The following is a 54,748-nucleotide window of genomic DNA, read 5'->3' on the forward strand; positions in this document are numbered from 1 at the left end:
GCCGACCGAGCGTTCGCGCGCGGTAACGGTCGCGCCGGTCACCGTCGATGCCGGCGCGAACACGGTGTCGCTCGCGCTCGACGTGCAGGAAACGATCGACGACGAAGGCGCGAAGCCGGCCGATCCGTGCGTGCCCGCGTCGCCGCGGCAAATCGTCGCGAGCCACCCCGGCCTGACGGTCGGCGCCGACGCGTGGACCGACTGGACGCTCGTCGAGCAACATCCGCACCTCGTGTACCGCGTGCGTGCGCACGTCGCGAAGGATTGAGCGTCATGTCCGCCGACGCCCTGTCCCTGCCGTTCGCCGAACCGCACGCCGCACCCGACGAACTCACCGCCGTGAGCTGGAACCTGCACAAGGGCCGCTCGCCGCTCGGCTTCACCGCGTGGAACGCGATGCGCAACTGGATGCAGTCGACGCACGCCGACGTGTATTTCCTGCAGGAAGCGATGGCGCGCCGCATGCCGCGCCCCGTGCTCGCGCCCGGCTTCGGCGCACCGATGGACGACGCGGTCGACGACGTCTGGCACTGCCAGGCCACCGAGATCGCGCATGCGCTCGACTGGCAGATCGCGCTCGGGCCGAACGTGTTCAAGCCGTCGTGGCGCCACGGCAATGCGATCCTGTCACCGCATCCGCTCGACCTCGGCGGCCGCTGGGACATCTCCGCGCACCGTTTCGAGCGGCGCGGCCTGCTGGTCGCGCGCGCGACGCTCGCGGGCGCCCGCCCGGTCACGCTGCTGTGCGCGCACCTCGCGCTCACGCGCGCCGCACGGCTGCGCCAGATGCACTGGATCGCGCACTGGATCGTGCGCAACGCAGGCGACGGCCCGCTGATGCTCGCCGGCGACTTCAACGACTGGCGCAACGATTCGGTCGCGCTGTTCGGCGAGATCGGGCTGTCCGAGGTCGCGACGCTGCTCGGCGAATCGGGCCGCACGTTCCCCGCGTTCTCGCCGGCGCTCGCGCTCGACAAGATGTTCGTGCGCGGGCTGACGCCGCTCGAATGGCGCGCGCCGTCCGGCGAAGCCGCGTGGCTGTCGGACCACCTGCCGTACATCGCGCGCCTGCGCCTCGATCCGCAATAGCGCTCCCGACCTCGGCCCGATCGCAGCCGGATTGCGCGGCGCGCGCTACATTAACGCCTTGCCCATTCCGCTCCGCCCCGCCGCCGGGCCGCGCCGCCATGACCTACCTGCCGATCCTGCTGCAAATCGCCGTCGTCTATCTCGTCGCGGCAATCACCCCCGGCCCGAATTTCTTCATGATTTCACAACTGTCGCTCGCGGGCCGGCGCAGCCTCGGCGCCGCGTCGGCGCTCGGCGTCGGCACCGCGTCGATCGCCTGGGCGACGCTCGCGATGCTCGGCCTCGCGGCCGTGCTGCACCAGGTCGAATGGCTGTATGAGGCAATCCGGATCGGCGGCGCCGTCTACCTCGTGTATTTCGGCTTCAAGCTGCTGCGCGCGGGCGTGCGCCGCGATACGACGCCGGCCGACGCGCCCGACGAACGCGCGCCGCTGGCCGCGCCGCACGCGCGCGACTATCTGCGTGCGTATCGCAGCGGCCTGTTCACGTGCCTGACGAACCCGAAATCGTGCGCGTTCTGGACCAGCGTGTTCGCGGCGATGCTGCCCGCGCACGTGCCGCTGTGGTTCAACGGCGCGGTGCTGGTGACGATCGGCGTGCTGTCAGCCGGCTGGTATTCGTGCGTCGCGTACCTGTTCGCGAGCCCGCGCGCGCAGCGCGGCTACCGGCGCGTGCGGCGCCCGCTCGACGCGCTGTGCGGCGTGGCGCTCGTCGGCCTCGGTGCAAAACTCGCGGCCGAGCGCTGAAAAAACTGAAAGGGGATTGAAATAATTCGTTGCGCCAAATCCGCGCGGCCACGGGGGTCAAGCCCGCGATCCGCGTCAACAGGGTAAAATAACGAGTTCCTCAATCGTCTGTCATCGAGAAGGCGCGTGTCCGACGCGCCGGCCGGCCGATCCGCGATCGGGCCGTCGCACTCGGTTTTTTGCCCGTTTTTGGGCCCGTTACTCGCGTTCGCTACGCGCGTCCGTTTTCAAAGCCATGAGCAAATACGACACCGCCACCGTCCAATCCGTCCATCACTGGACCGACACGCTGTTCAGCTTCACCTGCACCCGTGAGGCGAGCCTGCGCTTCAACAACGGCGAATTCACGATGGTCGGCCTCGAGGTCGACGGCAAGCCGCTCGCGCGCGCCTACTCGATCGTCAGCCCGAACTACGAAGAGCATCTCGAATTCTTCAGCATCAAGGTGCAGAACGGCCCGCTGACGTCGCGCCTGCAGCATCTGAAGGTGGGCGACACCGTGCTGATCGGCAAGAAGCCGACGGGCACGCTGGTCGCCGACAACCTGCTGCCGGGCAAGACGCTGTGGATGCTGTCGACGGGCACGGGCCTCGCACCGTTCATGTCGATCATCCGCGACCCGGACATCTACGACCGCTTCGACAAGGTGATCCTGACGCACACGTGCCGCCTGAAGGGCGAGCTCGCGTACATGGACTACATCAAGCACGACCTGCCGGGCCACGAGTACCTGGGCGACATCATCAAGGAAAAGCTCGTCTACTACCCGACGGTCACGCGCGAAGCGTTCGACAACGAAGGCCGGATCACCGACCTGATCGCGACGGGCAAGCTGTTCACGGATCTCGACGTCCCGCCGTTCTCGCCGGAAAACGACCGCGTGATGCTGTGCGGCAGCACCGCGATGCTGAAGGACACGACCGAGCTGCTGAAGCAGGCCGGCCTCGTCGAAGGCAAGAACAGCGCGCCGGGCCACTACGTGATCGAGCGCGCGTTCGTGGACTGATCGATCCCCAAATTTTGCGCAGCATCAAGGACCGGAGCGAAAGCTCCGGTTTTTTTTCGTCCCTACTTGGCGAATTCGTAACAAATTGGGATCATCCCATCTCAAATAGTTACATTTGGATACGTCATCGTCCGGCGCTTGGGTGTCAGTGTTTTTCCTACAACACCTTCATTCCGATTATTCACATTTACCCTTAAATGTCCGCCTGACATGACCTTTTCGGAAATTTTGAGATATTATTCGCCGCGCGCGGTTGCCGTTCGGATGAGAGTGGAAGGGTCGGATGCAAGTGTTACAAGACGTAACTTTTGTTACCTCGGCAGGGGGCGATTCTCTGGCGGCGACCGTCATCGAAACGGCAGCCGATCCACGCAGCCAGCCGGTGTCTGAACCGCTTTCTGACAGCAGGGAGAGTCATGGATACGTCGCTTAACGCGCCTTTGGGCGCCCACGCCCCGTTCCCGTCGCAACAGCTCGTGCCGGGCTGCGTCGCGACTCCGCCCATTGCCGACGCCGCGCCGAAACGTGGCGCCTCCGCCGCGCGGATCGCAGCGCTGTCTGCCCAGTTGCTCGCCGCCGACGAAGCGGCCCGCCGCCACCTGGCCGGCGAGCTGCATGACGGGCTCGGTGCCGAACTGACCGCTGCGCGTTTCGCGCTCGCAAACGTTCAAACGTGGCTGCCGGCCGATGCGCCGGAGGGTTGCCTGCGCGCACTGGCGCTGGCGCAGCAGGCGCTCGAGGCCGCGACCGACGCGAATCGCCGGCTGATCGACGAGCGCGACACGCCGGCGCTCGACGCGGGCCTGGTCGGCGCGCTGTCGTCGTGGGCCGACACCCATGCGGCCCGCACGGGCCTGCGCACCAGCTTCGTCTGTGCGGCCGACGCGCGCCTGACGCAGCTCGCCGGGGCCAGCGCGCTCGCGGTGTTCCGCGTCGCGCAGGAAGCGTTGTCGAACGTCGCGAAGCACGCACGCGCGACGTCGGTCGACGTGCGAATCGCCACCGACGGCACGCACCTGTCACTGATCGTCTCCGACGATGGGACCGGTTTCTCGCGGAGCCGCCGCACCGGCTACGGTCTGGCCGGCATGCGCGCCCGCTGCGAGGCGTTCGGCGGCAGCTTCGAGACGGCCACGCCGGCCACCGGCCACGGCACGCGCGTCACCGCGCGCTTCGCTTGGGATTCGCTGCTCGCGGTGCCCGTCGCGGCCCGCCGCGCGTCGCTTTCGTGAGGTCGTCATGAGCCTGAACATCCTGCTGGTGGACGATCACGCGATCGTCCGGCAAGGGATCCGCCAGTTGCTGATCGACCGTGGCGTCGCGCGCGACGTCACCGAGGCCGAAACCGGCAGCGACGCGGTGGCGGCCGTCGACAAACAGGAATTCGACGTGATCCTGCTCGACATTTCGCTGCCGGACACGAACGGCATCGAGGTGCTCAAGCGCCTCAAGCGCAAGCTGTCGCGCACGCCGGTGCTGATGTTCTCGATGTATCGCGAGGACCAGTACGCGGTGCGCGCGCTGAAGGCCGGCGCGGCCGGCTACCTGTCGAAGACGGTCAACGCCGCGCAGATGATCGGCGCGATCCAGCAGGTCGCGGCCGGCCGCAAGTACGTGAGCCCCGCGATGGCCGAGGCGCTCGCCGAATACGTGTCGTTCGAGAACGAACCGCTGCCGCACGAGAAGCTGTCCGACCGCGAATACCAGACGCTCTGCATGCTCGCGTCGGGCAAGCGGCTCACCGACATCGCGAACACGCTGTCGCTGTCCGTGAAGACGGTGAGCGTGTACCGCTCGCGGCTGCTCGAGAAGATGCGGCTGTCGAACAACGCGGAGCTCACGTTCTACGTGATGAGCAACCGGCTCGTCGACATGGCGCCCACGGCCGGCGCCTGATTCCCCCGCTTCACCCGATTCGTCCGGCCCAGCGACGCGGCACCTGCCGCGCCGCCGCCCGCTGTCGCCCGCCCGATGCGCAAGCGCTTGTTTTATCGGACGATTTTGTGACTTACCGCTGCGCTGCAGCGGGTCTTGCGCGCCAAATCGGCTAAAATTACGGGTTTTCACTCAGTCAGCGCTACCGCGCCCGCGCGCGCTGGCGATTCATCCGCAATGTCTCTCTTCCGCAAGAAAAACGTCGATCGCATGATCGCCGGCGCGCATGCCGCCGGGCTCAAGAAAGCGCTCGGCGCGATCGACCTCACCTTCCTCGGCATCGGCGCGATCATCGGCACCGGCATCTTCGTGCTGACCGGTACCGGCGCCGTGCAGGCCGGCCCCGCCCTGATGCTGTCGTTTGTGATCGCCGCGATCGCGTGCGGCCTCGCCGCGCTGTCGTACGCGGAGTTCGCGTCGACGATCCCCGTCGCCGGCTCGATCTACACGTACTCGTACGCCACCCTCGGCGAGCTCGTCGCGTGGATCATCGGCTGGGACCTGATGCTCGAATACGGCCTCGCGTCGTCGGCCGTGTCGGTCGGCTGGTCGGGCTACCTGCAGTCGCTGCTGCAGGGCTTCGGGCTCACGCTGCCCACCGTGCTGACGGCCGCGCCCGGTGCGGTGCCGGGCGTCGTCACGTGGTTCAACCTGCCCGCGTTCCTCGTGATGATCGTGATCACGACGCTGCTGTCGATCGGCATCCGCGAGTCGACCCGCATCAACAACATCATGGTGTTCATCAAGGTGTCGGTCGTGCTGCTCGTGATCGCGGTCGGCGTGTTCCACGTGACGCCCGCGAACTGGAAGCCGTTCATGCCGCACGGCTGGAACGGCGTATTCGGCGCGGCGGCGGTGATGTTCTTCGCGTTCATCGGCTTCGACGCGGTGTCGTCGGCGGCCGAGGAAGTGAAGAACCCGAAACGCGACCTGCCGATCGGCATCATCGCGTCGCTCGCGGTGTGCGCGGTGCTGTACGTGACGGTCGCCGCGGTCGCGACCGGCATCGTGCCGTCGGCCCAGTACGCGAACATCTCGCACCCGATCTCGTACGCGCTGCAGAAGGCCGGCGAGACGTGGGTCGCAGGCTTCATCGATCTCGGCGCCGTGCTCGGCATGCTGACCGTGATCCTCGTGATGAGCTACGGCCAGACGCGCGTGATCTTCGCGATGTCGCGCGACGGGTTGCTGCCGGCCGCGCTGTCGCGCGTGCACCCGCGCTACGCGACGCCGTTCCTGACGACCTGGCTCGTCGGCCTGTTCTTCGGCCTGATCGCCGCGCTCGTGCCGCTCAACGTGCTCGCCGAGCTGATCAACATCGGCACGCTCGCCGCGTTCTCGATGGTGTCGATCGCCGTGCTCGTGCTGCGCCGCACGCACCCCGACCTGCCGCGTGCGTTCCGCTGCCCCGGCGTGCCGGTGGTGCCGATCCTCGCGGTCGCGTCATGCCTGTTCCTGATGCTGAACCTGCAGCCCATCACGTGGGCCGCGTTCGGCATCTGGCTCGTGATCGGCCTCGCGATCTACTTCCTGTACTCGCGCCATCACTCGAAGCTCGCGCACGGTCACCACGACGCGCACTGAGCGCCGCCGTGCCGCTCGCGGCACGGTGCGCACCCGCGGAGCCGGACGCCGGCTCCGCGCCCTCCCCGCCCTGCCTTCACCCGTCCCGCCGCCACGTTGCCTTTCCTGCAACGATCCTCGCGTCAATTCCCGTTTCCACCGGTTATTTTTCGAATGCCGATATATTCGATTCGGATCGACATTTTTATCGATTAAAAATGTAATTCGACCGAATTGAATATGAATAGAAGAAAATAATCACGCGCCCGACATTGAACTCTTGCATTCGCCAACCTAGTATTCAGGTCGGCCGGTCGCATACCCGCCCCACCCAGACCAGACGGGGCCTAGGCCGCAGCATGAGCGCGGCGGGAAGCCATCGATTTCATCGAAGCGCCTTTTTATAAAACCCAAATTCATCGCGCATTCAAAAACGAATTTTCAGCATATTTTTAATTAAAAAATCACGGCCCGATAATCCGGTCGACGGTATTTTATTGCCTCCGTCCGGAGGCATGTCGCTGTACCTGTTCGAAGTTCAACAAGAACCAGAGAGGTCTGTCATGAGCAATACATTGGTCAACGTCACGGCGAAGGTCGAAATCAGCGCGGCCAACCAGACGATCGCGGGGCTCAAGGATTATCAAAGCAAGAACTGGGCGATCGGCCTGAACGGGGATACGCTGGCGCCGGACGGTTTCCTGACGTTCTTCACCGAGCGCAACCTGCCGTTCAGCTACTACGTCCGCGCGCGCGGCGTCTCGGTCGGCGAACCGAGCGCCTACCAGGCGAACATCGAGACGCTGACGCAGCACATCGCCGCGATTCGCGCGTCGGAGACGAATCAGGTCCAGGCAACCATCCGCGAGCTCGAACTGTACAAGTCGCGGAACTGGGCGATCGGCCTGAACGGCACGACGTTGCAACCGGACAATTTCCTGCCGTTCTTCGGCACCCGCTCCGTGCCGTTCGAGTACTACGTGCGCAGCGGCGGCGTCGAGCTCGGCTCGCCGAACGCGTATGACAACAACATCCGCAACCTGACGCAGTACCTGGGCTCGCTCTGACGGAGCGACCCGCCGGGCGGATGCGTCCGCCCGGCGGCCTGCCGGCGGCCCGCCTCGGGCCGCCCTGCCCGCCTTCCTCGCTGCCGCGCTTCTCCCTTCCCTGTTTTGCGCGTTCCCCCGTCGCCTGCACGATTGCCGCGGCCGGTTCATAATCGCGCCATCGAACGGCGGCCCGCATCGGCGGCGTCGCCCGGCAACAGGAAGAAGATGATGGAAAGCGTCGATCTCGATGTATTGAAATCCAGCGCGCGCTGGCTCGAAGAAGGGCGCCGCGTGCTGCTCGTGACGGTCGTGAAGACGTGGGGCTCGTCGCCCCGCCCCGAAGGCGCGATGCTCGCGGTGCGCGAGGACGGGCTCGTGGTCGGCTCCGTGTCCGGCGGGTGTATCGAGGACGACCTGATCGCCCGGGTGCACGCAAGCGGGATCGCGGCCGACGCGCGCCCGGAAGCGCTCAAGTACGGCGTCACGGCCGAGGAAGCGCACCGCTTCGGGCTGCCGTGCGGCGGCACGATCCAGCTCGTGCTCGAGCCGCTCACGCGCGACAGCGGGATTGCCGCGCTGTGCGCGGAAGTCGAGGCCGGCCGCCTCGTCACGCGCACGATGACGCTCGCGACCGGCCGTGCATCGCTGTCGCCCGCGCAGGCGGCCGACGGGCTCGCGTTCGACGGCGAGCGGCTCGTGACGATCCACGGGCCGCGCTACCGGATGCTCGTGATCGGCGCCGGCCAGTTGTCGCGCTATCTGTGCCAGATCGCGGTCGGGCTCGACTACCAGGTGACGGTGTGCGATCCGCGCGAGGAATACACGGATGCGTGGGACGTGCCGGGTACGCGCGTCGTGCACACGATGCCCGACGATACGGTGCTCGACATGAATCTCGATGCGCGTTCGGCGGTGATCGCGCTCACGCACGACCCGAAGCTCGACGATCTCGCGCTGATGGAGGCGCTGAAGACGCCCGCGTTCTACGTGGGCGCGCTCGGCTCGCGGCGCAACAATGCGGCACGGCGCGAGCGGCTGCGCGAATTCGACCTGAACGAAGCGGAACTGGCCCGGCTGCACGGGCCGGCCGGCATCTACATCGGCAGCCGGACGCCGCCGGAAATCGCGATCTCGATCCTCGCCGAGATCACCGCCGCGAAGAACAACGTGTCGCTGCCGACGATCCTGCAGGTCGAGGGCGCGAAGGCCGCACGCGAGATCGCGGCGAACAGCGGCGCGGCCTGCGGCCTCTGATCACTGGTGACGCCGGCGCGCGGTCGCGCCCGGCGGGCGTCCGCGACGGGCGAAGCGGACGAAACAGGCGAAAGCGCACGCGCCGGCGCCAGGCCGGCGCGAGCCGCCGATCAGGTCAGGCCGGCGGCCAGCGCCGCGGCGACCGAACCGACCACCAGCACGACGCCGACCGTGCGGCGCTTGTTCAGCTCGGTCCACAGCAGCACGCCGGTCAGCGACAGCAGGATCAGCGAGCCCGCGATCGTGTCCATCAACAGCACCCAGCCGAGATTCATCCCGACGCCGCGATGCAGGTTGTCCAGCGTCGTCAGGAACGTGTTGCCCGTGCGTTTCACCGCGACGTAGCCGTTGCCGACCCAGTATTCGGCCTGCAGGTTCTGGTGCGGGCCGAACAGGCCCATCTGCCAGTGCTCCGGCTGCATCACGCGCTTGTCGCCCCACGCGACGGGCTGCGCCGGCTCCTTGCGCATGCGGCCCGGCTTGCCGTCGAAATGCAGTTCGTGCTGCAGCCACTTCGTCATCGCGGCGGGCGTCTTCGGCGCCGGATCCGGCAGCGCGATCTGCATCTCCTCGACCTGCGGCTCGCCGGTCGAAATCTTCAGCGGCGGCGCGCGGTGGTTGAGCAGCACGCCCGTCACGCCGAACAGCAGCCCGAGCACCGCGCCCCACAGCCCGACCCAGCCATGCACCTTGCGCAGCCACTTGATGAAGGTCGCGCGGCGCGAACGCTGGCGGCGCGCGGCCAGTTCGTCGTCGCTCAGCGGGCGGGCCGTCGGGTGCAGCACGGTGACGCCGGCGCGGGAAGCACCGGTGCGGGGCGGATTGATCGTTTCGGGCGCGTTCACGCGAGAGATTCCATTCGTTCAAAACAACGGGCGGCGCGCAAAGCGTGCGCGCCGCCCGGGCAGCATGAAAATGAGAATGGATATCATTACACAAATCTATTGCACGCTCAATCCGGCCGGATACGGGGCGGCAAGCCCGTCGAGCGAGGAAATACCGGCGAAGCGCGAGCGTTGCGGCACGATGCCGATCGATAGGCGAAAAATACCGACAGAATGACCTTGCAAGGTCAAGGCGGCATTTCGTAAGAAATCGCGCGGCGCAGCACCGTTCAGCGCAGCGGCGGCAGCGGAAAGCGCGATGCGGCGGCATCCGGCGCGGGTTCGGTACGGTCGAGCGCGTACAGCCACGCGAGCAGATCGGCGACCGCCTGGTAGAGCTGCGGCGGAATCCGGTCGTCGAGATCGACCTGCATCAGCAGCGACACCATCTCCGGCGCCGTATGCACGTACAACCCGGCGTCATGCGCGCGCGCGACGATCATCTCGGCGAGCGCGCCGTAGCCCTTTGCGACCACGCGCGGCGCGGCATCGCCGCCCTTCGGATCGTAGACGAGCGCGGCCGCGCGCTTGCGGGACGTCATGCTCATGACAGCGCCTCGTCGTCGGTATCCGGCGCACGCGTCGCCGGGCCGCTGGCCGAAGTCGAGGCTGAGCCGCGCGCATACGCGGTGGCCGCCGCCTGGGCCGCGAACAGGTCGAAGCCGTCCGGGCCGTCGTCGACCGCACGGATCGACAGCCCGCTCACCTTGAGCCCCGACACTTCGAGCCGCTGCCGCAGCGCCGCCTCGTGCCGCGTGAGGCGGTCGGCACCCGCCTGGTTCGCACGCAGCCGCGCGACGAGCTGCGTGCCGTTCAGCACCAGCTCCGCGTCGACCGTGCCAAGCGACGACAACGTCAGCGTGAGGCGCGTGCGCCAGGCAATACCGTCGCCCGTGTCGCCGTCACCGCGCGGCGCACGGTTGCCCGGATCGTCGGGCTCGATCGTCCAGTCGAGCCGCGCGCCGGGCCACGCCTCGCCCGCCCAGCGGAACTGGTCGGTCGCGAGCGCGTCGAGCTGCTGCCTGACGAGCGGCACGGCGGCCGGATGCACGGTCGCGAGCGTCTGCGCCTGCGAATCGGACGACGCGGTGGCCAGCTCGGCCCGCGCGGGCGTCCAGCGCGCATCGGGCCGGTCGCCGAGCAGATCGGCCGTATCGTGCGGCAGCGACGCCGCTTGCCGCGCGCCTGCCGGCACGGCCGGTGCGGGGTCCCGAGCCGGCGCACCGCCCTGGGCCGGCGCGCCCGGCTGCGCGGTTGCGCGAGCGGGCGCAGGCAATGGCGGGCGCTGCGCGAGCAGCTCGTCGAGCAGGTCGGTCGCGCCATGCTGGGCGACATCCGGATCGGCCGGCGCGAGCGCGGCCGCGAGGCGCGCCTGCGGCTCGCGCATCAGCGCCGCGAGCGGACGCTGGCCGGCCAGCCACTGCGCGAGATGGGATTCGTAGAAAAGGCCGCTTTCGCTCACGGCCTGCACGAGCGCCGCGCGCAGCGCAGCAACAGGCAACGTCGCAGCCGCGTCGCGCGTCGCCGCAGCCGACGACGCTGCGGCTGAAGCCGGCGTGGAGGATGCCGCCGGATCGGCGGCGGCTGGCGCGCGGGCCGGCGCAGCCGTGTCGGTCAGCAGCACGGTGGGGTCAGCCAGCAGCGGCGCGCGCCCGACAATGGCCGGCGTCGCGTCGCCGCCCGCGCGCGAGATCGCGTCGAGCACGCGCCCGACATCGGACAGGGCAGTCTGGGTGGAAGCCGGCGGCGCGGCAGGCGGACTGCCGGCCGAAGGCGTTGACGACGCGCCGTTGCCCGGCGTGCCGACCTGCGAGGTCGCGCCGCCGCTCGCGGGCGCCGACACGGTGCCGGTCAGCAGGCTGTCGAGGCGGCTCGCCAGCAGGGCCGCCGCAACGGAGTCGATACCGGTCATGATCGGAGCCTGCTCATCTCAGCCATATCGTTGCGAATCCGGTAACGGCACGCCGGTGCCGTCCGCGGGAACTGCGCGCCTGCCGCAACGGGCTTGTGCGCCCCCGCGCCCGTTTCCCCGGAAACGGGCCCTACCCGCGCGCGCGGTAGAGATCGGTCAATACCTTGGTCGAGCGCCGCGCCTCGAACAGCGCGGACAGCCGCGCAAGATCCGGGCTCGCGAGATCGCGAATCGCGGCGTCGTCGGCCAGGATGCGGCGGATCAGGTCGAGCTTGCGGCCGAGATCCGATTCGTCGAGCACGACGCCCGGATCGGCCTCCTTCAACCCGTCGACCAGTTGCATGAATTCGGCCTGCAACTCCGGCAACGCGCTCCAGTCGGCACTGCGGGCGGCGCCCAGCATCCGGCCCGACACGGCGGCGAGCGCCTCGTAACGTTCGAAGTATTCGGCCTTGCGATTCATCGTGATGCTTCCACTGCCTGTTGTGCGGCCATCCGCGCGACTTCCGGGGCGATCCCCGTCCATGCTTCCTCGAGCGTCGCGAGCAGCCCGTCGACTTCGACCAGCATCGCGTCGCTCGCCTGCGCATTGGCTTCGAGCAGACGCCGGGTGATATACGCATACAGCGCATCCAGCCGCGCCGCGATCTCGCCGCCCGCATCGAGATTCAGCGATGCCTTCAGCCCGCTGTCGACGATCCGGATCGCCTTGCCGATCGCTTCGCCGCGCGCGGACACATTGCCTTGCGGCAAATGCATGCGCGCGAGCGCAACCGCCTGCCGCGCACCCTGGTACAGCATCGCGATCAACCGGTGCGGGGAAGCGCCCATCACCCCGGTCTCGACGCCGACACGCGCGTATGCACTGGCTCCAGCGTGTCCTGGGGAAAACATGCGCTTCTCCTTGTTGTGCCTTGGCTATACGGGAACCGCCGCCGTGCATCGCACGACGCGGCCTTCACCGGAGTTATCGGAAGGGATTTGGAAAGCTTTAGGCAAGCGGCGCGTGCCGCCTGGCGCAGCAAGGCCGGCCCGCAGCCCAGGCCGGATGGCCGTCCACGGATCGCTGTCCCTGAATAGCCGCCGAGTCAAACCGCCATCTGCATGATGTCGTTGTAAGCGCTCACTAGCTTGTTGCGGACCTGGAGCCCGAACTGGAAGCCGATGTTGGCTTTCTGCATGTCGACCATCACGTCGTTCAGCGACACGTTCGGCGCGCCGACCTCGAACGCCTGCGCCTCGCCGAGCGCGTGCTGCTGGTCGCCGCTGATCTTGTCGAGCGACGCCTTCATCGCGCTGGCGAACGTGCTGGCCGTCGCCGCGCCCGAGCCGGCCAGTGCCGCCGTCGGGCTCGCGACGCCGCCTGACGCCTGCGCGGCCATCGACTGCATCTGTTGCAACACCGAACCGATTCCGCTGACGTTCGCAGTCATGCTGTCCCCAAAACTGAGAGAGAGACCCGGACGCACCGGGCGATCCGCCGGCGCCGCACCACGCGCGCCATGCCGGATTCCGAAAAAGGATAGCAGCGCGCCGCGCGTCAAAGCCGCGAAAGTACGGGGGAAACCCCGCTCTTTTCGGTCGATCGGAGTGCGGCCCGGGTCACGATAATCGCATCGTGTCATTGTCCGCCCGCTCGTCCGAGCGAGCTCAGTCGTCCCGCTCCGGAGAAACTCGACGCATGGATTCGCAGGCCAACTCGCTGATCAACCCAGACGCCCGCGCGGGCCTCGCCAGCCCGGCGCCAGGCGCCGCCGCGGCCGCCGCGTTGCCAGGCGTGGGTGGCGCAGGCGCGGACTTCGGGCTTGGCGGCTTCGCGGAACGCATCCCCGGCATCTCGCGGATGAAGGGCAACCCGAAGCTGCCGTTCCTGATCGCCGTCGCATTCGCGGTCGCCGTCATCACCGCGCTCGTGCTGTGGAGCCGCGCGCCCGACTACCGCGTGCTGTACAGCAACCTGTCGGATCGCGACGGCGGTGCGATCATTGCCGCGCTCCAGCAGGCAAACGTTCCCTACAAGTTCGCCGATGCCGGCGGCGCGATCCTCGTGCCGTCGAACCAGGTGCATGAGACGCGCCTGAAGCTCGCCGCGATGGGGCTGCCGAAGGGCGGCTCGGTCGGCTTCGAGCTGATGGACAACCAGAAATTCGGCATCAGCCAGTTCGCCGAGCAGATCAACTACCAGCGCGCGCTCGAAGGCGAGCTGCAGCGCACCATCGAATCGATCAACGCGGTGCGCGGTGCGCGCGTGCATCTCGCGATCCCGAAGCCGTCGGTGTTCGTGCGCGACAAGGAAGCGCCGAGCGCGTCGGTGTTCATCGACCTCTACCCGGGCCGCGTGCTCGACGAGGGCCAGGTCCAGGCCATCACACGGATGGTGTCGTCCGGCGTGCCCGACATGCCCGCGAAGAACGTGACGATCGTCGACCAGGACGGCAACCTGCTGACCCAGACCGCTTCGGCATCGGGCCTCGACGCGAGCCAGCTCAAGTACGTGCAGCAGGTCGAGCACAACACGCAGAAGCGCATCGACGCGATCCTCGCGCCGATCTTCGGCGCAGGCAACGCGCGCTCGCAGGTCAGCGCGGATCTCGATTTCTCGAAGCTCGAGCAGACGTCGGAAAGCTACGGCCCGAACGGCAATCCGCAGCAATCCGCGATCCGCAGCCAGCAGACCAGCAGCTCGACCGAACTCGCGCAGGGCGGCGCGTCGGGCGTGCCGGGCGCGCTGTCGAACACGCCGCCACAGCCGGCATCCGCGCCGATCGTCGCCGGCAACGGCGCGAACGCGCCGCAGACGACGCCGGTGAGCGACCGCAAGGACCAGACGACCAACTACGAAGTCGACAAGACGATCCGCCATCTCGAGCAGCCGATGGGCAGCGTGAAGCGGCTGTCGGTCGCGGTCGTCGTCAACTACCAGCCGGTCGCCGATGCGAAGGGCCACGTGACGATGCAGCCGCTGCCGCCCGCGAAGCTCGCGCAGGTCGAACAGCTCGTGAAGGATGCGATGGGCTACGACGCGAAGCGCGGCGACTCGGTGAACGTCGTGAACAGCGCGTTCTCGACCGCGAGCGACCCGTACGCCGACCTGCCGTGGTGGCGCCAGCCGGACATGATCGCGATGGCGAAGGAAGCGGCGAAGTGGCTCGGCATCGCGGCAGCCGCCGCGGCGCTGTACTTCATGTTCGTGCGCCCGGCGATGCGCCGTGCGTTCCCGCCGCCCGAGCCGGCCGCGCCGGCGCTCGCCGCGCCGGAAGATCCGGTCGCGCTCGACGGCCTGCCGGCGCCGGAGAAGGCCGAGGAACCCGATTCGCTGCTGCTCGGGTTCGAGAGCGAGAAGAACCGTTACGAACGCAACCTCGACTACGCGCGCACGATCGCCCGCCAGGATCCGAAGATCGTCGCCACCGTCGTGAAGAACTGGGTGTCCGATGAACGCTGAAGGCTTGACCAAGAGCGCGCTCCTGCTGATGTCGATCGGCGAGGAAGAAGCCGCGCAGGTATTCAAGTTCCTCGCGCCGCGCGAGGTCCAGAAGATCGGCGCCGCGATGGCCGCGCTGAAGAACGTCACGCGCGAGCAGGTCGAGGACGTGCTGCACGAATTCGCGAAGGAAGCGGAGCAGCACACCGCGCTGTCGCTCGATTCGAGCGACTACATCCGCTCGGTGCTGACCAAGGCGCTCGGCGAGGACAAGGCCGGCGTGCTGATCGACCGCATCCTGCAGGGCAGCGACACGAGCGGCATCGAGGGCCTGAAGTGGATGGACTCGGCCGCCGTGGCCGAACTGATCAAGAACGAGCATCCGCAGATCATCGCGACGATCCTCGTGCACCTCGACCGCGACCAGGCATCGGAAATCGCGTCGTGCTTCACCGAGCGGCTGCGTAACGACGTGATCCTGCGGATCGCGACGCTCGACGGCATCCAGCCGGCCGCGCTGCGCGAGCTCGACGACGTGCTGACGGGCCTGCTGTCCGGTAGCGACAACCTGAAGCGCAGCCCGATGGGCGGCATCCGCACCGCGGCCGAGATCCTGAACTTCATGACGAGCGTGCATGAGGAAGGCGTGCTCGAGAGCGTGCGCCAGTACGACGCCGAACTCGCGCAGAAGATCATCGACCAGATGTTCGTGTTCGAGAACCTGCTCGACCTCGAGGATCGCGCGATCCAGATGGTGCTCAAGGAAGTCGAGTCGGAAACGCTGATCATTGCGCTGAAGGGCGCGCCGCCGGCACTGCGCCAGAAGTTCCTCGCGAACATGTCGCAGCGCGCGGCCGAACTGCTCGCCGAGGATCTCGACGCGCGCGGCCCGGTGCGCGTGTCCGACGTCGAGACGCAGCAGCGCCGCATCCTGCAGATCGTGCGCAACCTGGCCGAGAGCGGCGCGATCGCGATCGGCGGCAAGGCGGAAGACGCGTATGTCTGATTCGGCGAGCGATCGCGCGGGCACCCTCACCGCCTACCAGCGGTGGGAGATGGCGTCGTTCGACCCGCCGCCGCCCCCGCCGCCGCCCGACGACGCGGCAGCGGCCGCCGCCGCGCTCGCCGAGGAACTGCAGCGCGTGCGCGACGCCGCGCACGCCGAAGGCCATGCGGCCGGCCACGTCGAAGGCCAGGCGCTCGGCTACCAGGCCGGTTTCGAGCAGGGCCGCGAACAGGGTTTCGAAGCCGGTCAGGCCGACGCGCGCGAACAGGCCGCGCAACTCGCGGCGCTCGCCGCGTCGTTCCGCGAGGCCGTGTCGACCATCGAGCACGATCTGGCCGCCGACATCGCGCAGCTCGCGCTCGACATCGCGCAGCAGGTCGTGCGCCAGCACGTGAAGCACGATCCGGCCGCGCTGGTTGCCGCCGTGCGCGACGTGCTCGCGGCCGAACCCGCGCTGTCCGGCGCGCCGCATCTCGCGGTGAATCCGGCTGACCTGCCCGTCGTCGAAGCCTATCTGCAGGACGATCTCGATGCACTCGGCTGGAACGTGCGCACCGACGCGTCGATCGAGCGCGGCGGCTGCCGCGCGCACGCCGCGACCGGCGAGGTCGATGCGACGCTGCCCACGCGCTGGCAGCGCGTCGCCGCCGCGATCGGCAAGGTGAGCACGTGGTGACGCGGCCGCCCGAGGCGCTCGCGCATGACGGCATGACGCCGCTGGAGCGCGAACTCGCGCTCGCGTCGTTCGGCCCGGACGCGCACAACGCCGCGCTGGACACCGCACCCACCACCCCGCATAGCACCGCTGCAGCGGCCGATACCTCCGACGCCGCGCCGCGCGCACCGCACAACCCGCATCTCGCACACTGGCGCACCCATTTGAACGGGCTCGCCGCGCGCAGCCAGCGCGCGCTGCCGCTGCGGCCGTGCGGGCGCCTGACGCGCGCAGCCGGCCTCGTGCTGGAAGCGATCGGGCTGCGCCTGTCGGTCGGCGCCGAATGCACGATCGAACTGCCGCCCGGCAGCACGCTGCCGCACGCGGAAGCGGAAGTCGTCGGCTTCGCCGGCGACCGCCTGTTCCTGATGCCGACCACCGACGTCGCGGGCGTGCTGCCCGGCGCACGCGTGTGGCCGCGCGAAAGCGCGCCCGTCGCCGATCCGCTCGCGGGCGCGAAGCGGCTGCCGGTCGGCTGGGAAATGCTCGGGCGCGTCGTCGACGCGTCGGGCCGCCCGCTCGACGGCCTCGGCCCGCTCGCGTCGAAGGTCGACGCGCCGCTGTCGGCGCCGTCGATCAACCCGCTCGAGCGCGAGCCGATCCACCACGTGCTCGACGTCGGCGTGCGCGCGATCAACGCGCTGCTCACCGTCGGCCGCGGGCAGCGGATGGGCCTGTTCGCAGGCTCCGGCGTCGGCAAGTCGGTGCTGCTCGGCACGATGGCGCGCTACACGAGCGCGGAAGTGATCGTGATCGGGCTGATCGGCGAACGCGGCCGCGAAGTGAAGGAATTCATCGAACAGATCCTCGGCGAGGACGGGCTCGCGCGCTCGGTCGTCGTCGCGGCGCCGGCCGACGTGTCGCCGCTGCTGCGGATGCAGGGCGCGGCCTACGCGACGTCGCTCGCCGAGTATTTCCGCGACCAGGGCAAGCACGTGCTGCTGCTGATGGATTCGCTCACGCGCTACGCGATGGCGCAGCGCGAGATCGCGCTGGCGATCGGCGAGCCGCCCGCGACGAAGGGCTACCCGCCGTCGGTGTTCGCGAAGCTGCCCGCGCTCGTCGAGCGCACCGGCAACGGGCCGGAGGGCGGCGGCTCGATCACCGCGTTCTACACGGTGCTGACCGAAGGCGACGACCAGCAGGATCCGATCGCCGATTCGGCGCGCGCGATCCTCGACGGCCACGTCGTGCTGTCACGCGCGCTCGCCGAGGCCGGCCACTATCCGGCGATCGACATCGAGGCGTCGATCAGCCGCGCAATGACCGCACTGATCGACGAAACGCATCTCGACCACGTCCGGCAGTTCAAGCAGATGCTGTCGCGCTACCAGCGCAATCGCGACCTGATCGCGGTCGGCGCATACGCGCCCGGCCGCGACGCGCAGCTCGACCGCGCGATCGCGCTCTATCCGCGCATCGAGGCGTTCCTGCAGCAGGGCTTTCGCGAATGCGCGCCGTTCGCGTCGAGCCTAGCCGGCCTCGATGCACTGTTCGACGCTTACGGAGGCTGATCCCGATGGCACACGGCTTTCCCCTTCAGTTGCTGCTCGACCGCGCGCAGGAAGATCTCGACTCCGCCACGAAGCAGCTCGGCACCGCGCAGCGCGACCGCACCGCGGCCGCCGAGCAGCTCGACGCGCTGCTGCGCTACCGCGACGAATACCACGCGCGCTTCTCGCAATCCGCGCAGCACGGGATGCCGGCCGGCAACTGGCGCAATTTCCAGGCGTTCATCGATACGCTCGACGCCGCGATCGCGCAGCAGCGCAGCGTGCTGGCCGCGGCCGAAGTCCGTATCGACGAAGCCCGCCCGAACTGGCAAAACAAGAAACGCACCGTCGGCTCGTTCGAAATCCTGCAGGCGCGCGGCGTCGCGCAGGAAGCGAAGCGCGACGCCCGGCGCGAACAGCGCGACGCCGACGAACACGCCGCGAAGATCCTGCGCATGCGGGCCGACGCGGCCCGTTCGTCGTAACCGACCACCGCATTCGAACGAGAGAACCGACATGCCTCCCCTGCCCCTGCTCGGCGCGCTGCTCGACACCGCCGGCACCGCACTCAAGGCCGCCCGCGGCGCGGGTTCGTCCAGCGCCGCCGGCACCGATGCCGCGACCGCGACGACCGCCGTGCCGTTCGCGCAGACGCTGAAGCAAAGTGTTACCACGCGTCGCGATGCGTCGAATGCCGGCGTGCCGGACGCGTCGACGCAACAGGCTTCGTCGAAGCCGGCCGCCGGCACGAAGCCGTCCGCCACCGAAGACGACGACACGACCGACGATACGACCACGACCGCCGCCACCAACCCCGACGCCGCCGCGCTCGCGGCGGCTGCGGCCGTGCAGGCGCAACTGCAGGCGCGCACGGACAACGCGATGCCGGCCGATGCGGCTGCCGCCGCGGCCGCTGCGCAAAAGACGGCCGTGTCCGGCCAACCCGATGCCACGGCCACGCTGGCGGATCACTCGGCCAAGGACGTTACCGCGGCCACCCAGGCCGCACCGGCGACGAGCCGCGACGTGCTGCAGGAGGCCCTCGCCAAGCTGACGGGCGGCGCGGGCGCGATCGCGATGCCCGCAGCCGGTACGACGGCGTCCGCCCCCGCCTCGACCGCGGCGACCGGCACCGCCGCGCCATTGACACCGAAGGTGCCGACCTTCGACCGCACGCTCGCCGACGCGAAGGGCGCGCTCGCCACCCAGCAAGCGCCGGTGCAAGCCACCGCGCAGGCGCTGCAGGCCAACGCGAACGCGCAGTCGGGCGAGCAGCACGCGCTCGCGGCAGCCAGCGACGCGGCGGACCCGGCCGCCAGCGCGACACTCGCGGCCGGCGCCACGGCGGCGGCCGCGGCCCAGGCGAACCTGCAGCTGTCGCCGGCCGCGGGGGCGATCGCCGCCGCGAACGCGCACGTGCTCGCGCCGCACATCAGCACGCCGGACTGGACGGACGCGCTGAGCCAGAAGGTCGTGTTCCTGTCGAATGCGCACCAGCAGAGCGCCGAACTGACGCTCAATCCGGCCGATCTCGGGCCGCTGCAGGTCGTGCTGCGCGTCGCGGACAACAACGCGCACGCGCTGTTCGTGTCGCAGCACGCGCAGGTGCGCGAAGCGGTCGAAGCCGCGCTGCCGAAGCTGCGCGAGGCGATGGAAGCGGGCGGGCTCGGGCTCGGCAGCGCGACCGTCAGCGACGGCGGCTTCGCCTCGCAACAGCAAAACCAGCAGCAGACCTTCGCCGGCGGCCAGCCGTCGCGGCGCGGCAGCGGCGGATCGTCAGCCGGCGATGCACCGGTCGGCGCTGCGCAATCCGCACCGGCCGCCGCGAGCGTGAGCCGCGCCGGCCTCGTCGATACGTTTGCCTGAGCATGGCCGCCGCCGTGCGCGCGCCGCTCAGCGGCCGTGCACCGCCGCGGCTGCCTCGCCGCGCGGCGCCGCGCCCTTGCGCGTGGCGACGATGAAATCCGCCGCGCGTTCGCCGATCATCACCGACGGCGCATTCGTATTCCCGCCGACCAGCGTCGGCATCACCGACGCATCCACCACGCGCAACCCTTCGACGCCGCGCACGCGCAGTTGCGGATCGACGACCGCGCGCGCGTCCGAGCCCATCCGGCAGGTGCCGACCGGGTGGTAGATCGTGTCGGCATGCTCGACGATCGTCTTGCGCAGCTCCGCTTCGCTCTGGTCAGCCCGCGTGTACAGCTCGCGCCCGCCCTGCGACGCGAGCGGCGCCTGCGACAGGATCCTGCGCATCGCCTGCGTGCCGCGCACGAGCAGGTCGAGATCGCGCGCATCGCTGAAGAAGCGCGGATCGATCAGCGGTGCGTCGCGCGCATCGCCGCTCGCGAGCGCCACCGTGCCGCGGCTGAACGGCCGCAGTGCGCACACGTGCAGCGAATAGCCGAAGCCCCAGTGCATCTTGCGGTTGTGGTCGTCCACGAGCGCCGTGCAGAAATGCAGCTGCAGGTCGGGACGTTCGAGCGACGGATCGCTCTTGATGAAGCCGCCGGCCTCCGCGACGTTGCTCGTCATCATCCCGGTGCGGCTCGAGAAATAGCGCGCGAGCGCGGGCGTCATCTTCGCGATCCCGCGCAGGCACACGCCGACCAGTTCCGATGAATTCACGCGCGTATTGATGATGAAATCGATATGGTCGATCAGGTTCGTGCCGACGTCCGGCGCATCCTGCACGACCGCGATCCCGTGCCGGCGCAGCTGCTCCGCCGGGCCGATCCCCGAGCACATCAGCAGTTGCGGCGAATTGAACGCGCCGGCCGACACGATTACTTCCGCACGCGCGTCGAGCGTCTCGACACGCCCGTTGCGCGCGAGCGCGACGCCGGCCGCGCGCTTGCCGTCGAACGTGACGCGCAGCACCGTCGCATCGGTGATCACATGCAGGTTCGGCCGGTTGCGGCCGTAGATATACGCGCGGGCGACGCTGCAGCGCGAGCCGTCGCGGTGCGTGACCTGGTAGAAGCCGACGCCTTCCTGCGTCGCGCCGTTGAAGTCGTCGTTCAGCGGATAGCCGGCCGCGTGCGCGGCCTGGATGAATCGTTCGGAGAACGGATTGCGAAAGCGCAGATCCGACACCGTGAGCGGGCCGTCCGCGCCGTGCCACGCATCGGCGCCGCGCGCGTTGCCTTCCGCGCGGCGGAAATACGGCAGCACGTCCTGCCAGCCCCAGCCGGTCGCGCCGAGCTGCGCCCATTCGTCGTAGTCGCCCGGGTGGCCGCGCGTGTAGATCATCGCGTTGATCGCGCTCGAGCCACCCATCCCGCGCCCGCGCGGCTGGTAGCCGCGCCGCCCGCCGAGGCCCGGCTGCGGCACCGTCTCGTAGCCGTAGTTCGTGCCGAGCTTGAACGGCACCAGCGCCGCGATGCCGACGGGCATGTTGACGAGCAGGTTGCGCTCCGTATGCGAGCCGGCCTCGATCAGCGCGATCGTCGCGTCGGGGCAGGCATCGGCGAGACGGCCTGCCAGGCTCGACCCGCCCGAACCGCCGCCGACGATGATGTAGTCGTATTGCATGTCACGTCTCCGTCGTGTCATGGAAGGCCGCCACGCGACCGCGTCCCCTCTTGTAATGTTCGGGCATTGTAGGAATGGCCGTCGCGCGCGCGGCGCGCCGATTCAAGAGCGATTCCTCTAAACGCTCGCGTGAACTAAATTTAAGATGTATCGATTCGCTTGGCGCGACGCGCCGGCCACGAGAAGCCGATCCGTCGCGCAACGGGAGTGACGACGATGCAGCGCCAGGTTCTGCAGGCCGCGTGCCGACCGGGTGATCCGGATGCGATGCGCGCAGCCCGCATTTCATTTCAAACGGCTGCCCGCGCGGGAATGCTTAACGTCATGCGCGCAGTCGGTCGAAATCGAACGGCACGTGTCGTCGCCGACCGTTTGGATGGTTTGCCGCCGCAGCGGCACGGTGCACTGCGGCACGATTCGACTGACCTGTCGCGCTGCCCCGCTTCGGTGCGCCGGCAGGCGCTCACGGCGCAGCGACGCGTGCCTGTCGGCAGTCACATCGCGCCGCACATGCATGTGCCACAAAGCAGTTTCCGGATGCACACACCGTCGCGCGGATGCGACGCCCGCTGCACGCTTCAACCGGTTTTCGAGCACACGTCGCATCCGGCCCCGTGCCGCGCGACCCGCACCACCCCGATCCGCGTCGCCGCGCTCGCCGAGCGTGCGCATGCGGCGTGACGGCCGGCCGACCCGCCTGGCCCAACTGGAGGAGACGACATGAAGAACGACCTGCCCGAACTGGCCCCGCAAGCCCTGCCGTCGGTCGATGCGCTGACGGCGCTGCTGCGCGACCAGCGCGCGGCCTACCTGCGCGCGCCGTATCCGGCATGGGAAACGCGCGTGCAGCACCTGCGCGCGCTGCGCACGATGCTGATCGACCATGCGGATGCCCTCGCCGAAGCGATCAGCGCCGATTTCGGTCATCGCGCGAAGCAGGAAGTGCTGCTGTCGGAAATCTGGATGGCGAAGGAAGAGATCGACGACGCGCTCAAGCACGGCAAGCGCTGGATGAAGCCGATCCGCAAGCCGATGAACAAGTGGCTGCGTCCGGCGCGCGCGAAAGTGATGCCGCAGCCGCTCGGCGTGGTCGGCATCGTCGTGCCGTGGAACTATCCGGTGCTGCTCGCGGCCGGCCCGCTGATCTGCGCGCTCGCGGCCGGCAACCGCGCGATCATCAAGATGTCCGAACTGACGCCGCGCACGTCGGCGCTGTTCGAGCAGCTCATTGCCAAGACCTTCACGCGCGACCACGTCGCGGTCGTGAACGGCGATGCGGAAGTGGGCGCCGCGTTCAGCGGGCTGCCGTTCGATCACCTGCTGTTCACCGGCTCGACGCACGTCGGCCGCCACGTGATGCGCGCAGCCGCCGACAACCTCACGCCCGTCACGCTCGAACTCGGCGGCAAGTCGCCGGCGATCGTCGGCCCGAACGCGCGCTTCGATGCGGCGGTCGACGCGATCGTCGCGGGCAAGACGCTAAACGCGGGCCAGACCTGCATCGCGCCCGACTACGTGCTGCTGCCGCGCGGCATGGAAGCCGCGTTCATCGAGCGCGCACGCGCCCGGTTCGCGAAGCTGTATCCGGACCTGTCGGCCAACGGCGACTACACGACGATCGTGTCGCCGCGCCACTACGCGCGGCTGCAGCAGCTCGCGAGCGACGCGCAGGCGGCCGGCGCGCAACTGCATCCGCTGTCCGACGCGCAATCCGATCCCGCATCGCGCCGCTTCGTGCCGTGCGCGGTCACGCAGGTGCCGGCCGCGTCGCAACTGATGCAGGAGGAAATCTTCGGGCCGCTGCTGCCGCTCGTGCCGTACGAACGGCTCGACGAAGCGATCGCCTACGTGAATGCACGCCCGCGTCCGCTCGCGCTCTACCTGTTCGACGAGGACGGCGGCACGATCGACCGCGTGATGCGCGAAACGATCTCGGGCGGCGTGTCGATCAACGAAACGCTGATGCACATCGCGTGCGGCAGTTTGCCGTTCGGTGGTGTCGGGGCGAGCGGCATGGGCGCCTATCACGGCTACGACGGCTTCGTGACGTTCTCGAAGATGAAGCCGGTGCTCACGCAGGCGCGCCTGAACACGCGCAACCTGCTCGCGCCGCCGTACGGCAAGCGCTTCGCCGCGCTGATCAAGCTGATGCTGAGGTTCTAGGCGAAACGGGAAACGGGCCGCGCGCAGCGCGCCGCGGCCCGCACCGGCATGCCGCGCGGCGACGGTGCCGCGCGCGCCGTCACACGGGCCAGAGCGGCCCTTCCTGCATCGCGCCGATCTGCTCGCGCAACTCGAGCACGCGCGCTTCCCAGTAACGATGCGTGTTGAACCACGGGAACGCGGCCGGAAATGCGGGATCGTCCCAGCGCCGCGCGAGCCATGCGGCGTAGTGGATCAACCGCAGCGTGCGCAGCGCTTCGACGAGATGCAGTTCGCGCGGCTCGAATTCGCAGAAATCCTCGTAGCCGGCCAGCAGGTCCGCCAGCGCGCGCGACGCGCCTTCGCGATCGCCCGGCAGCAGCAGCCACAGATCCTGGATCGCGGGCGCCATCCGGCTGTCGTCGAAGTCGACGAAGTGCGGGCCGGCATCGGTCCACAGCACGTTGCTCGGATGACAGTCGCCGTGCGTGCGCAGCAGGCGGATCTCGCCCGCCCGCCCGAACGCGGCCTCGACGCCTTCGAGCGCGAGGTTCACGGCCGTCTCGTACGCAGGCCGCACATCGTCCGGAATGAAATCGTGCGCGAGCAGATAGTCGCGCGGCTCATAGCCGAACGTCCTGATGTCGAGCACGGGGCGCGCGACATACGGCTGCGTCGCGCCGACCGCATGGATCCGGCCGATGAAGCGGCCGAGCCATTCGAGCGTGTCACTGCGATCGAGATCGGGCGCGCGGCCGCCGCGCCGCTCGAAGATCGAGAAGCGGAAGCCGTCGAACGCGTGCAGCGTGCGGCCGTCGAAGGTGCGCGCGGGCACCGCCGGAATCTCGCGCGCGGCGAGTTCGGCGACGAACGCGTGCTCTTCGAGGATCGCTTCGTCCGACCAGCGTGCCGGACGGTAGAACTTCGCGACGACCGGCGGGCCGTCTTCGATACCAACCTGATAGACGCGGTTTTCGTAGCTGTTGAGCGCGAGCAGGCGCCCGTCGGTGCGCAGGCCGGCCGGTATCAGCACGCTGTCGAGCGCGTCGAGCACGCACTCGGGCGTGAGTCCGGCGAACGGCGGGCCGGCGGGAGAAGCGGGAGCGGAAGTGACGTCTTTCATGCCCCGCATTGTGCCGCCAGCCGGGCTGAAAGACGAGCGCCCGGTGCGATGGTGGCGCTTAGTGAAGCGCCGCGCCGGCCGGCAGTACCGATTCGCCGGTGTCGATCAGGTCCTCGAGAAAGAACGGCTCGGTGTTGAGTTCCTTGGACTCGCCCGGTACGCCCGCGTACCAGGTCACCATGGCCATGTCGCCCAGGACGCGCTGGACGATGCCGCGCGCGCCCTTCGGCACCGCGATATGGGTAGTGCAGACAATCGACCCGACATGCATGATGGTTCCCCACTCTTGAATCTTGAAACCCGGCCCGCTGGGGGCCGGCAAATGCACGATCCGCGCGCTCTCGTCGGAGCGTTGCGCGTAATCCCATTGTTCACGGTTTATCGAAGCACGAAAAGAAGAAGAAGCAGGCGAAGTGCCGCGAATTCGTCGAATGTCTCCAATCAACCACTGCGCCGGGGTAGACGCTTGCCCGCCCGGTTACCCCCATCATACCCTGTCGAATGTGACTGCCCGCCGAATCCCCGGCATCACCGCGGCGCGCACGTGACGGACGCGCCGGGCGCACCGTGAATCCGGTATCGGGTCACCCGGCAATTTCGCGCGACTGCGATTGCCGAATCACGCGACGCCGTCATCACCTTCCCCCTGCCTCGAACGCAGCCCGCACAGCAACGGTTGCTCACGCATCGCCCTCCCACCTTCGCCCTGCGATGCGCCACCGACATGTGTTGCATCCGATGCAGGCCTTGCGTTACCTTTGATGCTCATTCGCGTTCAAGCGCATTCCGACACGATGCATCCGCTCACGTCCGCCCTCGCAAAATCCCGGCCGCAGTTCGACTCGCGGCCGCAGGCGTGCGCGCATCCGTCGGTCCTTCCTCCTCCTGTCGCACCGCCGCTCGTCGGCGCCGCGCCGCCCCCTCCGGCGGCACGCGCCGGCTGACCAGCCGGCTTTTCGTTTCGTCTTCCATTCGCCCGCAGGCCCGCATTCGTGCGTCGTGACGTACGGCGTGTTGCTGCGCGCGCGGATGGAACATTCCGATCCGTTCGACAGGTGGATTCACATGGTTTCGTTCAAACGCGCGCTCGCCGCGCACGGCGCAACGTCGCTCTTCGTACTGCTGTGGAGCAGCGGCGCGATCTTCGCTGAACTCGGGCTACGTCACGCCTCCGCGTTCGTCTTTCTCACCGCACGTTTCGCACTGGCATCGCTCGTGCTGCTCGGGCTGGCCCTCCTGCGCAAGCGCTGGCTGCCACCGCGCGGCGAACGGCGCATGGCCGCGCTGACCGGCTTGCTGATGATGGGCGGCTATTCGATCTTCTACCTGCTCGCGCTCGAACGCGGGATCGCGCCGGGCGTGCTCGCGACGATCCTCGGCGTACAGCCGATCCTCACGCTCGCGATCGTCGAGCGGCGCTGGCAGCCCGTGCGCATCGCGGGGCTCGCGCTGTCGCTGGCCGGTCTCGCGCTCGTCGTGTTCCGCGGCACAGGAGACGGCGGCCTGTCACTCGCGGGCATCGCGTGCGCGCTCACCGCGCTCGTCGCGCTGACCGCCGGCTCGTTGCTGCAAAAGCGCGTACGTGCGGCGCCCGCCGACGTGCTGCCGCTGCAGAATGCGATCGGCCTCGCGCTGTGCGTGGCGATCGTGCCGTTCCGGCCGGTGTCGTTCGACCTGAGCTGGGCCTTCGTGATCCCGCTGCTGTGGCTCGGCATCGTGATTTCGGTGATCGCGCAACTGCTGTTCTACCGGTTGATGCAGCGCGGCGATCTCGTCAACGTGACGAGCCTGTTCTATCTCGTGCCCGTCGTCACCACGCTGATGGATGCCGCGTGGCTCGGCAACCGGCCCGAGCCGCTCGCGCTCGCCGGCATGGGCGCGATCATCGCGGGGCTCGCGCTCGTGTTCCGCGCGCCGGCCGCCCGCGTGCAACCCGACCGCGCATGAGCGGGCGTGCCGCCGCGCCCGCGGGGGCGGCGGCACGCATCGGACACATACGACGAATCCGCAAAAATCGAAAGGCGCGAGAAAGATACGCGCAAGGCATTCGTCCAACTTGCGGGAAAAGTGCGCGATTCACGGGGCTTTCCGCTGATTTTTAATGGTTCGGATAGCGAAAAGCGCTGCCGGTTGCCTATACTCGAATTGACCGCCCCGCTCGCAATCGGGCCGGAACCATACTAGAAACACCCGGCATGGGGCCGGAGCAAGCGTGCACGCGCCCGCTCCGGTCGACCTTGGAGACACGCATGACGACCTACTTCACGATCGGCGACTTCATCCTGTTGATTCCGATGGCGCTGGCCGGAGCGCTATTTCTCGGCGCCGTGCCGTGCGCAACCGAATTCCGCCATAACCTGCTGCGCGTGCTGGGCGTCATTCTCGGCGTCGGCGTCGCGGTATTGCTCGTCGAAGGCCTGCCTGCGCTAATTTAGCGGCGCGCCTCCCGTGCGTGACGTGCATCGCTGCACTGCAGCGATGCGATGTGCCGCGCACAAGCCATTGATACGGCAGGCGATGTTTCGCATGCCGTATCGACTGCCGGTCAGATCGCCTGATCGGTGGACGGCTTTTCCCACAGATTGATGCCGCCTTCCGTCGCGTAACGATCGATCTCCGCGAGCTCTTCCGCCGAGAATTCGAGGTTCTTCAATGCGCCGACGTTTTCACGCACCTGCTCCGCGCGGCTCGCGCCGATCAGCGCGGACGTCACGCGGCCGTTGCGCAATACCCAGGCGAGCGCCATCTGCGCGAGGCTCTGCCCGCGCCGTTCGGCGATCGCGTTGAGCTTGCGCACATGGTCGAGGTTGTCCGCGCTCAGGTGATCCTGCTTCAGCGAGCCGCCGCCCGGCTTGTTCACGCGCGCGTCGGCCGGCACGCCGTTCAGGTACTTCGACGTGAGCAGCCCCTGCGCCAGCGGCGTGAACGCAATGCTGCCCGTGCCGATCTCGTCGAGCGTGCCGAGCAGTTCGGTTTCGACCCAGCGATTCAGCAGGTTGTACGACGGCTGGTGGATCAGCAGCGGCACCTTGTACTGCGCGAGCAGCCCGGCCATCTCGCGCGTCTTCGCCGCCGAGTACGACGAAATGCCGATGTAGAGCGCCTTGCCCTGCTGCACGGCGGATGCGAGCGCGCCCGCCGTTTCCTCGAGCGGCGTGTGCGCGTCGAAGCGGTGCGAATAGAAGATGTCGACGTAGTCGAGCCCCATCCGCTGCAGGCTCTGGTCGAGGCTCGCGAGCACGTACTTGCGCGAGCCGCCGCCGCTGCCGTACGGCCCCGGCCACATGTCCCAGCCGGCCTTCGTCGAGATCAGCAGCTCGTCGCGATACGGCCGGAAATCTTCCTTCAGCAACCGGCCGAAGTTGGTTTCCGCGCTGCCGTACGGCGGCCCGTAGTTGTTCGCGAGGTCGAAGTGGTTGATGCCGAGGTCGAACGCGGTGCGCAGGATGTCGCGCTGCGTCGAGATCGGCGTCGAGTCGCCGAAGTTGTGCCACAGGCCGAGCGACAGCGCGGGCAGTTTGAGCCCGGATTTGCCGCAGGTGCGGTATTGCATGTCGGCATAACGTTCGGAAGCTGCTTCGTAGGCCATGAGTCGGTTCCGTCAGGACATCGGGAGAAGGGACGCGCGCCGGCCGCGCTTGCGGCGCGGCGGCGGCGAAGGAGTCATACGACGACTATGGTAGCGAAAGCGGCCGGAACGCGCTCGCCGGCGCGACGATGGACGCGGCCGCGGCCGTCGCCTACACTGCGGCGTCTCGAATCACCGTTTCTGCGAGGTTGGTATGTCCCGGGTCATCTCGGTTGCGCTGCTCGTCGGCGGCGTCGTGCTGCTGTATTTCGGCGGCCAGTCGTTCCATTCGATCAACGACAACGTGTCGCGCTTCTTCACCGGTTCGCCCGCGACGAAGACGATCCTGCTGATCGTGGGCGGCGCCGTCGCATCGTTCATCGGCCTGATCGGCCTCGCGATGCCGGGCGGCAAGCGCTGAGCGCGCAGCCGCGCGATGCACGCACGGCCCCGTCATACGCTCGGGCCGCGCCAAACGCAACGGGCGGCCAGGCCGCCCGTTGTTCCATGCATCCGCGATGCGCTGCATCGCGTCATCACCGCGGCCTTGAAGGCCGCCCGCTGCGCGCCTAGAACGGCACTTCCGATTTCGATGCCGAGCGCGTGCCGGGCACCGGCCGGTTGCTCGCACCGTGATACGTATACACGAGCGAGAACTTCACCTGGTCGGAACGGTTCTGCCCGGCCGAATGCAGCGTGTTGCTGTGGAAGAACACGACGTCGCCCGTCTGCAGCGACGGGCACGTGGCCGCATCGATCATCTTCCGGTTCTCCGGCAGGTCGCTGCGGAAGAACTTCGCATCGTCGAACGCCTCGGGCCCGAATTCGGCCGTATGCGACCCCGGTACGAGCCACAGTGCGCCGTTCTCGTTCGTTTCCGGCCCGAGCGCGAGCCACACCGACACCATGTCCGGACGCTCGAACGACCAGTAGCGGAAATCGCGATGCCAGCCGGTCAGGCTGCCGTACGCGGGATGCTTGGTCATCATGCAGTTGTGATGCGCGCGCGACAGCACCGGTTCTTCGCCGAAATACTCGCGCATCCACGCGCCGATTTCGGGTGCGATCGCGCGCTCGGCGAAGGCCGGATCACGCGCGTACGCGTCGAGCAGCCGCCGCACCGTATGCCCGCCCGGCGCATGCTTGGACTCGGGCGCGCCCGGGTAGCGCAGGTCCGCCTCGAACTCGATCGGCTCGGCCGCCTCCCGCAACTGGCGCTCCGCGACCTGCCTGAGCGCCGCGCACTGCTCGTCGCTGACGAGGCCACGCGCGACGACAAAGCCGCGCTCGCGCAATTCCGCGACTTGCGCGCGGATCGATTCCGACTGCAATGGAGACGACATGGGATGCCAGACGCTTATTGTGTGAATGTGACGATTGTAAATCGGCGCCGGATGCCGCGAACAGCACCATTGTCGTGCGCAGGGGCATGCCAATCGCGAATTTGATCCGGCTCAAGGGAACTGTGCGGCGCGGCGCCGGCCTCAGCGACAGGCGGTATGCGGCACACGCCTTGTGGCACAAGGGTTTATCGCGACTTTTGCCCGTCATGAATCCCCTGTAGCCTGTCGCGGCCTGTCAATTCTGGCGGGCGCGGCGTGCAGCGGGTTTCGGTAAGATCCGTTGCGCAATCCGAGGCCGTTCATACCAGTGCGCTCCCAAGGGCGCCATCCATACAAGCGAAGCATCGTTCACATGCCATTCCGTCTGACTTCCCGTCTCAGCCGCGCTGCGAAGCGCGTCGTGCCGCCCGCTCCTGCCCGCTCGCTGCGCCATCACCGCGCACGCACGCAGGCGCTGGCCGAGCGCACGCCCGCCCATAGCCGGCTGGACGGCATCCGTGCGTGGTTCCACGCATTTTTCTCGATGATGAGCACGCAAGCGTTCTCGCGCCGTGCCGGCCTGCGCTCGCTGCTGCAGAAGCCGTCGTCGCTGCGCGCGCTCGCGCTGCGCCGCACGCTCGGCCCGCAGCGCCGCGTCAACCGCCCGCGCCGCCTCGCGGCCAGCAACGGCTGGTTCGGGTTCGGCGCACGCTGAGCACACGCCGGCGGGCACCGCCGCGCGACGATCGCCGTCGCGCCGCTGCCCGCGCCGTTGCCCGATCGCCGCGGCGATCGGAACGCATAAAAAAACCCCGGCAATGCCGGGGTTTTTCATTTGAGGCGAACGACGCTTACGCGACGCGTGCCGTCGGCTCGACGCCGGCCGCTTCGGCCAGCGCGAGCGCCTTGTCGGTCGCTTCCCACGAGAATTCCGGCTCTTCGCGGCCGAAGTGGCCGTAAGCCGCGGTCTTCTCGTAGATCGGGCGCAGCAGGTCGAGCATCTTGATGATGCCCTTCGGACGCAGGTCGAAATGCTCGCGCACGAGCTTCGTGATCACCGCATCCGACACGCGGCCCGTGCCGAACGTGTTGACCATCACCGAGGTCGGCTCGGCCACGCCGATCGCGTACGACACCTGGATCAGCGCGCGCGACGCGAGGCCGGCGGCGACGATGTTCTTCGCGACGTAGCGGCCTGCGTATGCAGCCGAACGGTCGACCTTCGACGGATCCTTGCCCGAGAACGCGCCGCCGCCGTGCGGGGCGGCACCGCCGTACGTGTCGACGATGATCTTGCGGCCGGTCAGGCCGCAGTCGCCCTGCGGGCCACCGATCACGAATCGGCCGGTCGGGTTCACCAGGAACTTGATGTCGCCCTTGATCAGGTCGGCCGGCAGCGTCGGCTTGATGATTTCCTCGATCACGGCTTCGCGCAGCGCCGGCAGCTCGATGTCCGGTGCGTGCTGCGTCGACAGCACGACGGTGTCGATCGAATCGGGCTTGCCGTCGACGTAGCGGACCGTCACCTGCGACTTCGCGTCCGGGCGCAGCCATTGCAGGCGGCCGTCGCGGCGCAGGCTGGCCTGGCGCTCGACGAGGCGGTGCGACAGGTAGATCGGCAGCGGCATCAGTTCCGGCGTTTCATCGCACGCGTAACCGAACATCAGACCCTGGTCGCCCGCGCCCTGGTCGAGGTTGTCGTCGTGTGCGCGATCGACGCCCTGGGCGATGTCCGGCGACTGCTTGTCGTACGCGACGAGCACCGCGCAACCCTTGTAGTCGATGCCGTAGTCGGTGTTGTCGTAGCCGATGCGCTTGATCGTGTCGCGCGCGATCTGGATGTAGTCGATGTTGGCCGTCGTGGTGATTTCACCGGCCAGAACGACGAGACCCGTGTTGCACAGCGTTTCCGCCGCTACGCGGGAATATTTGTCCTGCTCGAGGATGGCATCGAGGATCGCGTCCGAGATTTGGTCCGCGACTTTGTCCGGATGGCCTTCAGAGACGGATTCGGACGTGAAGAGATAATCGTTTGCCACTTTTTCAGGCTCCTGTGTGGTTACGGTTGGTTTCACGTAGCCAGCTTCGTTGGGCCTGAAGCGGCGACGCTTTAGCGGATTACCAGGACCGGGCAGCGCGTGTCACGCTAACCGGCTTCGCCCCGCAAGTTGTCAGTTAACTCGGCGAAGCCCGTATTATAGCGGCTTTCCTGAATTGTCACAGAGCGCCGCCCGTGCTGCATCTTCCGCTGTCTCACCACCCTGTTTGCAAAGCGCCGGCCAGCCGGTCCCACGGAGGTTTCGCATGCTAGGTCGTCTAGCCACGCACCTCGCCATTGGCTTGCTGAAACTGCTCGCCCTGTTGCCGTACGGCCTGACCGCACGGTTCGGCGATGGTCTCGGCTGGCTGCTCTACAAGATCCCCAGCCGGCGAAAGCGCATCGTACACACCAATCTGAAACTCTGCTTCCCTGACTGGAGCGACGAACGCCGCGAGGAAATTGCCGGGCAGCATTTCCGCCATGCGATCCGCAGCTACGTCGAACGCAGCGTGCAGTGGTTCGGCTCGGAGAAAAAGCTCGCGAAGCTGATCCAGGTCGACAGCGCGGTCGACCTCGACGATCCGGACCTGCCGCCGACGCTGTTCCTCGGCCTGCATTTCGTCGGCATCGAGGCCGGCTCGATCTGGCTGAACCGTTCGCTGCATCGCCGCTGCGGGTCGCTCTACCAGCCGTTCTCGAACGCGGTGCTCGAGGAAGAGGCGAAGAAGGCGCGCGGGCGTTTCGACGCCGAGATGGTCGGCCGCGCGGACAGCGCGCGCGTCGTGCTGCGCTGGCTGCGCGACCGCAAGCCGGTGATGCTCGGCGCCGACATGGACTACGGGCTGCGCAATTCGACGTTCGTGCCGTTCTTCGGCGTGCCCGCGTGCACGCTGACGGCGGTCGGCCGGCTCGCGAAGACGGGCCGCGCGCAGGTCGTGCCGTTCATCGGCGAGGTGCTGCCGAACTACAAGGGCTACCGTCTGAAGGTATTCAAGCCGTGGGATCACTACCCGACCGGCGACGACGATCTCGACGCGCGGCGGATGAACGCATTCCTCGAGGAACAGATTCCGCTGCTGCCCGAGCAATACTATTGGGTCCACAAGCGCTTCAAGACGCGCCCGAACGGCGAGCCGAGCCTGTACTGAGCCATGCTCGCGGGCGCGTTCACGTGCGTGCCCGCGCTCTCGCTATCTTGGGCACGCCTTTCGCGCGCGCCTGCCACAAGTCGTAAGCGGATTGCTGGGCGAGCCACAGATCCGCGCGACCGCCGTTCTCCTCGCCAAGCCACGCCTCGATGCGCAACGCCATTTCCGGCGAGATCCCCGCATGACCATGCAGAATGCGCGACAACGCCGCACGCGTGACGCCGAGTTGCGCCGCGGCCTCGGTGACGGTCAGGCCGAATGCCGGCAGCACGTCGTCGCGCAGCGCTTCGCCCGGATGCGGCGGATTGAAGATGCGAGTCATCGCTTGAATCACCTCAGTGGTAGTCCTGGTAATCGACCAGGACGGCATCGGCGCCGTCGAAACTGAACGTCAGACGCCAGTTGCTGCTCACGCTCACCGCGAAATGGCCGTCCAGTCCACGGGCAAGGCCGTGAAACCGCCAGCCCGGCACGTTCATGTCGAGCGGCCGGCTCGCGACGTCGAGACGTGCAAGCTGGCGTCGTAACCTTGGCGCATGGTCGGGCCGGATGCCGGCCTTGTTCCCGCTCGTGAAAAACGCTTCCAGCCCCTTGTGCTGCCACGACTTGATCATGGATCTCCCACATTCGAGTCGCGATGCCGACAGCATGGCCCATGCGTATAGCCGGACTATACGAATCGCTTGATTGCCTTGTCAATTTGACCTGTACGAAAGTACGCGTCCACGCCATCCCGTGTTTTCGCCAAACCCTGCTGGCACCACGACAGGCCCGTCACACCGCATCAATCTGCCCGTCTATCGCACACGCGACCAGTCGACCGATCGACAGATGCGCCCCATTTCGCCCCCACCCGCCCCCGCCCGCGCAGGACGCCCCTGTCGGCTGCATGTATCATTTGCGGTTGAGATCAGCACGACGAACGAGGCCGCCCGGCATGGCGCGGCGTCGCGCGCGCCGCGCTGACCGCTTGTTCGCCATGGAAATCCGGACCCAGTGAAACTCTCGTTCACCAAGATGCACGGCGCGGGCAACGACTTCGTCGTGCTCGACGGCTATTCGCGCGCGTTGCCGCCGCTCACCGAAGCGCAGGTGCGTGCGCTCGCCAACCGCCACTTCGGCATCGGCGCCGACCAGCTGCTGCTCGTCGAGAAACCGACCGTCGACGGCGTCGATTTCAAGTACCGGATCTTCAATTGCGACGGCGGCGAAGTCGAACACTGCGGCAACGGTGCGCGCTGCTTCGTGAAGTTCGTCAGCGACCGCGGCCTGACCGGCAAGCGCAGCGTGCGCGTGCAGGTGATGAAGGGCCTGATCACGCTGACGATGCAGGACAACGGCGAAGTCGTCGTCGACATGGGTGCGCCCGTGTTCACGCCGGCGCAGGTGCCGTTCGACGCAGCGGGCCTCGACGGCCGCACCGAGGGGCGCGACACGCTGTGGCCGCTCGACGTCGGCGGTGCGACGCGCTGGATCTCGACGGTCACGATGGGCAACCCGCACGCGGTGCAGGTCGTCGACGATGCCGAAGCGTATCCGGTGCTCGAAGAAGGCCCGCTGATCGAGCACCACGCGCGCTTCCCGGAGCGCGTGAACGCCGGCTTCATGCAGATCGTGTCGCGCAGCGAAGTGAAGCTGCGCGTGTACGAACGCGCGGCGGGCGAGACGCTCGCGTGCGGCACCGGCGCGTGCGCGGCGGTCGCGGCCGGCATCCGGCGCGGCCTGCTCGATTCGCCGGTGACCGTGCACACGCACGGCGGCACGCTGACGATCAGCTGGGACGGCGCGCGCGACGAAGCCGCCGCGCTGATGATGGCCGGGCCCGCCACGACCGTGTTCGAAGGCGAGATCGACCTGCCCGCCTGACCCTGCAACGTCCTTGATAACTGAACGCTCCCGCCACATGAACGATCGCGAAGTCGCCGACTACCTGCTCGCCAATCCCGAATTCTTCGCGCAGCACGCCGAACTGCTCGCGACGATCCGCCTCGCGAACCCGCACGGCAAGGCCGCGATCTCGCTGCAGGAGCGGCAGATGGAGATGCTGCGCGACAAGAACAAGCATCTCGAGCGCCGGCTCGCCGAACTCGTGCGCTACGGCCACGAGAACGACAGCCTGTCCGCGAAGTTCAGCCGCTGGACCGCACGCGTGATCGCGGAACGCGATCCGTACGCGCTGCCGCGCACGATCGCCGACGGCATCGCCGAAGTCTTCGACGTGCCGCAGACGGCGCTGCGCGTGTGGGATGTCGCCGACACCTACTCGCAAGCCGACTTCGCGCGCCAGGTCGGCGAGGAAGTGCGCCTGTTCACGAACGGGCTGTCGACGCCGTACTGCGGGGCGAACACGGGCTTCGAGGCCGCGCAGTGGCTCGCGCCCGCGGTCGCCGCCCCGGCCGCGAATGCGGCGGAAGGCGCGGAAGCCGCGGCTTCCGCCGGCGACGGCTCGGCCGCATCGGTCGCGCTGCTCGCGCTGCGTGCGCCGCTCGCCGGCAACGATGCGCCCGCGTTCGGCCTGCTCGTGCTCGGCTCGCCCGACCCGCGCCGCTTCCACGACGGGATGGCCACCGATTTCCTCGCGCAGATCGCGACGCTCGCGAGCGCCGCGCTCACGCGCCTGCTGCCGCACTAATCCTGCCGCACGCGATGACAGACGATCCGATCGCCGCCTACCTGTCGAACCTGAAGCACGTCAGGCAGCTGTCGGAACACACGCTGCGCGGCTACACGCACGAACTCGACGAGCTGAAGAAGCTCGCGAACGGCCGGCCGCTCGACGCGCTGACGGCCGCCGACATGCGCGGCGCAGTCGCGCGCGCACATTCGGGCGGGCTGTCCGCCCGGTCGATCTCGCACCGGCTGTCCGCGTGGCGCGCGTTCTACCGCTGGCTCGCGCAGCGCGTCGAGATGCCCGCGAACCCGGTCGCCGCGGTGCGCGCACCGAAACGCGCGAAGACCTTGCCGAAGGCGCTGTCGGTCGACGATGCATCGGCGCTGATGGACGCGCCGCTCGCCAACACGACCGAAGGCATCCGCGATCACGCGATTCTCGAGCTGTTCTATTCGTCGGGGCTGCGCCTTGCCGAGCTGATCGGTCTCGACGTGATGTACACGCAGGCCGACGGCTACCGCTCGACCGGCTGGCTCGACCTCGCCGAAGCCGAAGTCACCGTGCGCGGCAAGGGCAACAAGGAGCGCAAGGTGCCGGTCGGCCGCAAGGCGATCGATGCGCTGAACGCGTGGCTCGCGGTGCGCGGCGAATTCGTGAAGCACGATCCGCATCCGCTGTTCGTGTCCGTGCGCGGCAACCGGATGTCGCCGGGCGTCGTGCGCGAGCGCGTGAAGCGCGCGGCGCTCACCGCCGGCATCCCCGCCAACGTCCATCCGCACGTGCTGCGCCATTCGTTCGCCACGCACGTGCTGCAGTCGAGCGGCGACCTGCGCGCGGTGCAGGAGCTGCTCGGCCACGCGAGCGTCTCCGCGACGCAGGTCTATACGTCGCTCGACTTCCAGCATCTCGCGAAGATTTACGACAGCGCGCACCCGCGCGCGAAGAAGCGCGACTGACGCGCGTCCCGTGTTACCCGCCGCGCGCGGCGACCGGCCACGGCCGGCTTCGCGCACGGCCCATTTCGATCTCATCATGCAAACCGTCACCCTCAAGCCGTCCAAGGAAAAATCGCTGCTGCGCCGCCATCCGTGGATCTACGCCAATGCGATCGACCGCGTCGACGGCAAGCCCGCGCCCGGCGCGACCGTGATCGTGCGCGCGCACGACGGCCGCTTCCTCGCGCGCGGCGCGTACAGCCCGCAATCGCAGATCCGCGTGCGCGTGTGGAGCTTCGACGAGAACGAGCCGATCGACCACGCGTTCTTCAAGCGCCGCGTGCAGCGCGCGGTCGCGCACCGCACGACGATGGTGTCGGGCACGGGTGCGGTGCGGCTCGTGTTCGGCGAAGCCGACGGGCTGCCGGGGCTGATCGTCGACTATTACGTCGCGGACACCGCCGAAGCCGGCGCCGCGCCGCGCGGCCAGCTCGTCTGCCAGTTCATGGCCGCGGGCGTCGAGGCGTGGAAGGACGCGATCGTGAAGGCGCTCGTCGGCGCGACGGACTGCCCGAACGTCTACGAGCGCTCGGACGTATCGATCCGCGACAAGGAAGGGCTCGAACAGACGACCGGCGTGCTGGCCGGCGATGCGCCGCCCGCGACGCTGATCTCGACCGAAAACGGCGTGCGCTATCAAGTCGACGTACCGAACGGCCACAAGACGGGCTTCTACGTCGACCAGCGCGACAACCGCGCGCTGGTGGCGCAGTACGCGGCCGATCGCGACGTGCTGAACTGCTTCTGCTACACGGGCGGCTTCTCGCTCGCCGCGCTCAAGGGCGGCGCGAAGCGTGTCGTATCGATCGACTCGTCGGGCGATGCGCTCGCGCTCGCGCAGCAGAACGTCGTCGCCAACGGCTTCGACGCCGAACGCGCGACCTGGCTCGACGCCGACGCCTTCAAGACGCTGCGCCGCCTCGTCGACGAAGGCGAGCGTTTCGACCTGATCGTGCTCGATCCGCCGAAGTTCGCGCCGACGCGCGACAGCGTCGATCGCGCGGCGCGCGCATACAAGGACATCAACCTGAGCGGCTTCAAGCTGCTGCGTCCGGGCGGCCTGCTGTTCACGTACTCGTGCTCGGGCGCGATCGACATGGACCTGTTCCAGAAGATCGTCGCGGGTGCGGCCGCCGACGCGAAGGTCGACGCGCGCATCCTGAAGCGGCTCGGCGCGGGCGTCGATCACCCGCTGCTCGCCGCCTTCCCGGAAGGCGAATATCTGAAGGGCCTGCTGTTGCAAATCGTCTGATCGCCCCGATCTACGCGCGTAACCGTCCGCCGGCCGCGCCCGGGCGCCCGGCGGATCCGCGCTCCCGCCTGTCGTTCGGACGACGGGCGAGGGCTTGACAGGTATGTTTCAATGGATGGTTGTGCGCCCCGGCTGGCAAAGCCCCGGGCGCGACGCACATCCTGGTTTTGACCCCGATTCACGAACCACAGGCGATTGACATGGCCACTCCCGTCACCATCCTCACCGGCTTCCTCGGCAGCGGCAAGACGACGCTGCTCAAGCGCATCCTGAACGAACAGCACGGCATGAAGATCGCCGTGATCGAGAACGAGTTCGGCGAAGAGAACATCGACAACGAAATCCTCATCCAGGATTCGAACGAGCAGATCATCCAGATGAGCAACGGCTGCATCTGCTGCACGATCCGCGGCGACCTCGCGCGCACGCTCGGCGAGCTCGCCGCGAAGAAGCGCGAAGGCAAGCTCGACTTCGACCGCATCGTGATCGAAACGACCGGCCTCGCGAACCCGGGCCCGGTCGCGCAAACCTTCTTCATCGACAGCGAGATCGCCGACGATTTCCTGCTCGACGCGGTCATCACGCTGGTCGACGCGAAGCACGCGAACGCGCAGCTCGACGAGCACGAAGTCGTGCAGCGCCAGGTCGGCTTCGCCGATCGCCTGTTCATCACGAAGTCGGACCTGGTCGACGACCAGACGGTGGCCGGCCTCAAGCATCGCCTGATGCACATGAACCCGAAGGCCGCGATCAAGGTCGTGAACTTCGGCGAAGCGGACATCAAGGAAATCTTCGACCTGCGCGGCTTCAACCTGAACGCAAAGCTCGAGATCGACCCCGACTTCCTCGCCGAGGACGATCACGCGCACCACCACCACGATCACGATCACGCCAGTTGCGACCACGATCACGGTCAATGCGCGCACGATCACGACCACGGCCACCACCATCACCACCACGCACACCACGACGACAAGATCAAGTCGTTCGTGTACCGCAACGACCGTCCGTTCGACCCGAACAAGCTGGAAGACTTCCTCGGCGGCATCCTGCAGATCTACGGCGAGCGGATGCTGCGCTACAAGGGCGTGCTGTACATGAAGGGCGTCGACCGCAAGGTCGTGTTCCAGGGCGTGCACCAGATGATGGGCAGCGACCTCGCGTCGAAGTGGCTGCCGGTCGAGAAGAAGACCAACAAGATGGTGTTCATCGGCGTCGATCTGCCGCAGGACCTGATCACCGACGGCCTCGACGCCTGCCTCGCCTGACGCGCGCGGGCAACCGCCGCACACGCCGCCGCGAGGCCGCCTCGCAGGCGGCTGCGGCGGCCGCGGGGCGCCCTTTTCGGGCAGGGTTTCGCCGTCATCGCTTTTTCGCGATTTGCGCGTTATATTTTCTAGATATTGGCGCAGCCGACGGGGATCGACCCGATACGGCGCCCGCTTGCGATTCAGTTACAATACGTGCCCGCTGGAGTACGGCAACAAACAGGCCCGGTTCTTGCTGAACCAGTTTTCCGGGCATCGCAACCGCGCCGGATCGCCAATCCGCCTCCCGGCCGCGGCCGATGCGATGTGCCGCGCAGCACACCGGTTCGCAGCGCGCGCAACTCCGCGCCAGGCCTATCCTGGTATTTGAGAACCGGTTTTCCAGAGGCTTTCGGCCCCGCGGCGGCAAATCGCAAATGATTGCAAGGGCGGTTGCGGGTAATCCCAAAGTGCAGGCAATATCTATCGATTTGCCGCACATTGAAGAAGCAAGCAGATGACGAAGAAACTCTTGACCGAAGCCGAAATCCTGAAGATGAGCGACAAGGATTACATGAATGAGGATCAGCTCGCCTTCTTCAAAAATCGGCTCGAACAGTTGCAGGCGGACATCCTCAAGAATGCAGGCCAGACGACCGAGAACCTGCGCGAGACGGTGATCGTGCCCGATCCCGCCGATCGCGCGACGATCGAGGAAGAGCACGCGCTCGAACTGCGTACGCGCGATCGCGAACGCAAGCTCCTCAAGAAGGTTCAGCAGTCGCTCGCCCGCATCGATTCCGGCGATTACGGCTGGTGCGAGGAAACCGGCGAGCCGATCGGCATTCCGCGCCTGCTCGCGCGTCCGACCGCCACGCTGTCGCTCGAAGCGCAAGAGCGCCGCGAGCTGCGCCAGAAGCTGTTCGGCGACTGATCGAGCGGCGTTCCGCTCAGACACGCTGCTTCCCGAAAGCGCGCGGCCTGCCGCGCGCTTTTTGTTTTTCCGGCACCGGTTCCCCGCCGGCCGCCGGCCGCCGATTTGCCCACCCCGCCTCTTGATATCCCGGCGCCCGCCCTAAAATGAAACGGACGCGCGCCGGGCCGCTTCCCGGCGCACTGCGAGTTACGCGGCGGCGCCTCGCGCCCCCCCCGACTCTTCCCCGTTTTTCTCAAGGAACGCAGATGGAGCAATTTCACGGCACGACCATCGTTTCGGTCCGGCGCGGCGACAAGGTCGCGCTCGGCGGCGACGGCCAGGTAACCCTCGGCAACATCGTCATGAAGGGTGGCGCGCGGAAAGTGCGGCGGATCTACAACAACCAGGTGCTGGTCGGATTCGCGGGCGGCACCGCCGATGCGTTCTCGCTGCTCGACCGCTTCGAGGCGAAGCTCGAGAAGCACCAGGGCAACCTGACCCGTGCGGCCGTCGAGCTCGCGAAGGACTGGCGCACCGACCGGATGCTGCGTCGCCTCGAGGCGATGCTGATCACGGCCGACGCCACCACCACGCTCGTCATCACCGGCAACGGCGACGTGCTCGACCCCGAAGAAGGCATCTGCGCGATCGGCTCGGGCGGTGCGTATGCGCAGGCGGCAGCCCGCGCGCTCGCGGAGAACACCGAGCTGTCGCCGCGCGAGATCGTCGAGAAGTCGCTCGAGATTGCCGGCGACATGTGCATCTACACGAACCACAACCGCATCATCGAAACGATCGAGTAAGGACCGCACCATGAGCACCATGACCCCTGCCGAGATCGTCTCGGAACTCGACAAGCACATCATCGGCCAGGCGAAGGCGAAGAAGGCCGTCGCGGTCGCGCTGCGCAACCGCTGGCGCCGCCAGCAGGTCGCCGACCCGCTGCGCCAGGAAATCACGCCGAAGAACATCCTGATGATCGGGCCGACGGGTGTCGGCAAGACCGAAATCGCACGCCGCCTCGCGAAGCTCGCGGATGCGCCGTTCATCAAGATCGAAGCGACCAAGTTCACCGAAGTCGGCTACGTCGGCCGCGACGTCGACAGCATCGTGCGCGACCTGATCGAGATCTCGGTCAAGCAGACGCGTGAAACCGAGATGCGCAAGGTGCGCAGCAAGGCGACCGACCAGGCGGAAGACCGCATCCTCGACATCCTGCTGCCGCAACCGCGCGCGGTGGGCTTCGGCGGCAACGCCGAGCACGCGAACGACGACAACAACGTGACGCGCCAGACGTTCCGCAAGCGCCTGCGCGAAGGCCAGCTCGACGACAAGGAAGTCGAGCTCGATCTCGAGCAACCGTCGGCCGGCATGGACATCATGGCGCCGCCGGGGATGGAAGAGATGACCGAGCAGATCCGCTCGATGTTCTCGAACCTCGGCAGCGGCAAGAAGCAGCGCCGCAAGGTGAAAATCAAGGAAGCGCTGAAGCTGCTGACCGACGAGGAAGCGGCGAAGATGCTCAACGACGAGGAAGTGAAGACGAAGGCCGTGCAGAACGTCGAGCAGAACGGCATCGTGTTCCTCGACGAGATCGACAAGATCACGTCGCGCAACAACGAAGGCAGCGGCGGTGAAGTGTCGCGCCAGGGCGTGCAGCGCGACCTGCTGCCGCTCGTCGAAGGCACGACGGTCAACACGAAGTACGGGATGGTGAAGACCGATCACATCCTGTTCATCGCGAGCGGCGCGTTCCACCTCGCGAAGCCGAGCGACCTGATTCCGGAACTGCAGGGCCGCTTCCCGATCCGCGTCGAGCTCGACTCGCTGTCGGTGAACGATTTCGAGGCGATCCTCGTCGCGACCGACGCAAGCCTCGTCAAGCAGTACCAGGCGCTGCTCGCGACCGAAGACGTGCAGCTCGAATTCGCCGACGACGGCATCCGCCGCCTCGCGGAGATTGCCTATTCGGTCAACGAGAAGACCGAGAACATCGGTGCGCGCCGGCTGTACACGGTGATCGAGAAGCTGCTCGAGGAAGTGTCGTTCTCGGCCGGCAACCATGCGGGCGAATGCGTGACGATCGACGCGAAGTATGTCGATCGCGCACTCGGCGAAGTGGCGCAGGACGAAGACCTGTCGCGCTACGTGCTGTAACGCGCGCGGCATCCGACGAAAAACGGGTGGCCCCTGACGGGGTCGCCCGTTTTTTCATGGCCATGCGATACGGCGCACGTACTGCCCCTGGAACGCGGCTGATGGCAAGCGCTTCGGTGCGTCCCTATAATCTGGACTCCTCTGGCTACGAACAGACGCGCCTCCGAATGACCATCTACCCGTCCATCGCCGGCCGAATCGTGCCGGCCCTGCGCACGCTCACGCGCGCCGACATCCTGTCGCTCATGCGCCGGATCAGGCGGGAGTCGCTGCGGCGCTACAACGTCGCGTTCGTACTCGCATGGCTGGGCACGCTGGCGGGTATCGCGCTCGCCAGCGTCGCGTTCAGCCTCGGCATCCAGTCCATCGCGACCGGGGTATCGGCGAAGCCGTGGCCGCTGGCCGTTCCGATCGTGATCGGCGGGTTCGCGCCATTTCTCGCGAACCTCGTCTACTCGGCGCTCATCGCGCGCCTGCTGAAACGCGAGATCGTCGCCTGCCTGTCGCGGGCCTCGAGCTCGCCCGCCTGACGCGCCCCGCTTACTGCCGCACCGGCTTCTTCGCGAGCTTGCGCTGCAGCGTGCGGCGATGCATGTTCAGCGCACGCGCGGTCGCTGAAATATTGTTGTTGTTCTCGGCCAGCACGCGCTGGATGTGCTCCCATTCGAGCCGGTCGACCGACAGCACGACCGGATTCTCGAGCGCTTCGTCGGCCTGCACTTCGGTCGCGTTGGTCTGCAACGCGGCGAGGATCGACTCGACGTTCGCGGGCTTCGCGAGATAGTTGTCGGCGCCTTCCTTCACCGCCTGCACGGCGGTCGCGATGCTCGCGTAGCCGGTCAGCACCAGGATCCGCGCGTCGGGCTGCAGGTCGCACAGCGGCGCGATCAGGCTCAGGCCCGAATCCTCGCCGAGATGCAGGTCGACGGTGATGAACTGGAACTTGCCGCCCGCGGCGAGCCGCAGTGCCGCCTCCTTGTCGTGCGCCTGCTGGACCGCGTAACCGCGCCGCTCGAGGCCGCGCGCGAGCGTGCCCGCGAACACCTCGTTGTCGTCGATCACCAGGAAATTGTTCTCGCTCATGTGGTTTCTCCGTCTACGTGTTGGTTGAGGCGGCCGCTGCCGCGACGCGCACGACCGGCAGCCGCAGCACGGCCCGCGTGCCGCGCGCGGCGGTCGCACCGGCCGGGCGGCTGTCCGGCGTGCCGGTTGTCCGTTCGGCGCCGCGCTGGCCCGCGCGCTGTGCCGATCCCGCCGCGGCGTGACCATTCGCCGCACTGCCCGCCCGCCCGTTGCCGCCCGCCGCGCGCGGCACGACATCGGACAGTTCGATCTCGCCGCCGAGCCGCGCGGCCGCGCTGAACGCGAGATACAGGCCGACCCCGTGCCCGCCCTGCGTGCTGTCGACCGGCATCGCGCCAAGCGACTCGCGCAGCGAGGCCGGAATGCCGGGCCCGTCGTCGCATACCTCGAATTCGATCTTGTCGGCCGCGCCGGCGTGCGCGACCTTCGCGGCCAGCGTCACGCGCTGCGGGCTCGCGCGCGCGGCGTTGTCGAGCAGGATCGTCAGGATCTGGCCGGCCGCGACCGTGTCGTCGAGCGCGACGCCCGCCGGGCGCGCGCCGAGCAATTCGAACTGCACGTGCGGATGCCGCAGGCGCCAGTGCTCGACGAACGTGTCGAGCCAGTCGTCCACCGGCTGGCGGCTCGCGGGCGCGCTCGCGCGGCTGCGCAGGCGCGCCAGCGCCGACGTGCAGAGCGTCATCTGCTCCTCGAGCACCTTCAGGTCGGCCTCGTAGCGGGCCAGCCCCGGATCGTCGCGGGCCGCGTCGCGCAGCTCTTCGGCGAGCATCGCGATCGTCGACAGCGGCGTGCCCATCTCGTGCGCGACGGTGGCGGCCTGCACGCCGAGCGCGACCGCCCGCTCGTCGCGCAGCAGGTGCTGCTGCGCCTCGCCGAGCGCCGCATCGCGCTGGCGCAGCGCATTCGACATGCGCGCGACGAACCACGCGATCAGCCCGACGCTGACCATGAAGTTCGCCCACATCCCGGTACGGTAGTAGTCGAACAGGTTCGCGGGATTGTCCATGTTGAGCGGCACCGAGTCGAAGCCGAGCGCCGCGTAGCACGCGACCGCGAACGCCGCGAGCCAGATCATCAGGTGCCACGGCAGCACGGCCGCCGCGATCGCGAGCGAAGGCAGGTACAGCGACACGAACGGATTGGTCGTGCCGCCCGACAGGAACAGCAGCGCGGACAGCGCGCCGAGGTCGACCCACAATTGGCCGAGCAGCTCGAAATTGGTCTCGGGCCGCGCGCGCAGCACGCGCACCCAGGTCAGCGCGTTGAAAACGATTTCGAGCGCGATGACCATCAGCATCGCCGGCAACGGCAGATGCACGCCGAAATAGGTCTGCACGACGCCGATCGTCACGAGCTGGCCGATGATCGCGAGATTGCGGAGCCAGAACAGGTGACTGAGGTTGACGCGCCCGGTGGTGGTGATTCGTTGCATCCGCGCAGTTTACCCGTTTAGCGGGCGGCGCCTCTAGCGGGGCCGGATCGGCACGCGGCGAACGGGACGCCCCACGTGCGCGGCCGATGCGGTCAGCCGGCCGCGCCGGCCATCCGCTGCGCGATCTCGTCGGCCAGGCACTCGGGGCAGCGGCAGCGTGCGCCGGCCGCGGGCGGCGTACCGCCGGGCAAGACCGGCATCGACGCGCACCAGCATTCGAACGGCTGCGTGCGGGCGCCGCAGTCGAAGCTGCGCCCGCAGTGCGGGCAGCGCGCGCGGCGCGGGGCGGAACGGGCGTCGGCGGCGGAATCGGTCATGGCTAAAGCGCTCGAGCGGGCGGGAAGCCGCCCTACGCGACAAGCATAGCGCGGCGAACGGATTTTGCACGCCGGCCGTTCGGCCGAGGGCCATTTCCAATGCTCGCGAACCACCTCGCCGCCACCGCCCGCGCAGCACTGCCCGTCGCGTGGCGCACATCGCGCCGCGCCATAGCCGGCGGGCCGCCGCGCGCGGTGCGCGGGCCGCGCCGCCGGTGTTCCGGCCCGTCCAAAAACCCGATGCTGCGCTGCGCCACTCCTGTACAATTCGCCGTGTTTCAACCGTTCCCAGCCAGAGCCGCCGCCATGTCCGAGCCCATCGACCTCTCGCAGATCGCCCCCACGCTGAAAGCAGAAATCCTCGCCGAGGCGCTGCCGTATATTCGCCGTTACCACGGCAAGACCGTGGTCATCAAATACGGCGGCAACGCGATGACGGAAGAGCGGCTCAAGCAAGGCTTCGCGCGCGACGTGATCCTGCTGAAACTGGTCGGCATCAATCCGGTGATCGTCCACGGCGGCGGTCCGCAGATCGATCACGCACTGAAGAAGATCGGCAAGGCCGGCACCTTCATCCAGGGCATGCGCGTCACCGACGAAGAGACGATGGAAGTCGTCGAATGGGTGCTGGGCGGTGAAGTGCAGCAGGACATCGTGATGCTGATCAACCACTTCGGCGGCCACGCGGTGGGCCTGACGGGCAAGGACGGCGGCCTGATCCACGCGCGCAAGCTGCTGATGCCGGACCGCGACAACCCGGGCCAGTACATCGACATCGGCCAGGTCGGCGAAGTCGAGGCGATCAACCCGGCAGTCGTGAAGGCGCTGCAGGACGACGCGTTCATCCCGGTGATCTCGCCGATCGGTTTCGGTGAGGATGGCCTGTCGTACAACATCAATGCCGACCTCGTCGCAGGCAAGCTCGCCACGGTGCTGAACGCCGAGAAGCTGCTGATGATGACCAACATCCCGGGCGTGATGGACAAGGACGGCAACCTGCTGACCGACCTGTCCGCGCGCGAGATCGATGCGCTGTTCGAAGACGGCACGATCTCCGGCGGCATGCTGCCGAAGATCTCGTCGGCGCTCGACGCCGCGAAGAGCGGCGTGAAGTCGGTGCACATCGTCGACGGCCGGATCGAGCACTCGGTACTGCTGGAAATCCTGACCGAGCAGCCGTTCGGCACGATGATCCGCTCGCATTGAGCAAGCGCAGCAAGACCGCCACACCCGACTTGCCGGCCCCGCTGCGGTGCCGGCGCGTGTCGCGCAGCCGGCCCCGCGCCGGCGCGCCGGTGTGGCTGTTCGATCTCGACAACACCCTTCACCACGCATCGCACGCGATCTTCCCCGAGATCAACCGCGCGATGACGCAGTACATCATCGACGCGCTGCAGGTCGAGCGCGCCGAAGCCGACCGCCTGCGCACCGGCTACACCGAGCGCTACGGCGCCGCGCTGCTCGGCCTCACGCGCCATCATCCGATCGACCCGCACGACTTCCTGCGCGTCGTCCACACGTTTTCCGACCTGCCGGCGATGGTGCGCGCCGAGCGCGGCCTCGCGCGCATCGTCGCCGCGCTGCCGGGCCGCAAGCTGATCCTGACCAACGCGCCGGAGAACTATGCACGCGCGGTGCTGCGCGAGCTGCGCATCGAGCGGCTGTTCGAGCGCGTGATCGCGATCGAGCACATGCGCGACCGCCGCACGTGGCGCGCGAAGCCCGATCACACGATGCTGCGCCGGACGCTGCGCGCCGCGAACGCACGCATGGCCGATGCGATCCTCGTCGAGGATACGCGCGGCCACCTGAAGCGCTACAAGCGTCTCGGCATCGGTACGGTGTGGATCACCGGCCACCTGCCCGGCCATCTGCCGGTTACCGGACGCCCGCACTATGTCGACCAGCGCATTCGTTCGTTAAAATCGCTGCGACTGGGCACACGATCGGGGCGACAAAAATGCAGCCGACTTACCCGCAGGACCAAGCCGTAAAGGAAGACCAGGCCACATCGTCCCGCCCGCGCCCGAAACCGGGCGAGCGGCGCGTGATGATCCTGCAGACGCTCGCGGCGATGCTCGAGGCGCCGAAACCCGAGAAAATCACGACGGCCGCGCTCGCGGCCCGGCTCGACGTGTCGGAAGCCGCGCTGTACCGGCACTTCACCAGCAAGGCGAAGATGTACGAAGGGCTGATCGAGTTCATCGAGCAGGCGCTGTTCGGGCTCGTGAACCAGATCGTCGCGAAGGAGCCGAACGGCGTGCAGCAGGCGCGCACGATCGCGCTGACGATGCTCAACTTCGCCGCCAAGAACCCCGGCATGACACGCGTGCTGACCGGCGAAGCGCTGGTCGGCGAGGACGAGCGGCTCACCGAGCGCGTGAACCAGTTGCTCGACCGCATCGAGGCGACCGTCAAGCAGTGCCTGCGCGTCGCGCGCACGGAGGCGAACGCGCCGCAGGACGGCGCGACGCCGTTCGTACTGCCGGCCGACTACGATCCGGCCGCCCGCGCGAGCCTGCTCGTCAGCTACGTGATCGGCCGATGGCACCGCTTCGCGAAGGGCGGATTCCAGAAACCGCCCGGCGAACAGGCCGATGCGCATCTGCGGCTGATCCTGCAGTGAGATGACGCGGGCGCGGCGGCCCCGCCTTCGCGCGCGAATCCGCGCGCCGCGATTTCCGCTATACTTTGCCGACTGTCGCCCCTCGGGCGGCAGCCAGACACGCGCCGATTTGCTGACTCGATTGCGGGCGCGCGAACCAGCCAGGGCCTTGATTCGTCGTCGCCCGGCGGTTCACTACAAATGCGGCTAAAGAGGTCGTCAGCCGCGCATCTCCGACTCCGCGCATCGCCGACACCATTTAGCCGCCCAGTCATAAGGCGGAACGAATGGAATCGATCGGCATCGTCGCTCCACAGACCATGCACTTCGCCGAACCGCTGCGCTTGCAAAGCGGCAGCGTGATCGGCAACTATCAGCTCGTCGTCGAGACGTACGGCGAACTCAACGCCGCGCGCTCGAACGCGGTGCTCGTCTGCCACGCGCTCAACGCGTCGCACCACGTCGCCGGCGTCTACGCGGACGATCCGCGCAGCACCGGCTGGTGGGACAACATGGTCGGCCCGGGCAAGCCGCTCGACACCAACCGCTTCTTCGTGATCGGCGTGAACAACCTCGGCTCGTGCTTCGGCTCGACCGGCCCGATGAGCATCGACCCGTCGACCGGCAAGCCGTACGGCGCAAAGTTTCCGGTAGTGACCGTCGAAGACTGGGTGCACGCGCAGGCGCGCGTCGCCGACGCATTCGGCATCGAGCGCTTCGCCGCGGTGATGGGCGGCAGCCTCGGCGGGATGCAGGCGCTCGCGTGGAGCCTGATGTATCCGGAGCGCGTCGCGCACTGCATCGACATCGCGTCGACGCCGAAGCTGTCCGCGCAGAACATCGCGTTCAACGAGGTCGCGCGCTCGGCGATCCTGTCCGATCCCGATTTCCACGGCGGCGACTACTACGCGCACGGCGTGAAGCCGAAGCGCGGCCTGCGCGTCGCGCGGATGATCGGCCACATCACGTACCTGTCCGACGACGACATGGCCGAGAAATTCGGCCGTGCGCTGCGCCGCGCCGACGGCGCGCTCGACGCGTACAACTTCAGCTTCGACGTCGAGTTCGAGGTCGAGTCGTACCTGCGCTACCAGGGCGACAAGTTCGCCGACTACTTCGACGCGAACACCTACCTGCTGATCACGCGCGCGCTCGACTACTTCGACCCGGCCAAGGCGTTCGACGGCAACCTGACGGCCGCGCTCGCGCACACGCAGGCGAAATACCTGATCGCGAGCTTCTCGACCGACTGGCGTTTCGCGCCGGCCCGCTCGCGCGAGATCGTGAAGGCGCTGCTCGACAACAAGCGCACGGTCAGCTACGCGGAAATCGACGCGCCGCACGGCCACGACGCGTTCCTGCTCGACGACGCGCGCTATCACAACCTGATCCGCGCGTATTACGAACGAATCGCCAACGAGGTGGGTGCATGAACCAGCAAGCGCTGAATTCCCTGTCCGCTCGCGCGGACTTCCGCACGATCGCGCGCTGGGTCGAACCGCGCTCGACGGTGCTCGACCTCGGCTGCGGCGACGGCTCGCTGCTCGCGCTGCTGATGGAAGAACTGGACGTGACCGGCTACGGGATCGAGCTGAACGACGCGGGCGTGCTCGCGAGCGCGAAGAACGGCATCAACGTGATCCAGCAGAACCTGGAAGACGGCCTGCGCCTGTTCGAGGACCACAGCTTCGACATCGCGATCCTGTCGCAGACGTTGCAGACGATTCACCAGACGGCCGCGATCCTGCGCGAAACCGCGCGGGTCGGGCGCGAATGCATCGTGTCGTTCCCGAATTTCGGCTACTGGCCGCATCGGCTGTCGGTGCTGAACGGCCGGATGCCGGTGTCGAAGTCGCTGCCTTACCAATGGCACAACACACCGAACGTCCGGGTGCTGACGATCGAGGATTTCGAGGCGCTCGCGCCCGAAGTCGGCGTGACGATCCTCGACCGCGTGGTGCTGCACGAAGGCCAACCGATTCGATGGGGAGCGAACTGGCGTGGTAGTCTTGCTGTCTACCGCGTCAAGCGCAGCTGAGCCGGGGAGCCGTTGACGGACGCCGTCGGCCCGCACGCACGTGCAGCCGAGCCGCTGCGCGACCCGCGCCACCGCCTGCGCTGTCGCCGCAATCAGTCAACGCTATCCAGTTCCAGTCCATGTCGAAAACGCCACACGAGGCGCCCGCACTCACCGCTCACGAGGATCACCCCGGCTGGCGCGCCTACCTGAACACGCACATGCTGATCTGCGTGTTCCTGGGCTTCACGTCGGGTCTGCCCCTCTTCACGCTCGTCTACCTCGTACAGGCCTGGCTGCGCTCCGAGGGCGTGAACCTGAAGGAAATCGGCCTGTTCGCGCTGATCCAGTTCCCGTACACGTGGAAGTTCCTGTGGGCGCCGCTGATGGACCGCTACGTCCCGCGCCTGCCCGGCTGGCGGCCGGGCCGCCGGCGCGGCTGGCTGCTGCTCACGCAGCTCCTGGTCGCGGGCGCGATCGCCGCGCTCGGCTTCGTGTCGCCGCGCGACTCGATCTGGACGGTCGCCGCGCTCACCACGCTCGTCGCATTCTTTGGCGCAAGCGCCGACATCGTGATCGACGCCTATCGCCGCGAGTTGCTGCGCGATACCGAGCAGGGCCTCGGCAACGCGATCCACGTGAACGCGTACAAGCTCGCCGCGCTGATCCCCGGCTCGCTGGCGCTGATCCTGTCCGACCACCTGCCGTGGGACGTCGTGTTCGCGCTCACCGGCGCGTTCATGCTGCCGGGCATCCTGATGACGCTCGTCGTGCGCGAACCCGAAGTGATCGGCGCGCCGCCGCGCAACCTGCGCGACGCGATCGTGCTGCCGTTCCGCGAATTCATCCAGCGCGACGGCTGGGCCGGTGCGCTGCTCGTCATCGCGTTCATCTTCCTGTTCAAGATCGGCGACACGATGGCCACCACGCTGTCGACGTCGTTTTTCCTCGACATCGGCTTCTCGCGCACCGAGATCGGCATCGTCGCGAAGACCACCGCGCTCGTCGCGAGCGTGGCCGGCGGCATCATCGGCGGCGTCTGGCTCGTGAAGATCGGCATCGGCCGCGGGCTGTGGATCTTCGGCGCGCTGCAGATGGTGTCGACGCTCGGCTTCGCGTGGCTCGCGCAGCTCGGCCCCGGCTCGCCCGTGCTCGCAGTGCTCTACGACTTCACCGTGTCGACGAGCCATGCGATCGCGTCAGTGCTGTCGGTGTTCGGCATCGCGGTCACCCCGCAATTCAGCCCGATGACCGTTGCGCTCGCGCTCGTCTACGGCGTCGAAACCTTCACCACCGGCCTGACGATGGCCGCGTTCGTCGCGTACATCGCGAGCACGACCGACCCGCGCTATACGGCCACGCAGTTCGCGCTGTTCACGAGCCTCGCGTCGGTGCCGCGCACGCTCGCGTCGGCCGCGAGCGGCTTCATCGTCGCGAAGATCGGCTGGTTCGACTACTTCATCGTGTGCACCGCGCTCGCGATTCCCGGCATGCTGCTGCTGTTCAAGATCGCGCCGTGGAACGGGACCGCCCGCAATGGCGAGGCCAGCCGTGCGCAGTAACACCCTGCACCGCCTCGCGCGCGTTGCGGCTTCGTTGAGCGTCGGCGCCGCGGCGCTCGCCGCGGGGTTCGCCCATGCGACCGACACTGCCGCGGGCTCCGCGCCGGCCGCGGCTTCACCGCCGGCAAATTCAACGCCCGCCGCCCCCGCCCAGCCGGCCACCGCCGAACCCGCGCAGCCGACCGGCGGCGCCGCGTCGACGAAGGCGTATGCGCAGACCTCGCAGCAGGTCCGCTACGGCGACACCATCGCGTTTCGCACGCTGATTCCGTCGCCGCTGCTCGAGCAGCTCACCGCGAACGAATACGCGCAGATCGTGCAGGCGGCGGCCGACAGCAACCGCCTGCTGCCGGCGAACCAGCCGCGCGTGAAGCGCCTGCGCGCGATCGTCGCGAAGCTCGCGCCGTATTCGGTGAAATGGAACGACCGCGTGAAGAGCTGGGCGTGGGACGTCAACGCGATCCGCTCGCGCGACATTCGCCTGACCTGCCTGCCGGGCGGCAAGGTGCTCGTGTACGGCGGCCTGCTCGACCGCGTCCGCCTGAACGACGACGAGCTCGGCGTGCTGCTCGCGCACGGCATCGCGCATGCGCTGCGCGAACACGCGCGCAGCAACTTCAGCGCGACCTCGCAGACGTCGCTGCGCGCGGCCGCGTTGCCGCCGCTGTTCGGCGTCGGCGAACCGCTGCCGCAGGCACTGAACCTCGGCGAACGCCTGCAGTCGCTCCACTACGACCCGACCGACGAGACCGAAGCCGACGTGATCGGCGGCGACATCGCCGCACGCGCGGGCTTCGATCCGCGCGCGGCGATCACGCTGTGGGACAAGCTCGCGGTCGCGACGCGCGCGAACAAGGCAACGGGCTTCATCTATACGCACCCGTACAGCACCGCCCGCCGCCAGGACCTGCTGAACCGCCTCCCGGATCTCATGCCGCTGTACGCGAAGGCCGTGGGCAAGCGCGTCGACACACTGCCCGATTACGCGGGCATCAGCGCGCAGCGTCGCAAGGTCGTGCGGCGCTGAGCGCCCCGCGCGGCCAAGCGCGACGCCCCCCCTACGCATCCACCTCCGCCGCGACCGGCCGGGCGCCGCTTTCGCGCATCCAGCGCACCTCGTCACCCGGGCTACGGCCGAACAGCCGCTTGAACTCGCGGCTGAACTGCGACGCGCTCGCATAGCCGACCCGCGCGGCCGCCGCGCCGGCGCCGATCCCGTCCTGCACCATCATCAGCCGAGCCTGGTGCAGGCGTGCCGCCTTCACGTACTGCATCGGCGACGTCGCCGTCACGTGCTTGAACTGCGCGTGGAACACCGCGAGGCTCATGCCGGCCTCGCGCGCGAGCGTCTCGACGTCGAGATCGGCCTTCAGGTCCGCATGGATGCGCCGCAGCGCCTTCGCGACGCGGCCGAAGTGATGCTGCTGGACGAGCGCCGCGCGGATCGCGTCGCCCTGCTCGCCCGTCAGCACCCGATACGCGATCTCGCGCATGATCGCGGGGCCCAGCACGCGCGTGTCGTGCGGCGACGCGAGCGCTTCGAGCAGTCGCAGCACGGCATCCGCCAGCGGCGCGTCGAGCGGCGTCGAATCCACGCCGAGCGGCTCGCTGACGGGCGCACCGAGCGTCTCGTCGAGCAGGATCGCGAGCTCGGCGATCACCGCGAGATCGACGCGGATCGAGATCGCGAGAAACGGCTCGTCATGGCTCGCGAAGGTCTCGCATTCGAACGGCAGCGGCACCGACAGCACGAGATACTGCTGCGCGTCGTAGACGAACGAGCGCTCGCCGAGATAGCCGAGCTTGCGCCCCTGGCACACGACGACGATGCTCGGCTCGTACAACACGGGCATGCGCGGCGCCGGACGGCTCACGCGGATGAAGCGCACGCCGTCGAGCGCCGCGAGCGTGTCGCCCTCGTTCGGCGCGAGGCGCGTATGCAGCTCGACCATGCGGCGCTGCACACGGTCGCCCGTGTCGGTGAAAAGGGGCTCGAAGCTCATCTGCGTGGTCCTGTCCGGCAAGAGAATCTGGCTCGCAATGTAGCACTCTGAACATGTTTTGACGGCTGTTTGCACGCAGTTAGAGAGGAATAGGCAAATCTTCCAGACCTTCGGGTATTTCACTGCGGCGCCGCGCTCCTTACGATGACGTCCTGCCTCGCCGCATCGCCACATGATGCGACGGCAGTCTGTTTCGCCGGATGCTTTCCGGACAAGGAGCCCATCGCATGAGCACTACCTATGCCTACGCGGCGACCGATTCGCGCTCGCCGCTCGCCCCGTTCGAATTCCAGCGTCGCGCGCTGCGCGACCTCGACGTCCAGATCGACGTCCTCTACTGCGGCGTCTGCCACTCGGACCTGCACCAGGCCCGTAACGAATGGCGCAACACGATCTATCCGGTCGTGCCGGGCCATGAAATCGTCGGCCGCGTGACCGCGACCGGCCCGGACGTGACGCGCTTCAAGGTCGGCGAGCTGGTCGGCGTCGGCTGCCTCGTCGATTCGTGCCGCACCTGCGCGAGCTGCGCCGACGGCCTCGAGCAATATTGCGAGAACGGCTTCGTCGGCACCTACAACGGCCAGGATCGCGTGACGGGCGACATCACGTTCGGCGGCTATTCGACACAGCTCGTCGTCGATGAGGCGTTCGTGCTGCGCGTGCCCGAGACGCTCGACCCGGCCGGCGCCGCACCGCTCCTGTGCGCGGGGATCACGACCTACTCGCCGCTGCGGCAGTGGAACGTCGGCCCCGGCAAGAAGGTCGGCATCGTCGGGCTCGGCGGCCTCGGCCACATGGGCGTGAAGCTGGCGCGCGCAATGGGGGCGCACGTCGTGCTGTTCACCACGTCGCCGTCGAAGATCGAGGACGGCAAGCGGGTCGGCGCGCACGAAGTCGTGATCTCGAAGGACGAGGCGCAGATGAACGCGCACCTGAACAGCTTCGACTTCATCCTGAACACGGTCGCCGCGCAGCACGACCTGAACCCGTTCCTGCACCTGCTCAAGCGCGACGGCACGATGACGCTGGTCGGCGCGCCGGAGCACGACCATCCGTCGCCGCAGGTGTTCAACCTGATCTTCAAGCGCCGCCGCCTCGCCGGCTCGCTGATCGGCGGGATCGCGGAAACGCAGGAAATGCTCGACTTCTGCGCGGAGCACGGAATCACGTCGGATATCGAAACGATTCCGATGCAGCAGATCAACGCGGCCTACGAGCGGATGCTGAAGAGCGACGTGAAGTACCGGTTCGTGATCGACATGGCGTCGATCAAGCAGTAAGCGACGAAGGCGATACGCACGATCGCCGCCCCAAGCGAAACGGGCCGCATGTTCGACATGCGGCCCGTTTTTACATCCGGCTGCTGCGCGCGCGGCGCAGCGCGGAACGTCACTCGCGGAACATCACTTCTTGTAGTCGTAGTCCACCGTCAGCGGCGCATGGTCGCTGAACTTGATGTCCTTGAAGATCGACGTGCTTTTCGCGGTGCCGGCGATACCCGGCGTCGCGATCTGGTAATCGATCCGCCACCCGACGTTCTTCGCATACGCCTGGCCGCGGTTGCTCCACCACGTGTACTGCTCCGGGCGCTGATCGA

The 54,748-nt window shown here is 67.9% G+C and carries 59 protein-coding genes (2 of these 59 only partly in view); 39 read left to right on the top strand and 20 right to left on the bottom strand.

Translation table 11 applies throughout. The features are described from left to right. The 9 genes from QZM35_RS31450 to QZM35_RS31490 all read left to right on the top strand — a co-directional run. A protein-coding gene (locus QZM35_RS31450) for a hypothetical protein (RefSeq protein ID WP_089426540.1) crosses the window boundary here: on the top strand, positions 1-268 show its 3' portion. Its footprint begins 221 nt before the window's first position; only the last 268 of its 489 coding nucleotides appear in the window; its start codon lies off the left edge, out of view; it ends in the stop codon at positions 266-268. Between the two features lie 5 nt (positions 269-273). Then, entirely contained in the window at positions 274-1,089 is an 816-nt protein-coding gene (locus QZM35_RS31455) for an endonuclease/exonuclease/phosphatase family protein (RefSeq protein WP_011353499.1), read from the top strand. Between the two features lie 98 nt (positions 1,090-1,187). Then, complete coding sequence (locus tag QZM35_RS31460) at positions 1,188-1,835, top strand: LysE family translocator (RefSeq protein ID WP_089431829.1); 648 nt, start codon at positions 1,188-1,190, stop codon at positions 1,833-1,835. Between the two features lie 235 nt (positions 1,836-2,070). Then, a complete protein-coding gene (locus tag QZM35_RS31465; RefSeq protein WP_089426542.1) occupies positions 2,071-2,841 on the top strand; it encodes a ferredoxin--NADP reductase in 771 nt (256 codons plus the stop codon). Between the two features lie 416 nt (positions 2,842-3,257). Then, entirely contained in the window at positions 3,258-4,073 is an 816-nt protein-coding gene (rqpS, locus tag QZM35_RS31470; protein WP_089426543.1) for a quorum system sensor histidine kinase RqpS, read from the top strand. Positions 4,074-4,080: 7 nt separating this feature from the next. Further along, positions 4,081-4,737: a response regulator transcription factor RqpR gene (rqpR, locus tag QZM35_RS31475; protein ID WP_089426544.1), complete on the top strand. Its 657-nt coding sequence runs from the start codon at positions 4,081-4,083 to the stop codon at positions 4,735-4,737. A gap of 216 nt (positions 4,738-4,953) precedes the next feature. Continuing rightward, positions 4,954-6,360 carry an amino acid permease gene (locus QZM35_RS31480; RefSeq protein ID WP_089426545.1) on the top strand — a complete coding sequence of 469 codons (1,407 nt, stop codon included), beginning with the start codon at positions 4,954-4,956 and terminating at the stop codon, positions 6,358-6,360. Between the two features lie 542 nt (positions 6,361-6,902). Next, the gene (locus QZM35_RS31485) at positions 6,903-7,406 is read left to right on the top strand and encodes a hypothetical protein (protein ID WP_089426546.1); all 504 of its coding nucleotides are present in this window, start codon (positions 6,903-6,905) and stop codon (positions 7,404-7,406) included. Between the two features lie 210 nt (positions 7,407-7,616). After that, the gene (locus QZM35_RS31490; RefSeq protein WP_039354764.1) at positions 7,617-8,642 is read left to right on the top strand and encodes an XdhC family protein; all 1,026 of its coding nucleotides are present in this window, start codon (positions 7,617-7,619) and stop codon (positions 8,640-8,642) included. Positions 8,643-8,752: 110 nt separating this feature from the next. Here QZM35_RS31490 and QZM35_RS31495 read toward each other — a convergent pair whose 3' ends face one another. From QZM35_RS31495 to fliE, 7 genes are all read right to left on the bottom strand, one after another. Next, complete coding sequence (locus tag QZM35_RS31495; protein ID WP_301777446.1) at positions 8,753-9,487, bottom strand: PepSY-associated TM helix domain-containing protein; 735 nt, start codon at positions 9,485-9,487, stop codon at positions 8,753-8,755. Between the two features lie 96 nt (positions 9,488-9,583). Beyond that, complete coding sequence (locus tag QZM35_RS31500) at positions 9,584-9,718, bottom strand: hypothetical protein (RefSeq protein WP_301777447.1); 135 nt, start codon at positions 9,716-9,718, stop codon at positions 9,584-9,586. A 38-nt stretch (positions 9,719-9,756) separates the two neighbouring features. After that, on the bottom strand, positions 9,757-10,074 hold the full coding sequence (locus QZM35_RS31505; protein ID WP_089426548.1) for an EscU/YscU/HrcU family type III secretion system export apparatus switch protein: 318 nt from the start codon (positions 10,072-10,074) through the stop codon (positions 9,757-9,759). Continuing rightward, positions 10,071-11,438 (bottom strand): flagellar hook-length control protein FliK, encoded by a 1,368-nt coding sequence (locus QZM35_RS31510; protein ID WP_089426549.1) that lies wholly within the window; start codon positions 11,436-11,438, stop codon positions 10,071-10,073. The genes QZM35_RS31505 and QZM35_RS31510 overlap by 4 nt, the downstream gene beginning before the upstream one ends. Before the next feature lie 130 nt (positions 11,439-11,568). Continuing rightward, positions 11,569-11,901: a flagellar protein FliT gene (locus QZM35_RS31515; RefSeq protein WP_089426550.1), complete on the bottom strand. Its 333-nt coding sequence runs from the start codon at positions 11,899-11,901 to the stop codon at positions 11,569-11,571. After that, on the bottom strand, positions 11,898-12,332 hold the full coding sequence (gene fliS / locus QZM35_RS31520; RefSeq protein WP_301777448.1) for a flagellar export chaperone FliS: 435 nt from the start codon (positions 12,330-12,332) through the stop codon (positions 11,898-11,900). Before fliS ends, QZM35_RS31515 begins: the two co-directional genes overlap by 4 nt. Positions 12,333-12,526: 194 nt before the next feature. Next, positions 12,527-12,871, bottom strand: a complete 345-nt coding sequence (gene fliE / locus QZM35_RS31525) for a flagellar hook-basal body complex protein FliE (RefSeq protein WP_046544213.1) — start codon at positions 12,869-12,871, stop codon at positions 12,527-12,529. A 248-nt stretch (positions 12,872-13,119) separates the two neighbouring features. Between fliE and fliF the strand changes: the two genes are divergently transcribed. From fliF to QZM35_RS31555, 6 genes are read left to right on the top strand one after another with little or no spacing between them, the layout of a single operon-like run. Then, positions 13,120-14,883: a flagellar basal-body MS-ring/collar protein FliF gene (gene fliF, locus QZM35_RS31530; protein ID WP_089426552.1), complete on the top strand. Its 1,764-nt coding sequence runs from the start codon at positions 13,120-13,122 to the stop codon at positions 14,881-14,883. Continuing rightward, on the top strand, positions 14,873-15,868 hold the full coding sequence (gene fliG / locus QZM35_RS31535; RefSeq protein WP_069249110.1) for a flagellar motor switch protein FliG: 996 nt from the start codon (positions 14,873-14,875) through the stop codon (positions 15,866-15,868). Before fliF ends, fliG begins: the two co-directional genes overlap by 11 nt. Beyond that, on the top strand, positions 15,861-16,544 hold the full coding sequence (gene fliH / locus QZM35_RS31540; RefSeq protein WP_089426553.1) for a flagellar assembly protein FliH: 684 nt from the start codon (positions 15,861-15,863) through the stop codon (positions 16,542-16,544). Before fliG ends, fliH begins: the two co-directional genes overlap by 8 nt. Then, positions 16,538-18,097 (top strand): flagellar protein export ATPase FliI, encoded by a 1,560-nt coding sequence (gene fliI, locus QZM35_RS31545; RefSeq protein ID WP_089426554.1) that lies wholly within the window; start codon positions 16,538-16,540, stop codon positions 18,095-18,097. Before fliH ends, fliI begins: the two co-directional genes overlap by 7 nt. Positions 18,098-18,102: 5 nt before the next feature. After that, positions 18,103-18,561 (top strand): flagellar export protein FliJ, encoded by a 459-nt coding sequence (gene fliJ, locus QZM35_RS31550; RefSeq protein ID WP_039353905.1) that lies wholly within the window; start codon positions 18,103-18,105, stop codon positions 18,559-18,561. A gap of 31 nt (positions 18,562-18,592) precedes the next feature. Then, entirely contained in the window at positions 18,593-19,942 is a 1,350-nt protein-coding gene (locus QZM35_RS31555; RefSeq protein ID WP_089426555.1) for a flagellar hook-length control protein FliK, read from the top strand. Positions 19,943-19,969: 27 nt separating this feature from the next. On the opposite strand, the gene QZM35_RS31560 is transcribed toward QZM35_RS31555, so the two are convergent. Then, positions 19,970-21,610: a GMC family oxidoreductase gene (locus QZM35_RS31560; protein ID WP_089426556.1), complete on the bottom strand. Its 1,641-nt coding sequence runs from the start codon at positions 21,608-21,610 to the stop codon at positions 19,970-19,972. Between the two features lie 216 nt (positions 21,611-21,826). Here QZM35_RS31560 and QZM35_RS31565 point away from each other — a divergent pair, with 216 nt between their 5' ends. After that, positions 21,827-22,291: a hypothetical protein gene (locus tag QZM35_RS31565; RefSeq protein ID WP_144025205.1), complete on the top strand. Its 465-nt coding sequence runs from the start codon at positions 21,827-21,829 to the stop codon at positions 22,289-22,291. Positions 22,292-22,330: 39 nt separating this feature from the next. After that, the gene (locus tag QZM35_RS31570; RefSeq protein WP_089426558.1) at positions 22,331-23,773 is read left to right on the top strand and encodes a coniferyl aldehyde dehydrogenase; all 1,443 of its coding nucleotides are present in this window, start codon (positions 22,331-22,333) and stop codon (positions 23,771-23,773) included. Between the two features lie 79 nt (positions 23,774-23,852). On the opposite strand, the gene QZM35_RS31575 is transcribed toward QZM35_RS31570, so the two are convergent. Both QZM35_RS31575 and QZM35_RS31580 read right to left on the bottom strand, forming a co-directional pair. Beyond that, positions 23,853-24,884 (bottom strand): serine/threonine protein kinase, encoded by a 1,032-nt coding sequence (locus QZM35_RS31575; protein WP_089426559.1) that lies wholly within the window; start codon positions 24,882-24,884, stop codon positions 23,853-23,855. Positions 24,885-24,933: 49 nt separating this feature from the next. Continuing rightward, entirely contained in the window at positions 24,934-25,146 is a 213-nt protein-coding gene (locus QZM35_RS31580) for a hypothetical protein (protein WP_011353523.1), read from the bottom strand. Between the two features lie 794 nt (positions 25,147-25,940). Here QZM35_RS31580 and QZM35_RS31585 point away from each other — a divergent pair. Then, positions 25,941-26,822 carry a DMT family transporter gene (locus QZM35_RS31585; RefSeq protein WP_089426673.1) on the top strand — a complete coding sequence of 294 codons (882 nt, stop codon included), beginning with the start codon at positions 25,941-25,943 and terminating at the stop codon, positions 26,820-26,822. A 302-nt stretch (positions 26,823-27,124) separates the two neighbouring features. Further along, positions 27,125-27,310: a hypothetical protein gene (locus QZM35_RS31590; protein WP_011353526.1), complete on the top strand. Its 186-nt coding sequence runs from the start codon at positions 27,125-27,127 to the stop codon at positions 27,308-27,310. Between the two features lie 110 nt (positions 27,311-27,420). Here QZM35_RS31590 and mgrA read toward each other — a convergent pair whose 3' ends face one another. Further along, positions 27,421-28,464, bottom strand: coding sequence for an L-glyceraldehyde 3-phosphate reductase (gene mgrA / locus QZM35_RS31595; protein WP_089426561.1), 1,044 nt, complete (start codon positions 28,462-28,464; stop codon positions 27,421-27,423). Positions 28,465-28,657: 193 nt separating this feature from the next. On the opposite strand from mgrA, the gene QZM35_RS31600 reads away from it, so the two are divergent. Then, positions 28,658-28,864: a DUF3185 family protein gene (locus QZM35_RS31600; RefSeq protein WP_011353528.1), complete on the top strand. Its 207-nt coding sequence runs from the start codon at positions 28,658-28,660 to the stop codon at positions 28,862-28,864. A 148-nt stretch (positions 28,865-29,012) separates the two neighbouring features. Here the strand turns inward: QZM35_RS31600 and QZM35_RS31605 are convergent, their stop codons facing one another. Beyond that, on the bottom strand, positions 29,013-29,786 hold the full coding sequence (locus tag QZM35_RS31605; RefSeq protein ID WP_089426562.1) for a phytanoyl-CoA dioxygenase family protein: 774 nt from the start codon (positions 29,784-29,786) through the stop codon (positions 29,013-29,015). Positions 29,787-30,138: 352 nt separating this feature from the next. Here QZM35_RS31605 and QZM35_RS31610 point away from each other — a divergent pair, with 352 nt between their 5' ends. Then, the gene (locus QZM35_RS31610; RefSeq protein ID WP_089426563.1) at positions 30,139-30,480 is read left to right on the top strand and encodes a hypothetical protein; all 342 of its coding nucleotides are present in this window, start codon (positions 30,139-30,141) and stop codon (positions 30,478-30,480) included. 136 nt (positions 30,481-30,616) lie between these two features. On the opposite strand, the gene metK is transcribed toward QZM35_RS31610, so the two are convergent. Next, on the bottom strand, positions 30,617-31,804 hold the full coding sequence (gene metK / locus QZM35_RS31615; protein WP_006482984.1) for a methionine adenosyltransferase: 1,188 nt from the start codon (positions 31,802-31,804) through the stop codon (positions 30,617-30,619). A 265-nt stretch (positions 31,805-32,069) separates the two neighbouring features. Here metK and lpxL point away from each other — a divergent pair, with 265 nt between their 5' ends. Continuing rightward, complete coding sequence (gene lpxL, locus QZM35_RS31620; protein ID WP_089426564.1) at positions 32,070-32,954, top strand: lauroyl acyltransferase LpxL; 885 nt, start codon at positions 32,070-32,072, stop codon at positions 32,952-32,954. Positions 32,955-32,973: 19 nt separating this feature from the next. Here the strand turns inward: lpxL and QZM35_RS31625 are convergent, their stop codons facing one another. Beyond that, positions 32,974-33,276 carry a HigA family addiction module antitoxin gene (locus QZM35_RS31625; RefSeq protein WP_046544200.1) on the bottom strand — a complete coding sequence of 101 codons (303 nt, stop codon included), beginning with the start codon at positions 33,274-33,276 and terminating at the stop codon, positions 32,974-32,976. 13 nt (positions 33,277-33,289) lie between these two features. Further along, positions 33,290-33,568: a type II toxin-antitoxin system RelE/ParE family toxin gene (locus QZM35_RS31630; protein ID WP_089431837.1), complete on the bottom strand. Its 279-nt coding sequence runs from the start codon at positions 33,566-33,568 to the stop codon at positions 33,290-33,292. A gap of 382 nt (positions 33,569-33,950) precedes the next feature. On the opposite strand from QZM35_RS31630, the gene dapF reads away from it, so the two are divergent. From dapF to QZM35_RS31675, 9 genes are all read left to right on the top strand, one after another. Further along, on the top strand, positions 33,951-34,820 hold the full coding sequence (dapF, locus tag QZM35_RS31635) for a diaminopimelate epimerase (protein ID WP_301777449.1): 870 nt from the start codon (positions 33,951-33,953) through the stop codon (positions 34,818-34,820). Positions 34,821-34,857: 37 nt separating this feature from the next. Beyond that, positions 34,858-35,586, top strand: coding sequence for a DUF484 family protein (locus QZM35_RS31640; protein WP_301777450.1), 729 nt, complete (start codon positions 34,858-34,860; stop codon positions 35,584-35,586). A 14-nt stretch (positions 35,587-35,600) separates the two neighbouring features. Next, a complete protein-coding gene (gene xerC / locus QZM35_RS31645; RefSeq protein WP_089426568.1) occupies positions 35,601-36,521 on the top strand; it encodes a tyrosine recombinase XerC in 921 nt (306 codons plus the stop codon). 76 nt (positions 36,522-36,597) lie between these two features. Beyond that, a complete protein-coding gene (locus tag QZM35_RS31650; RefSeq protein WP_301777451.1) occupies positions 36,598-37,812 on the top strand; it encodes a class I SAM-dependent rRNA methyltransferase in 1,215 nt (404 codons plus the stop codon). Between the two features lie 200 nt (positions 37,813-38,012). Then, the gene (locus QZM35_RS31655; RefSeq protein ID WP_301777452.1) at positions 38,013-39,080 is read left to right on the top strand and encodes a GTP-binding protein; all 1,068 of its coding nucleotides are present in this window, start codon (positions 38,013-38,015) and stop codon (positions 39,078-39,080) included. Positions 39,081-39,576: 496 nt separating this feature from the next. Next, positions 39,577-39,993, top strand: a complete 417-nt coding sequence (gene dksA / locus QZM35_RS31660) for an RNA polymerase-binding protein DksA (protein WP_006477498.1) — start codon at positions 39,577-39,579, stop codon at positions 39,991-39,993. Positions 39,994-40,241: 248 nt separating this feature from the next. After that, a complete protein-coding gene (gene hslV, locus QZM35_RS31665) occupies positions 40,242-40,778 on the top strand; it encodes an ATP-dependent protease subunit HslV (protein ID WP_011353540.1) in 537 nt (178 codons plus the stop codon). Positions 40,779-40,788: 10 nt separating this feature from the next. After that, the gene (hslU, locus tag QZM35_RS31670; protein ID WP_089426571.1) at positions 40,789-42,132 is read left to right on the top strand and encodes an ATP-dependent protease ATPase subunit HslU; all 1,344 of its coding nucleotides are present in this window, start codon (positions 40,789-40,791) and stop codon (positions 42,130-42,132) included. 101 nt (positions 42,133-42,233) lie between these two features. After that, entirely contained in the window at positions 42,234-42,662 is a 429-nt protein-coding gene (locus QZM35_RS31675) for a hypothetical protein (RefSeq protein ID WP_254600333.1), read from the top strand. 10 nt (positions 42,663-42,672) lie between these two features. On the opposite strand, the gene QZM35_RS31680 is transcribed toward QZM35_RS31675, so the two are convergent. From QZM35_RS31680 to QZM35_RS31690, 3 genes are all read right to left on the bottom strand, one after another. After that, entirely contained in the window at positions 42,673-43,215 is a 543-nt protein-coding gene (locus QZM35_RS31680; protein ID WP_021156278.1) for a response regulator transcription factor, read from the bottom strand. Between the two features lie 13 nt (positions 43,216-43,228). Next, positions 43,229-44,647, bottom strand: coding sequence for an ATP-binding protein (locus QZM35_RS31685; RefSeq protein ID WP_089431839.1), 1,419 nt, complete (start codon positions 44,645-44,647; stop codon positions 43,229-43,231). 92 nt (positions 44,648-44,739) lie between these two features. Next, positions 44,740-44,964, bottom strand: a complete 225-nt coding sequence (locus tag QZM35_RS31690; protein WP_089426574.1) for a cysteine-rich CWC family protein — start codon at positions 44,962-44,964, stop codon at positions 44,740-44,742. A 306-nt stretch (positions 44,965-45,270) separates the two neighbouring features. Here QZM35_RS31690 and argB point away from each other — a divergent pair, with 306 nt between their 5' ends. From argB to QZM35_RS31725, 7 genes are all read left to right on the top strand, one after another. Beyond that, entirely contained in the window at positions 45,271-46,170 is a 900-nt protein-coding gene (gene argB, locus QZM35_RS31695; protein WP_006490510.1) for an acetylglutamate kinase, read from the top strand. After that, positions 46,167-46,958, top strand: a complete 792-nt coding sequence (locus QZM35_RS31700) for a pyrimidine 5'-nucleotidase (RefSeq protein ID WP_301777454.1) — start codon at positions 46,167-46,169, stop codon at positions 46,956-46,958. Before argB ends, QZM35_RS31700 begins: the two co-directional genes overlap by 4 nt. Further along, positions 46,925-47,590: a nucleoid occlusion factor SlmA gene (gene slmA, locus QZM35_RS31705; RefSeq protein ID WP_089426576.1), complete on the top strand. Its 666-nt coding sequence runs from the start codon at positions 46,925-46,927 to the stop codon at positions 47,588-47,590. Before QZM35_RS31700 ends, slmA begins: the two co-directional genes overlap by 34 nt. A 266-nt stretch (positions 47,591-47,856) precedes the next feature. Continuing rightward, complete coding sequence (locus tag QZM35_RS31710) at positions 47,857-49,002, top strand: homoserine O-acetyltransferase (RefSeq protein ID WP_006484643.1); 1,146 nt, start codon at positions 47,857-47,859, stop codon at positions 49,000-49,002. Next, positions 48,999-49,607: a methionine biosynthesis protein MetW gene (metW, locus tag QZM35_RS31715; RefSeq protein WP_006755281.1), complete on the top strand. Its 609-nt coding sequence runs from the start codon at positions 48,999-49,001 to the stop codon at positions 49,605-49,607. The genes QZM35_RS31710 and metW overlap by 4 nt, the downstream gene beginning before the upstream one ends. A 119-nt stretch (positions 49,608-49,726) precedes the next feature. Next, a complete protein-coding gene (locus tag QZM35_RS31720) occupies positions 49,727-51,148 on the top strand; it encodes an AmpG family muropeptide MFS transporter (protein ID WP_089426578.1) in 1,422 nt (473 codons plus the stop codon). Further along, the gene (locus QZM35_RS31725; RefSeq protein ID WP_301777455.1) at positions 51,138-52,175 is read left to right on the top strand and encodes a M48 family metallopeptidase; all 1,038 of its coding nucleotides are present in this window, start codon (positions 51,138-51,140) and stop codon (positions 52,173-52,175) included. The genes QZM35_RS31720 and QZM35_RS31725 overlap by 11 nt, the downstream gene beginning before the upstream one ends. A 31-nt stretch (positions 52,176-52,206) precedes the next feature. On the opposite strand, the gene QZM35_RS31730 is transcribed toward QZM35_RS31725, so the two are convergent. Further along, entirely contained in the window at positions 52,207-53,151 is a 945-nt protein-coding gene (locus tag QZM35_RS31730; RefSeq protein ID WP_301777456.1) for an AraC family transcriptional regulator, read from the bottom strand. Between the two features lie 227 nt (positions 53,152-53,378). Between QZM35_RS31730 and QZM35_RS31735 the strand changes: the two genes are divergently transcribed. After that, positions 53,379-54,431, top strand: a complete 1,053-nt coding sequence (locus tag QZM35_RS31735; protein WP_124581979.1) for an NAD(P)-dependent alcohol dehydrogenase — start codon at positions 53,379-53,381, stop codon at positions 54,429-54,431. A 123-nt stretch (positions 54,432-54,554) separates the two neighbouring features. Here the strand turns inward: QZM35_RS31735 and QZM35_RS31740 are convergent, their stop codons facing one another. Next, positions 54,555-54,748 carry the end of an exodeoxyribonuclease III gene (locus tag QZM35_RS31740; RefSeq protein ID WP_089431843.1) on the bottom strand. Its footprint extends 580 nt past the window's final position, so only the last 194 of its 774 coding nucleotides appear in the window; its start codon lies beyond the right edge, outside the window — the gene reads right to left on this strand; its stop codon occupies positions 54,555-54,557.

The organism is Burkholderia sp. AU45274 (assembly GCF_030482505.1).
GTDB lineage: Bacteria > Pseudomonadota > Gammaproteobacteria > Burkholderiales > Burkholderiaceae > Burkholderia.

What these genes read in the sequence shown, in the direction of transcription:
- QZM35_RS31600 (WP_011353528.1), top strand. Translation starts at nt 28,658, where the DNA reads ATGTCCCGGGTCATCTCGGTTGCGCTGCTCGTCGGCGGCGTCGTGCTG.
- QZM35_RS31455 (WP_011353499.1), top strand. Translation starts at nt 274, where the DNA reads ATGTCCGCCGACGCCCTGTCCCTGCCGTTCGCCGAACCGCACGCCGCA.
- QZM35_RS31465 (WP_089426542.1), top strand. Translation starts at nt 2,071, where the DNA reads ATGAGCAAATACGACACCGCCACCGTCCAATCCGTCCATCACTGGACC.
- QZM35_RS31710 (WP_006484643.1), top strand. Translation starts at nt 47,857, where the DNA reads ATGGAATCGATCGGCATCGTCGCTCCACAGACCATGCACTTCGCCGAA.
- fliH (WP_089426553.1), top strand. Translation starts at nt 15,861, where the DNA reads ATGTCTGATTCGGCGAGCGATCGCGCGGGCACCCTCACCGCCTACCAG.
- QZM35_RS31560 (WP_089426556.1), bottom strand. Translation starts at nt 21,610, where the DNA reads ATGCAATACGACTACATCATCGTCGGCGGCGGTTCGGGCGGGTCGAGC.
- fliG (WP_069249110.1), top strand. Translation starts at nt 14,873, where the DNA reads ATGAACGCTGAAGGCTTGACCAAGAGCGCGCTCCTGCTGATGTCGATC.
- QZM35_RS31490 (WP_039354764.1), top strand. Translation starts at nt 7,617, where the DNA reads ATGGAAAGCGTCGATCTCGATGTATTGAAATCCAGCGCGCGCTGGCTC.
- QZM35_RS31505 (WP_089426548.1), bottom strand. Translation starts at nt 10,074, where the DNA reads ATGAGCATGACGTCCCGCAAGCGCGCGGCCGCGCTCGTCTACGATCCG.
- QZM35_RS31575 (WP_089426559.1), bottom strand. Translation starts at nt 24,884, where the DNA reads ATGCGGGGCATGAAAGACGTCACTTCCGCTCCCGCTTCTCCCGCCGGC.
- QZM35_RS31630 (WP_089431837.1), bottom strand. Translation starts at nt 33,568, where the DNA reads ATGATCAAGTCGTGGCAGCACAAGGGGCTGGAAGCGTTTTTCACGAGC.
- dksA (WP_006477498.1), top strand. Translation starts at nt 39,577, where the DNA reads ATGACGAAGAAACTCTTGACCGAAGCCGAAATCCTGAAGATGAGCGAC.
- QZM35_RS31720 (WP_089426578.1), top strand. Translation starts at nt 49,727, where the DNA reads ATGTCGAAAACGCCACACGAGGCGCCCGCACTCACCGCTCACGAGGAT.
- QZM35_RS31680 (WP_021156278.1), bottom strand. Translation starts at nt 43,215, where the DNA reads ATGAGCGAGAACAATTTCCTGGTGATCGACGACAACGAGGTGTTCGCG.
- QZM35_RS31650 (WP_301777451.1), top strand. Translation starts at nt 36,598, where the DNA reads ATGCAAACCGTCACCCTCAAGCCGTCCAAGGAAAAATCGCTGCTGCGC.
- QZM35_RS31625 (WP_046544200.1), bottom strand. Translation starts at nt 33,276, where the DNA reads ATGACTCGCATCTTCAATCCGCCGCATCCGGGCGAAGCGCTGCGCGAC.
- QZM35_RS31685 (WP_089431839.1), bottom strand. Translation starts at nt 44,647, where the DNA reads ATGCAACGAATCACCACCACCGGGCGCGTCAACCTCAGTCACCTGTTC.
- xerC (WP_089426568.1), top strand. Translation starts at nt 35,601, where the DNA reads ATGACAGACGATCCGATCGCCGCCTACCTGTCGAACCTGAAGCACGTC.
- lpxL (WP_089426564.1), top strand. Translation starts at nt 32,070, where the DNA reads ATGCTAGGTCGTCTAGCCACGCACCTCGCCATTGGCTTGCTGAAACTG.
- QZM35_RS31585 (WP_089426673.1), top strand. Translation starts at nt 25,941, where the DNA reads ATGGTTTCGTTCAAACGCGCGCTCGCCGCGCACGGCGCAACGTCGCTC.
- QZM35_RS31515 (WP_089426550.1), bottom strand. Translation starts at nt 11,901, where the DNA reads ATGAATCGCAAGGCCGAATACTTCGAACGTTACGAGGCGCTCGCCGCC.
- hslV (WP_011353540.1), top strand. Translation starts at nt 40,242, where the DNA reads ATGGAGCAATTTCACGGCACGACCATCGTTTCGGTCCGGCGCGGCGAC.
- QZM35_RS31690 (WP_089426574.1), bottom strand. Translation starts at nt 44,964, where the DNA reads ATGACCGATTCCGCCGCCGACGCCCGTTCCGCCCCGCGCCGCGCGCGC.
- QZM35_RS31610 (WP_089426563.1), top strand. Translation starts at nt 30,139, where the DNA reads ATGCCATTCCGTCTGACTTCCCGTCTCAGCCGCGCTGCGAAGCGCGTC.
- QZM35_RS31640 (WP_301777450.1), top strand. Translation starts at nt 34,858, where the DNA reads ATGAACGATCGCGAAGTCGCCGACTACCTGCTCGCCAATCCCGAATTC.
- slmA (WP_089426576.1), top strand. Translation starts at nt 46,925, where the DNA reads ATGCAGCCGACTTACCCGCAGGACCAAGCCGTAAAGGAAGACCAGGCC.
- QZM35_RS31735 (WP_124581979.1), top strand. Translation starts at nt 53,379, where the DNA reads ATGAGCACTACCTATGCCTACGCGGCGACCGATTCGCGCTCGCCGCTC.
- fliF (WP_089426552.1), top strand. Translation starts at nt 13,120, where the DNA reads ATGGATTCGCAGGCCAACTCGCTGATCAACCCAGACGCCCGCGCGGGC.
- QZM35_RS31730 (WP_301777456.1), bottom strand. Translation starts at nt 53,151, where the DNA reads ATGAGCTTCGAGCCCCTTTTCACCGACACGGGCGACCGTGTGCAGCGC.
- QZM35_RS31485 (WP_089426546.1), top strand. Translation starts at nt 6,903, where the DNA reads ATGAGCAATACATTGGTCAACGTCACGGCGAAGGTCGAAATCAGCGCG.
- argB (WP_006490510.1), top strand. Translation starts at nt 45,271, where the DNA reads ATGTCCGAGCCCATCGACCTCTCGCAGATCGCCCCCACGCTGAAAGCA.
- fliE (WP_046544213.1), bottom strand. Translation starts at nt 12,871, where the DNA reads ATGACTGCGAACGTCAGCGGAATCGGTTCGGTGTTGCAACAGATGCAG.
- rqpS (WP_089426543.1), top strand. Translation starts at nt 3,258, where the DNA reads ATGGATACGTCGCTTAACGCGCCTTTGGGCGCCCACGCCCCGTTCCCG.
- mgrA (WP_089426561.1), bottom strand. Translation starts at nt 28,464, where the DNA reads ATGGCCTACGAAGCAGCTTCCGAACGTTATGCCGACATGCAATACCGC.
- QZM35_RS31460 (WP_089431829.1), top strand. Translation starts at nt 1,188, where the DNA reads ATGACCTACCTGCCGATCCTGCTGCAAATCGCCGTCGTCTATCTCGTC.
- hslU (WP_089426571.1), top strand. Translation starts at nt 40,789, where the DNA reads ATGAGCACCATGACCCCTGCCGAGATCGTCTCGGAACTCGACAAGCAC.
- fliS (WP_301777448.1), bottom strand. Translation starts at nt 12,332, where the DNA reads ATGTTTTCCCCAGGACACGCTGGAGCCAGTGCATACGCGCGTGTCGGC.
- QZM35_RS31570 (WP_089426558.1), top strand. Translation starts at nt 22,331, where the DNA reads ATGAAGAACGACCTGCCCGAACTGGCCCCGCAAGCCCTGCCGTCGGTC.
- QZM35_RS31675 (WP_254600333.1), top strand. Translation starts at nt 42,234, where the DNA reads ATGGCAAGCGCTTCGGTGCGTCCCTATAATCTGGACTCCTCTGGCTAC.
- rqpR (WP_089426544.1), top strand. Translation starts at nt 4,081, where the DNA reads ATGAGCCTGAACATCCTGCTGGTGGACGATCACGCGATCGTCCGGCAA.
- QZM35_RS31510 (WP_089426549.1), bottom strand. Translation starts at nt 11,438, where the DNA reads ATGACCGGTATCGACTCCGTTGCGGCGGCCCTGCTGGCGAGCCGCCTC.
- QZM35_RS31555 (WP_089426555.1), top strand. Translation starts at nt 18,593, where the DNA reads ATGCCTCCCCTGCCCCTGCTCGGCGCGCTGCTCGACACCGCCGGCACC.
- QZM35_RS31655 (WP_301777452.1), top strand. Translation starts at nt 38,013, where the DNA reads ATGGCCACTCCCGTCACCATCCTCACCGGCTTCCTCGGCAGCGGCAAG.
- QZM35_RS31590 (WP_011353526.1), top strand. Translation starts at nt 27,125, where the DNA reads ATGACGACCTACTTCACGATCGGCGACTTCATCCTGTTGATTCCGATG.
- fliJ (WP_039353905.1), top strand. Translation starts at nt 18,103, where the DNA reads ATGGCACACGGCTTTCCCCTTCAGTTGCTGCTCGACCGCGCGCAGGAA.
- QZM35_RS31580 (WP_011353523.1), bottom strand. Translation starts at nt 25,146, where the DNA reads ATGCATGTCGGGTCGATTGTCTGCACTACCCATATCGCGGTGCCGAAG.
- QZM35_RS31565 (WP_144025205.1), top strand. Translation starts at nt 21,827, where the DNA reads ATGCAGCGCCAGGTTCTGCAGGCCGCGTGCCGACCGGGTGATCCGGAT.
- QZM35_RS31605 (WP_089426562.1), bottom strand. Translation starts at nt 29,786, where the DNA reads ATGTCGTCTCCATTGCAGTCGGAATCGATCCGCGCGCAAGTCGCGGAA.
- metW (WP_006755281.1), top strand. Translation starts at nt 48,999, where the DNA reads ATGAACCAGCAAGCGCTGAATTCCCTGTCCGCTCGCGCGGACTTCCGC.
- QZM35_RS31480 (WP_089426545.1), top strand. Translation starts at nt 4,954, where the DNA reads ATGTCTCTCTTCCGCAAGAAAAACGTCGATCGCATGATCGCCGGCGCG.